The 57,671-nt window shown below is 64.1% G+C and carries 42 protein-coding genes (2 of these 42 only partly in view); 24 read left to right on the plus strand and 18 right to left on the minus strand.

Features of this window, described 5'->3' with window-relative positions:
• A protein-coding gene (locus SR858_RS12700; RefSeq protein ID WP_019921165.1) for a MerR family transcriptional regulator crosses the window boundary here: on the minus strand, positions 1-27 show its beginning. It extends 393 nt beyond the left edge of the window; the window shows 27 of its 420 coding nt (coding positions 1-27); it begins with the start codon at positions 25-27; the stop codon falls past the left edge of the window.
• 84 nt (positions 28-111) lie between these two features.
• On the opposite strand from SR858_RS12700, the gene SR858_RS12705 reads away from it, so the two are divergent.
• The 5 genes from SR858_RS12705 (at position 112) to SR858_RS12725 (ending at position 4,164) form a co-directional block, all read left to right on the plus strand.
• Positions 112-738, plus strand: coding sequence for a cation diffusion facilitator family transporter (locus tag SR858_RS12705; RefSeq protein WP_019921166.1), 627 nt, complete (start codon positions 112-114; stop codon positions 736-738).
• Between the two features lie 42 nt (positions 739-780).
• Complete coding sequence (locus tag SR858_RS12710) at positions 781-1,872, plus strand: RHS repeat domain-containing protein (protein WP_084669895.1); 1,092 nt, start codon at positions 781-783, stop codon at positions 1,870-1,872.
• Positions 1,873-1,890: 18 nt separating this feature from the next.
• A complete protein-coding gene (locus tag SR858_RS12715; RefSeq protein ID WP_019921168.1) occupies positions 1,891-2,262 on the plus strand; it encodes a hypothetical protein in 372 nt (123 codons plus the stop codon).
• A gap of 498 nt (positions 2,263-2,760) precedes the next feature.
• The gene (locus SR858_RS12720; RefSeq protein ID WP_154819822.1) at positions 2,761-3,492 is read left to right on the plus strand and encodes a rolling circle replication-associated protein; all 732 of its coding nucleotides are present in this window, start codon (positions 2,761-2,763) and stop codon (positions 3,490-3,492) included.
• A 144-nt stretch (positions 3,493-3,636) separates the two neighbouring features.
• On the plus strand, positions 3,637-4,164 hold the full coding sequence (locus SR858_RS12725; RefSeq protein WP_154819823.1) for a hypothetical protein: 528 nt from the start codon (positions 3,637-3,639) through the stop codon (positions 4,162-4,164).
• Between the two features lie 348 nt (positions 4,165-4,512).
• Here SR858_RS12725 and SR858_RS12730 read toward each other — a convergent pair whose 3' ends face one another.
• On the minus strand, positions 4,513-5,703 hold the full coding sequence (locus tag SR858_RS12730; RefSeq protein ID WP_019921170.1) for a tyrosine-type recombinase/integrase: 1,191 nt from the start codon (positions 5,701-5,703) through the stop codon (positions 4,513-4,515).
• A 158-nt stretch (positions 5,704-5,861) separates the two neighbouring features.
• Entirely contained in the window at positions 5,862-6,704 is an 843-nt protein-coding gene (gene yghU / locus SR858_RS12735) for a glutathione-dependent disulfide-bond oxidoreductase (protein WP_019921171.1), read from the minus strand.
• A 187-nt stretch (positions 6,705-6,891) separates the two neighbouring features.
• Between yghU and SR858_RS12740 the strand changes: the two genes are divergently transcribed.
• Both SR858_RS12740 and SR858_RS12745 read left to right on the plus strand, forming a co-directional pair.
• A complete protein-coding gene (locus tag SR858_RS12740; RefSeq protein WP_019921172.1) occupies positions 6,892-7,371 on the plus strand; it encodes a hypothetical protein in 480 nt (159 codons plus the stop codon).
• A 96-nt stretch (positions 7,372-7,467) separates the two neighbouring features.
• Entirely contained in the window at positions 7,468-9,444 is a 1,977-nt protein-coding gene (locus tag SR858_RS12745; RefSeq protein ID WP_019921173.1) for a peptidase U32 family protein, read from the plus strand.
• A 42-nt stretch (positions 9,445-9,486) separates the two neighbouring features.
• On the opposite strand, the gene SR858_RS12750 is transcribed toward SR858_RS12745, so the two are convergent.
• Entirely contained in the window at positions 9,487-12,423 is a 2,937-nt protein-coding gene (locus SR858_RS12750; protein ID WP_322534584.1) for a sensor histidine kinase, read from the minus strand.
• A 214-nt stretch (positions 12,424-12,637) separates the two neighbouring features.
• Between SR858_RS12750 and SR858_RS12755 the strand changes: the two genes are divergently transcribed.
• The 6 genes from SR858_RS12755 to SR858_RS12780 all read left to right on the plus strand — a co-directional run bounded on the left by SR858_RS12755 (position 12,638) and on the right by SR858_RS12780 (position 24,220).
• A complete protein-coding gene (locus tag SR858_RS12755) occupies positions 12,638-15,103 on the plus strand; it encodes a glycoside hydrolase family 95 protein (RefSeq protein WP_026637169.1) in 2,466 nt (821 codons plus the stop codon).
• Positions 15,104-15,209: 106 nt separating this feature from the next.
• The gene (locus tag SR858_RS12760; RefSeq protein ID WP_019921176.1) at positions 15,210-17,978 is read left to right on the plus strand and encodes a di-heme oxidoredictase family protein; all 2,769 of its coding nucleotides are present in this window, start codon (positions 15,210-15,212) and stop codon (positions 17,976-17,978) included.
• Between the two features lie 89 nt (positions 17,979-18,067).
• Positions 18,068-20,437, plus strand: coding sequence for an acyl-CoA dehydrogenase (locus SR858_RS12765; protein ID WP_019921177.1), 2,370 nt, complete (start codon positions 18,068-18,070; stop codon positions 20,435-20,437).
• 216 nt (positions 20,438-20,653) lie between these two features.
• Positions 20,654-21,889 (plus strand): DUF4861 domain-containing protein, encoded by a 1,236-nt coding sequence (locus SR858_RS12770; protein ID WP_019921178.1) that lies wholly within the window; start codon positions 20,654-20,656, stop codon positions 21,887-21,889.
• A 1-nt stretch (position 21,890) separates the two neighbouring features.
• Positions 21,891-23,243, plus strand: coding sequence for a rhamnogalacturonan acetylesterase (locus SR858_RS12775; RefSeq protein WP_154819824.1), 1,353 nt, complete (start codon positions 21,891-21,893; stop codon positions 23,241-23,243).
• Positions 23,243-24,220, plus strand: a complete 978-nt coding sequence (locus SR858_RS12780) for a glycoside hydrolase family 43 protein (protein ID WP_019921180.1) — start codon at positions 23,243-23,245, stop codon at positions 24,218-24,220. Before SR858_RS12775 ends, SR858_RS12780 begins: the two co-directional genes overlap by 1 nt.
• 46 nt (positions 24,221-24,266) lie before the next feature.
• On the opposite strand, the gene SR858_RS12785 is transcribed toward SR858_RS12780, so the two are convergent.
• The gene (locus SR858_RS12785) at positions 24,267-25,913 is read right to left on the minus strand and encodes a rhamnogalacturonan acetylesterase (RefSeq protein ID WP_019921181.1); all 1,647 of its coding nucleotides are present in this window, start codon (positions 25,911-25,913) and stop codon (positions 24,267-24,269) included.
• Between the two features lie 155 nt (positions 25,914-26,068).
• Between SR858_RS12785 and SR858_RS12790 the strand changes: the two genes are divergently transcribed.
• Complete coding sequence (locus SR858_RS12790; RefSeq protein WP_019921182.1) at positions 26,069-27,373, plus strand: TolB-like translocation protein; 1,305 nt, start codon at positions 26,069-26,071, stop codon at positions 27,371-27,373.
• Here the strand turns inward: SR858_RS12790 and SR858_RS12795 are convergent.
• Entirely contained in the window at positions 27,370-28,002 is a 633-nt protein-coding gene (locus SR858_RS12795) for a 3-keto-disaccharide hydrolase (RefSeq protein WP_019921183.1), read from the minus strand. The genes SR858_RS12790 and SR858_RS12795 overlap by 4 nt on opposite strands.
• Before the next feature lie 14 nt (positions 28,003-28,016).
• Between SR858_RS12795 and SR858_RS12800 the strand changes: the two genes are divergently transcribed.
• Complete coding sequence (locus tag SR858_RS12800; protein WP_051120288.1) at positions 28,017-28,946, plus strand: alpha/beta hydrolase; 930 nt, start codon at positions 28,017-28,019, stop codon at positions 28,944-28,946.
• Here SR858_RS12800 and rhaM read toward each other — a convergent pair.
• From rhaM to SR858_RS12830, 6 genes are all read right to left on the minus strand, one after another.
• The gene (gene rhaM, locus SR858_RS12805; RefSeq protein ID WP_019921185.1) at positions 28,934-29,263 is read right to left on the minus strand and encodes an L-rhamnose mutarotase; all 330 of its coding nucleotides are present in this window, start codon (positions 29,261-29,263) and stop codon (positions 28,934-28,936) included. The two genes, SR858_RS12800 and rhaM, sit on opposite strands and share 13 nt — an antisense overlap.
• Positions 29,260-30,465 carry a glycoside hydrolase family 88/105 protein gene (locus tag SR858_RS12810; protein ID WP_019921186.1) on the minus strand — a complete coding sequence of 402 codons (1,206 nt, stop codon included), beginning with the start codon at positions 30,463-30,465 and terminating at the stop codon, positions 29,260-29,262. The genes rhaM and SR858_RS12810 overlap by 4 nt, the downstream gene beginning before the upstream one ends.
• The gene (locus SR858_RS12815) at positions 30,462-31,901 is read right to left on the minus strand and encodes a glycoside hydrolase family 28 protein (RefSeq protein ID WP_019921187.1); all 1,440 of its coding nucleotides are present in this window, start codon (positions 31,899-31,901) and stop codon (positions 30,462-30,464) included. Before SR858_RS12815 ends, SR858_RS12810 begins: the two co-directional genes overlap by 4 nt.
• Positions 31,902-31,908: 7 nt before the next feature.
• On the minus strand, positions 31,909-34,707 hold the full coding sequence (locus SR858_RS12820) for a glycosyl hydrolase (RefSeq protein ID WP_322534585.1): 2,799 nt from the start codon (positions 34,705-34,707) through the stop codon (positions 31,909-31,911).
• A 3-nt stretch (positions 34,708-34,710) separates the two neighbouring features.
• Positions 34,711-36,006, minus strand: coding sequence for an L-rhamnose catabolism isomerase (gene rhaI / locus SR858_RS12825; protein ID WP_019921189.1), 1,296 nt, complete (start codon positions 36,004-36,006; stop codon positions 34,711-34,713).
• Between the two features lie 75 nt (positions 36,007-36,081).
• Complete coding sequence (locus tag SR858_RS12830; RefSeq protein ID WP_026637174.1) at positions 36,082-38,178, minus strand: bifunctional rhamnulose-1-phosphate aldolase/short-chain dehydrogenase; 2,097 nt, start codon at positions 38,176-38,178, stop codon at positions 36,082-36,084.
• Between the two features lie 355 nt (positions 38,179-38,533).
• On the opposite strand from SR858_RS12830, the gene SR858_RS12835 reads away from it, so the two are divergent.
• From SR858_RS12835 to SR858_RS12860, 6 genes are read left to right on the plus strand one after another with little or no spacing between them, the layout of a single operon-like run.
• Positions 38,534-39,400: a DeoR/GlpR family DNA-binding transcription regulator gene (locus tag SR858_RS12835; RefSeq protein WP_019921191.1), complete on the plus strand. Its 867-nt coding sequence runs from the start codon at positions 38,534-38,536 to the stop codon at positions 39,398-39,400.
• A gap of 17 nt (positions 39,401-39,417) precedes the next feature.
• Positions 39,418-40,428, plus strand: a complete 1,011-nt coding sequence (gene rhaS / locus SR858_RS12840) for a rhamnose ABC transporter substrate-binding protein (RefSeq protein WP_019921192.1) — start codon at positions 39,418-39,420, stop codon at positions 40,426-40,428.
• 14 nt (positions 40,429-40,442) lie between these two features.
• Positions 40,443-41,963, plus strand: coding sequence for a sugar ABC transporter ATP-binding protein (locus tag SR858_RS12845; protein ID WP_019921193.1), 1,521 nt, complete (start codon positions 40,443-40,445; stop codon positions 41,961-41,963).
• Complete coding sequence (locus SR858_RS12850; RefSeq protein WP_019921194.1) at positions 41,960-42,961, plus strand: ABC transporter permease; 1,002 nt, start codon at positions 41,960-41,962, stop codon at positions 42,959-42,961. Before SR858_RS12845 ends, SR858_RS12850 begins: the two co-directional genes overlap by 4 nt.
• Before the next feature lie 14 nt (positions 42,962-42,975).
• Positions 42,976-44,007, plus strand: a complete 1,032-nt coding sequence (locus SR858_RS12855) for an ABC transporter permease (RefSeq protein ID WP_019921195.1) — start codon at positions 42,976-42,978, stop codon at positions 44,005-44,007.
• Positions 44,004-45,386, plus strand: a complete 1,383-nt coding sequence (locus SR858_RS12860; RefSeq protein ID WP_019921196.1) for an FGGY-family carbohydrate kinase — start codon at positions 44,004-44,006, stop codon at positions 45,384-45,386. Before SR858_RS12855 ends, SR858_RS12860 begins: the two co-directional genes overlap by 4 nt.
• A 159-nt stretch (positions 45,387-45,545) precedes the next feature.
• Here SR858_RS12860 and SR858_RS12865 read toward each other — a convergent pair whose 3' ends face one another.
• Positions 45,546-46,574, minus strand: a complete 1,029-nt coding sequence (locus SR858_RS12865) for a glycoside hydrolase family 43 protein (protein ID WP_019921197.1) — start codon at positions 46,572-46,574, stop codon at positions 45,546-45,548.
• An 8-nt stretch (positions 46,575-46,582) separates the two neighbouring features.
• The gene (locus SR858_RS12870; protein ID WP_019921198.1) at positions 46,583-49,756 is read right to left on the minus strand and encodes a TonB-dependent receptor; all 3,174 of its coding nucleotides are present in this window, start codon (positions 49,754-49,756) and stop codon (positions 46,583-46,585) included.
• A gap of 203 nt (positions 49,757-49,959) precedes the next feature.
• Here SR858_RS12870 and SR858_RS12875 point away from each other — a divergent pair, with 203 nt between their 5' ends.
• Both SR858_RS12875 and SR858_RS12880 read left to right on the plus strand, forming a co-directional pair.
• Positions 49,960-51,678 (plus strand): FAD-dependent oxidoreductase, encoded by a 1,719-nt coding sequence (locus tag SR858_RS12875; protein ID WP_019921199.1) that lies wholly within the window; start codon positions 49,960-49,962, stop codon positions 51,676-51,678.
• A 65-nt stretch (positions 51,679-51,743) separates the two neighbouring features.
• On the plus strand, positions 51,744-53,927 hold the full coding sequence (locus SR858_RS12880; RefSeq protein ID WP_019921200.1) for a patatin-like phospholipase family protein: 2,184 nt from the start codon (positions 51,744-51,746) through the stop codon (positions 53,925-53,927).
• On the opposite strand, the gene SR858_RS12885 is transcribed toward SR858_RS12880, so the two are convergent.
• The 4 genes from SR858_RS12885 to SR858_RS12900 are packed head-to-tail and all read right to left on the minus strand — an operon-like array spanning position 53,924 to position 57,147.
• Complete coding sequence (locus tag SR858_RS12885) at positions 53,924-54,211, minus strand: hypothetical protein (protein ID WP_019921201.1); 288 nt, start codon at positions 54,209-54,211, stop codon at positions 53,924-53,926. The genes SR858_RS12880 and SR858_RS12885 overlap by 4 nt on opposite strands.
• Positions 54,212-54,229: 18 nt before the next feature.
• Complete coding sequence (fabI, locus tag SR858_RS12890) at positions 54,230-55,006, minus strand: enoyl-ACP reductase FabI (RefSeq protein WP_019921202.1); 777 nt, start codon at positions 55,004-55,006, stop codon at positions 54,230-54,232.
• Entirely contained in the window at positions 55,003-56,196 is a 1,194-nt protein-coding gene (locus tag SR858_RS12895; RefSeq protein WP_019921203.1) for an acetate/propionate family kinase, read from the minus strand. The genes fabI and SR858_RS12895 overlap by 4 nt, the downstream gene beginning before the upstream one ends.
• Before the next feature lie 3 nt (positions 56,197-56,199).
• On the minus strand, positions 56,200-57,147 hold the full coding sequence (locus tag SR858_RS12900; protein ID WP_019921204.1) for a phosphate acetyltransferase: 948 nt from the start codon (positions 57,145-57,147) through the stop codon (positions 56,200-56,202).
• A 156-nt stretch (positions 57,148-57,303) separates the two neighbouring features.
• On the opposite strand from SR858_RS12900, the gene SR858_RS12905 reads away from it, so the two are divergent.
• Positions 57,304-57,671, plus strand: the start of a protein-coding gene (locus SR858_RS12905) for an outer membrane beta-barrel family protein (RefSeq protein WP_019921205.1). Its footprint extends 2,038 nt past the window's final position; 368 of the gene's 2,406 nt are visible here — the first part of the coding sequence; it begins with the start codon at positions 57,304-57,306; its stop codon lies off the right edge, out of view.

Here is a 57,671-nt window from a genome sequence, read left to right on the forward strand (position 1 = left end):
CAGTTGCCCGATATTGAATGTATCCATGATTGCGCTTGACCTTGAAGTGACTTCAACGTTTATAAAGTGGAAGTCCGCATCAAGTCAAGTTCAATAAACCTGGGAGGCTCCATGGACGAATGCTGTTCAAACAAGGGGAAAGAAATTGCCGAACTGGCATTGAAAGCAGGCCAGCGCCGCGTGCTGCTGTGGGTGTTGGCGATCAACGCGCTGATGTTCGTGATCGAATTTTCTGCCGGCTACATCGCCAATTCGTCGGCGCTGATGGCCGATGCGGTGGACATGCTGGGCGATGCCATCGTCTATGTGCTGAGTTTGTTTGCTTTACAGCGGGGAGCGCGCTGGCAGGCAGGCGCTGCGCTCGCCAAAGGCGCCATCATTTTCCTGTTCTTCATCGGTATCGTAGTGGAGATCGGCTACAAGCTGCGCCATGGCGTTCCGCCATCGAGTGACCTGATGTTGATATTCGGCTTCCTGGCGCTGCTGGCCAACGTGACGTGCCTCGGGCTGCTGTGGCGCTTCCGCAAAACCAACGTCAACATGAGCAGCACGTTCGAATGCTCGCGGAACGACGTGGTCGCCAACGTGGGCGTGTTGTGCGCGGGCGGGGCGGTGGCGATGTCCCATTCCGCCTGGCCCGACATCGTTATCGGTGGGTTGATTGGCCTGGTGTTTCTTCGATCGGCAATTCGTGTGCTGAGGGAAGCCTGGCCGCAATTCAAGCGGAGGTCGGCGTAACCGGCGTTAAGCCAAACTTTCACTTACGATCCATCGGGGCGAGTGATTACGGCTTACAACGGTAGCGATGCGCAGAATTTTACTGTTGATCAAGGGGGGAATCGTACCAGCCACCGGCGTCAAGGGATCAACTATGGGTTCACCGTTGAGAATAATAGCAACAGACTCAGTTCATGGAGCGGTAACGGCCAGTGCCGTAACTTCGATTATGACGCGTCCGGCAATGTGGTCGCTGAGCATCGTCACAACGGCACGAGAGGCTATACCTATGACGGTATCGGCCGCCTGACGGGCATTATTCGAGATGGCACTCAGCTCAGCGATTATAGCTATAATGCCTTCAATCAACGCGTTTATAAAAATTCTTCGAATGGCTGGCTGCTCAGCGTGTACGGCCCGAACGGTGAGCTCCTCTTTGAGGAAGGGGCGCGCAACAGCAGCTACGTCTGGCTTAGTGGGGAGTTGCTTGGCGTTGCACAACAGGGGCAATTTTTTGCCAGCCACAACGACAAGCTGAGCCGTCCTGAAGTGCTTACCAATTGTAGTGGTGCCGTGGCTTGGCGCGCTTTCAATACAGCGTTTGACCGAACCGTTACGGTTGATAATGTCGGAGGATTGCCGATTGGTCTCCCGGGGCAGTACTACGACTCAGAGTCTGGCCTCTGGTATAACTGGCATCGGTATTACGACGCGTCGCTGGGTAGATATATCCAATCCGATCCCATTGGGTTGGGGGGAGGAGTAAACACCTATGCCTATGTAGGCGGGAATCCTCTTAGCAGTACTGACCCGACAGGTCTGATACCCAATCCACTCGAGGCGGCTTGCGTCGCCGGACCAAACCCAGTCTGTGTCATTGGTGTAGGCCTTGATGTTGCTAGCTGGATCTGGCCAGGTGCGGTGCTCGTCGGCGGTAGCGCCGCCGTTATTGTCTCGTCAGACGCCGTGAAGTTCTCCAAAGGGGGCTCGCAGAACATCAGGGACACGGGATTGATTGGAGTTTCCGATGCGGAAATTGAAGCACGCCTAAAGGATCCGCGTACGAGTGCGGAAGAGCGAAAGCGCTTGACGAAAGAGCAAAAATCGCGCGGCCAACGAAATAAGAACAAGGATAGTCGTAAGAAATGCCCGTAATTCTAATTGGAGGCAATTATGCTTTGTTGTGCACACGCGATTTTCTACTTCAAGCTTTGTGATGAAAAACAAGATACGTTTCTTATCCATGAAAATGTCTATTTGATTGATGCAGATGATATAGATCATGCTACGCAGGCTGCAATTCGGATCGCTAAGGGGAACGAGGATCTCAGCGAGGACGGGCACCTTGAGCTTAACGAAAAGAAGGCTGCATACGTCTTTGCTGGACTCCGAAAAGTCATTGAAGTGGAGTCTAGTCCAGGCCCGATAAATGTGTCTGGGCTGGTTGGATTGGAGTTGACGTATTCGGAGTACGAGGTGGATGACTTGGACCAAGTCTTCGCTCTTGCCCGTGGACAAATGGTTGAAGTTCTCTACAGGGAGTAATGGGCAATACAGAAAAGCACGGGGTCAAGGCTACGAAGCGGACACGGGCTGATGCGTAGCTAGATCGGCCGATGCCAGGACCTTCTTTATGAACAATAAAAGCCGTCACCAACCGCTGCCCCGCGCGTGGGCCTCCGTTCCTTGGCTCCCGGCTTGTTGGCACGCTCCGGGAAAGCACGGGGTCAGATACGCGTCACAGCGATGTGGCGACGACGGAACGAGGACAGGTCCTGCTGGCTACGTAATCGGATGCGGTCTCCTCAAGCGGATACGCAACCATGGGAATGATGTCGCTACGATAAGGTTCGAAATCACGCATATCAAGAGCGGCGCCTGCTGGCTTCGCAAGAGGGATCCCGTTCAGCGATCGATTTCAGCCGTGCCCCACGTGATGGGGACACCATCACGCCGGATACGTGGAGCGGTGAACGTAAGCGGGGCGCATGGCAGGACACGTACACGGCCCGTAAGCGGGTTTATGAGGATGGGCAGTGCGTTGTGACCGTCACGCTCGATAAATCGTTTGTAGGCCCTGCAATAAGCCGTCCACGGGCAAAACGTGGCGAGTCCGAGAAGCGCTTGCAGAACGAGGATGATGCTGGCCGCCGTGCAAAGCAAAGGGTTCGTGACTGCTGCAAGACCATCGGTGCGGATCGCATGGTTACGCTCACGTACCGCGACAACATGACCGACCGCGAAAAAGCACTTAAGGATTGGAAAGCGTTTGTTCGTCGCCTGGGCAAGGTGAACAAGTTCCATTACGTGGCCGTTATCGAAGAACAGGAACGGGGTGCGCTGCATTTTCATGTGGCCGTGCGTGGCAAACAGAATTACGTGCTTTTGCGCTCGATCTGGCAGCGCGTGGTGGGCTTGGGGCCATCCGGCGAGCAAATGGGGCAGGTTAACGTGCGCGATCCGCACAAGCTCGGATTTGGCGTCAAGGGCGCTCACCGGCTTGCCGGATACATCGCAAAGTATTGCGGTAAGCAAATGGACAGTAGGGCGCTTGACCAGAAACGGTATTTCCGTAGCAAGGGCATTGTGTTGCCTGAGTTGCAGTACTGGCGCTTACCGAACTGCACCTGCATGCTTGACGCAGTGCACTCGGCGTTTCACATGATTGAGGGGCATTCATTTGAGGGGTTGGAAACATGGTGTAACAATGCTTTAGGCATTGTATATTTGGCCACGGCACCGGGAATCCCTGATGCAGTAGAGGTTCCGTTTTAATAGGGCTGTTAGAATTGCTTGTTATCAATATGATGGGGTTTATACATGAGTAATTCGCCCGGCGGTCCAAGTCCCCGACCAAGAATCAGACGTGGGGGCCAGTCTGACGATGGTCGTCGTAAAAATAGGCTTCAGGTCCTAGAAATGTGGTCCAAGATCGCCTCAGCAGTTGCTATACCAATAGTGCTGGCGGTTGTTGGTTGGGTGGTGCAAGACTCTATCTCTTCTGAAAGTATAAAAAAAGATTACGTGACATTGGCGATCGGGATGCTTCAAGACGAGAAGGTTAAGGATCCAGAATTGCGTGCATGGGCGCTTTCAATTGTAAGGCAAAATTCGCCGGTTCCGCTAAGCAGTCAACTTCAGGGCAAGATCATTTTGGGCGCAATGCAGGCAGCAAGCCCTGTGCCATGGCCACCGATGCCTGATTTTGCTATGAAGCCACCTGCCAAACTACAGGATTTTCCGTTAGAGAAAATTAAGAGGGGGGAGTTAGATAACTACGATCTTGCCAAAGGATGGGCGGATGCCCACATTGCTGCAAGTTCAACTGCCATTACCCTAACTTCCCTCCAAGAATTGGTTCGAGTTCGTGACAAGTTGCAAGCAGAAGTTCGTGAAAAAACTCTCGCTCGAGAAAGTAAAAGCATTGCTGATGAGGCTAAAAAGTAGCGGAGGTATCCTAACTTTATGCAGTTAGATCTATTTCCTCTTGAGCACATGTCGGAGGTTGAACGTGATTTCGTCTATCGAACCATTCGTAACTGTTACTGGCATCTGCGCAACCTGCGTGGGGCTCGATGGGGACAGGCCAGGGCGCGTAAGCAATATCGCATTGTGGCTGAGCATAAAAAACGCCTGCTCATGGCAGGCGTATCAAAGCGTGAAATTCTGGACTTGTTATCTTGCTGCCGGTTGAGGTGCAGTAGGCATCGCCAACCGTTCAAACCGTGCCAGTTTTGCTCTTAAGCGGGTCGCCATCTTCCGGAGTCAATTTGACATAATATAAATTATGCGAAGTTATGGATCTATCGTCGTCCGCATCCCAGCCGACGCCAGAATCTCATCATGCCGCTCGTTATCAGTCTTGTGCAAATACGCCGCCGTCGTCGCAATGCTGGCGTGACCAGCCGTTTCCTGCAGCGTTTTCAATTGCACGCCGTTGTTGGCATGATTGGTCAGCATGCTGTGGCGCAGCCAGTGCGCCGATGCTTGGCGCAATGTCGCGGCCATGTCCGCATCGCCGAACGCATCGGCGGCGGCCGCTGCGGCGGCGAAGATGGCTTTGAGTGCGTCGGACGCGGCCTCGTCGGTGATGCGCACCAGCGCGTCGCCCCGGCTCGACAGGACCAGCGGCGTGGTGTCGGTGCGGATGGTGTGCGGCAGCAAGCCGAACGCGGCGCGGTATTGTCGGTACGCGGACAGCATCTCGGGCGGCACCGGCAGCCGGCGCGGCTTGTTGCCTTTGCCAAGGACGTCGAGCCACCAGCGGCCGTTGCCTTCGGTATAGAACGCGCCCATGTTGGCGCTGACGATTTCGTTGAGGCGCGCGCCGGTGTGGATGTAGGCAGTCAGCAGGAAGCGATCGCGTTCGCGGCGGCGCATGGCGGCTGGCGTCGGCGCCTCGCGCGTGGCGACTGTATGCAGCGCCAGGGCCAGCGCGTCTTGCGTGAGGTAGCGCGTGATGCGGCTGGCACTGGCCGTTTTGACGTGCTTGACCAGCGCCGCCGGATCGCGCCGCAGATAGCCGGTTTGCGTGGCGTACGCGAACAATCCCTTGACGGCGATCATGGCCTGGCGCCGGCTGGCGTCGGATAACGGCCCGCTGAACGGCCGGTAGCGTTCATCGCTGCGCGGCCACTTGGTGGTGGAAATCCACGAGGCCGGCGGCGCCTTGAGGAAGTCCTTGTAGCTATTGAGCTCGGCGACGCTGAGCTGGCGCAGCGTCTTGCCCGCCTCTTCCCGGCACCAGGTCAGGAAGCGAAATAGCTCTTTTTGGGTGTTGGCGATCGATTTGGGACCCAGTTCGCCGTGGCTGATGAATTCGCGGGCGATTTCGCTGTCGGTCTGGGCATCGGTGATGGCGTCCTCGGCGATGGTACGCAGGGCATCCCGGTCGCGCTGGCGCCGCTGCGCCGCGCCGTCGCTGTGCGCGGGAAACGGCTCGAGGTTGATGACGGCGAACTTCTTCTCTGGCGTTGGCTGCTGCATGGTCGATACCGGGCTAAAAGACTGTGTGAATATACAGCCAATTATACAGTATTGCATACAGTAATATTAATCGACAATATAGGTAGTAATGTCGAGTTAAATGAATTGTGGAACGGCATGCTGCGGACATGTTTTGCGCCGTCCGCAGCCTGAATTACCTAGTCGAGGTCGGCCTTGTCATGGCGCTCCGCCAACTGCTCGGCCGGCTCGCCGAACACCCGGTTCACCCGGCGGCCGCGCTGCACCGCCGGACGGGCAGCAATCTCCTCGGCCCAGCGCCTGACATGCTGGTACTCGTGCACCGACAGGAACTCGGCCGCATTGTAGAGTTGCCCCAGCACCATCGAGCCGTACCACGGCCAGATTGCCATGTCGGCAATCGTGTACTCGTCCCCTGCCACGTAGCGATGCTGGGCCAGTTGACGATCCAGCACGTCGAGCTGACGCTTGGTTTCCATCGCATAGCGGTTGATCGGGTACTCGAGTTTTTCCGGCGCATACGCATAGAAATGACCGAAGCCGCCGCCCATGAACGGCGCCGAACCCATCTGCCAGAACAGCCAGTTCAGGGTTTCGGTCCGGGCACTGCCCTGTTTCGGCAGGAAGGCGCCGAATTTTTCGGCCAGGTGCACCAGGATCGAACCCGACTCGAACACGCGCTGCGGCGCTGCCCCACTGCGGTCCACCAGCGCCGGAATCTTGGAGTTGGGATTGACATCGACAAAACCGCTGCCGAACTGGTCGCCTTCGTTAATGCGAATCAGCCAGGCGTCGTACTCGGCGCCCGTGTGCCCTGCCGCCAGCAATTCCTCGAGCAGGATGGTGACCTTGACGCCATTGGGCGTGCCCAGCGAATACAACTGCAACGGGTGCTTGCCGACTGGAAGCTCCTTGTCGTGCGTGGGGCCCGCTACCGGGCGATTGATGCTGGCAAAGGTGCCACCTGCCGTGGTGGGCGCGGTCCAGACCGCGGGCGGGACGTAACTGGTCGGTTCGGTCATGCAAATCTCCTAGGGACGCGCGCACGGGTATCGGCGCGCGGATCGGTCATTCTAGCGGAAACACGCTTCGATCAGCTTGGCTGAGCGTGGTTTGCGTGTTATGTTTCAGACAAGGCGAGTCCCTCCCCCATAGAACCAAGAGAACAAAGAGATGCAAATACATGGCAGCTACCCAGGAATCACCCGATTGACGCAGCGGCTCCTTCTCGCCGTGCTATGCCTGATTGCCGCCGGCGCCGCGCATGCCACGCCAGCGCTGTTCGATCGATATACGGACGGTGAGCAAACCGGCCAAATCTTTGCCGAAAAATGCTGCTACCTCGATCTGCCCGAAGACCCGCGCATGCGCGAGCTGCGGCGTCAACGTCTGGGCAGCTGCAGCGCCGCCGGTGCTCCGGTGGGCGTATTCAGGCGCGAGCAGGGAAAATTATGGTTGACCGCACTGGCTGAGTGCGGAGGAGAAATCCCTCTGAAGACGCATTATGAGGGCCTCCAGGGTCCGGTCGTGGCGACATGGCTATCGGGCACGTTCAAGGCATATGTCGGGCATTGCTATACCGCCGCAGCACAGCACAAATATGCCGTCACCCAGGTACTGGTCATCGAGCAGGGCGTGGTGAAATCGGTTAACGAAATACACAACGATATCTCTGACTGCAAGCGCTGACGGCGCCATGCATCGCAAACCCATCGCCACATCGCATTACACGTCTGGCATTCGCATCCCGGCTATAATGTCGCCCTTCACCAGAAGGAATCCGCCATGTCTCTGCTAGCCCACCAGCTCGAACTGCTGTCGCCCGCCAAAACCGCTGAAATCGGCCGGGAGGCCATCCTCCACGGCGCCGACGCTGTCTATATCGGCGGTCCCGCCTTTGGCGCCCGCCATAACGCCAGCAACCCGATCGAGGATATCGCGGCGCTGGTGCAGTTCGCGCACCGCTACCATTCGCGCATTTTCGTCACGCTCAACACCATCCTGCACGACTCGGAACTGGAAGGTGCGCGCAAGCAGATCTGGCAGTTGTACGAGGCCGGCGTCGATGCGCTGATCGTGCAGGACCTGGGCCTGATGGAAATGGACCTGCCGCCGATCCAGCTGCACGCCAGTACCCAGTGCGACATCCGCACCAAAGAGAAGGCCAAATTCCTCGGCGATGCCGGCTTCTCGCAACTGGTGCTTGCGCGCGAACTGACCATCAATCAAATCCGCGAAATCCACGCCGCCACCGACACCCCGCTCGAATACTTTGTGCACGGCGCGCTGTGCGTGGCGTTTTCCGGCCAGTGCTATATTTCGCACGCGGATACGGGCCGCAGCGCCAATCGTGGCGACTGCTCGCAGGCATGCCGCCTGCCGTACACGCTTTCTGACAACGCCGGCCGCGTGGTCGCCTACGACAAGCATTTGCTGTCGATGAAGGACAACGACCAGAGCCGCAACCTCGAAGCGCTGATCGATGCCGGCATCCGCTCGCTCAAGATCGAAGGCCGCTACAAGGACATGGGCTACGTGAAAAACATCACCGCCCACTACCGCCTGCTGCTCGACGAAATCCTCGAGCGCCGCACAGAATTCAAGCGCGCTGCCAGCGGCACCACCAGCATTCACTTCACGCCGGACGTGGAGAAGAACTTCAATCGCGGCCACACCGATTACTTCGCCAACGGCCGTACGGACGAAATCGGCGCCTTCGACAGCCCGAAATACCTGGGCCTGGAACTGGGCACCGTCACCCGCGTGGCCACCGACCACTTCGACATGGTGTCGAATGCCCCGCTGGCCAACGGCGACGGCTTGAACTACATGAACAAGCGCGAGACCGTGGGCGTGCAGGCCAACGTCGCCAAGAAACTCGGCGACAGCAAGGACGGCGAATTGTGGCGCGTGTTCCCCAACGAAGCCTTCCTCGCCCTGCCCGGCTTCAAGCCCGGCATCGCCATCCACCGTAACCGCGACCACCAGTGGGAAGCGATCCTGAACAAGAAATCGGCAGACCGCAAGGTGTCGGTGCACGCCACCCTGTCCGAACTCGAAGGCGGCGCGGGCCTGCGCCTGTCGCTGCTCGACGAAGACGGCTGCCTGAGCGTGACCGATGCGCCGATGGCGCTGCAACCGGCGCAGCAGGCCGACCAGGCCGCAGCAGGCCTGCGCGCCAGCCTGTCAAAGCTGGGCGCCACCATGTTTGCGGCGTCGGACGTGGAACTCAATCTGTCGCAACCGTGGTTCGTGCCGTCGGCCGCCATCAATGCGCTGCGCCGCGACGCGGTGGCAGCGCACGAAGCGGTGCGTCTCGCAGCCTGGGAGCGGCCGCTGCGCAAGGCGTCGATCGAACCGCCGCCGGTGTACCCGGAAACGCAGCTGAGCTACCTGGCCAACGTGTACAACGAAAAGGCGCGCGCGTTCTACCAGAAGCACGGCGTGCAGCTGATTGCCGCCGCCTACGAGGCGCACGAAGAAGCCGGCGAAGTGCCGCTGATGATCACCAAGCACTGCCTGCGCTTCTCGTTCAACCTGTGCCCCAAGCAGGCCAAGGGCGTGCAAGGCGTGCAGGGACAGGTAAAAGCCGAGCCGATGACCCTGGTCAGCGGCAAGGAAACCTACACCCTGCGCTTCGACTGCAAACCGTGCGAGATGCACGTTGTGGGCGCGATGAAGACCAACATCCTGAAGTCGGCCCCGCCATCCAACGTGGCCTACACGCCGATCAAGTTCCATCGCCAGCGCCCGGGCGCCTGAGGGAATACTGGCGTCTTGCCCTGAAGGCCCGGGCAGGCGCCATCAGTATGCCTTGCGGGCCGGCACGTGCAGCTTTACCTGTGTGCCGGCACCCGGTGCGCTATCGATGTCCAGCGTGCCGCCCAGGCTGCGGGCGCGCTCACGCATGCCCACCATGCCCCAGTGCCCGGGACGTTGGCCGGCGGCAGCCACGCTGTCACCGAGGCCCCGGCCGTCATCGTCCACCCGCAGTGTCAGGCCGCCGGCCCCGTACTCCAGGACCAGGGTGATTTTCCCCGCATCCGCATAGCGCGACGCATTGAACAGCGCTTCGCGGGCAATCGCGTAGATCTCATCCTGCACACCGGGCTGCAAACGGTGCGGCGCGCCGCGCACGCGCATCTCGAACTGGTGAGCGCGGTGCTCTGCCAGCCCCTTGCCGAACTGCTCGAGCGCCAGCCCCAGTTCTTCGGGCGACGCCGAGGCCCGCAAGTCCATGATCTGGTCGCGCCCTTCCACCAGCAGTTGCTCGGCCAGGTTCAGGGTCTGGTCCAGCCGTACGCGTTCCTGCGTGCCTTCCTTGAGCAGCCGGCTGTGGGCGTCGAACGACAGCAACAGCGACTGCACGCTTTGCAGCAGGGTATCGTGCAGCGCGCGGGCAATCCGGGTGCGCTCGGCCAGCCGTTCCTGCAGGCGCTCCTGCATGCGACGAGTGAGGCTGCGGATGCGCAGCGCATAGGCGATATAGAGCAGCAGCGCCGCCAATCCCGCCAGCAGCAGCTTGAACCAGCCGGTTTGCACGAAGGTCGGCGCGATCTCGATGTCGAGCGCGGCGCCGGCGGTGTTCCACAAGTTGTCCTCGTTGGAGGCGATCACCTCGAAGCGGTATTTACCGGGCGCCAGGTTGGTGTAATACGCTGCGCGCCGACCCACTGGCTCCTGCCAGTCGCGGTCCAGCCCCACCAGCCGGTAACGCATGCGCACCCGCTCCGGAATCGAGAGGCTGAGCGCCGTAAAATCGATCTGCATGTCGCGTGTGCCCTGCGGCAGCACCAGCGAGTGCGCCCCGGCCTCACGGACCGGATGGCGCGCGCCTTCCGCCACCACGGCAACGATGCGCACGGGCGGCGGCAGGCGATTGCGCAGGATGTTGGCCGGGTCGATGGTGCCGACCGAACTGGTGGTGGCGTACCACAGCTTGCCGTCGCGGGCGCGCAGCAGCGACGGCACCGGGCGCAGTTGCGGTGCGTGGCCCTGCATGCCGTCGCGGGCGTCGAAGCGCTCGAATGCCAGTAACGTGCGCGGATTGGTCGACCATGCATCGAGGCTGGCAGCGGCGACGCGGTACAGGCCTTCCGCACCCTGCAGCCACAGGTCGCCGTCCGGCATGCGCACGATGCCGGAGACGCCGCGAAAATGCTCGCCGCGCTCACCCGTCAGTGCAACGAAGCCGCCATCCCGATACAGCGCCACGCCGTTCTCGGCGCCCACCCACATGCGCTGGCTGTCCGCATGCAGGGCCAGCACGGTGCCAAGTTCCAGCCCATGTGCTGCACCGAGGCGGCGCACGGCGCCGTCGCCCACCACGCTGATCTCGCTGCGCAAATGGCCGAGCCACAAGTCGCCTTTACCATCGAGCGCCATGGTGGTGGTGAGCAGTTCTGAGATGCCGCGCAAGCCGCCGGACTTTACCCAGCGGCCATGCTCCAGCCGGTACACGCCCTTGCCGGCCGAGAACGAGGCCCACAGCGCGCCGTGGCGGTCCTGTTGCAACGCGTGCACGCGCAGGCCCTTGACGTCGTCCGGAAAGCCGAACGTGGTCACCGCGCCATCGGGCAAGCGGCGCTTGACGCCGGCGGTGCCGCCCAGCCACAGCACGCCGTCCGGCGCGGCGCTGGCGGCCGTGATCTCGCCAGCCACTTCGCGCTGGCGCGGTCCATCGGCATCGTAGCGCCACACGTCGCCGGCATAGTCGCCCACCCAGATATCGCCTTCCGGGCCGGTCATCAGCGCGGGAAACTGCAAGCGCACCTTGCCCGGCATGGTGGCCAGGCGGTTGGGACGCAGCCGGTCGATGCCCTGCGAGGTGCTGATCCACAGGTTGCCCTCGCGGTCCTGGAAACTGGTTGACAGCATCGGGCCACTGATACCGTTCAATTGCGACAGGCGCTGGTCTGGTGCGGCGAGACCGGCGCCCTTGATACGGCGTTCCAGCGCATCGGCGTGCAGCACCCACAGCGTGTCCCGCTGGTCGTAGCGGATCGACGATCCGTCCATATCGGGCTTGATCACGGTGCCGGCCGGCGGCGCGGTACGCCGCACCTTGTAATAGCTATGCTGAAAATCCTGGGCCCAGATCGCACCATCGGGCGCCTCTGCCAGCGCCACCCGTCCCTCGCGCGGCCACGACGGGCGAAAGCGCGACTCGCCCCTGGGCCTGAAATACGCACCAATATTGGTGCCGATCCAGGTAGTACCGTCGCGCGCAAACAGGATCTGGAACACGCCCAGCGCTGGCAAGCCGGCCGTCGGCGGCAGATACTCGAAGCGCCGCGCGCCCGGCGCCAGCACCGCCACGCCGTCGCGCATCGCCGCCCAGACCGCGCCGTCGGGCGCCACCTCGATATGCATCACGCCCACCGGTTGCAGGCCGCCTGCTTCGGTATAGGTTTGCGCGCCATCCTTGCGAAATACCGAAACGCCGCCCACGCGATCCCCCACCCACAGCGCGCCGTCGGGCGCCGTGGCCAGCGCCATGATGTTGCTGGTGGCGAGCGCATGGCCGTACACCTGCGTCACGCGCTCGAAATGCACGCCATCGAAGCGGTAAAGGCCGGTGGGCGTGGCGACCCACAGCCAGCCATCGTCGCCCTGGGCGAACTTGGTGGCGCCGGTGGGCGCGCCATCGACAGCAGTCCACGCCGTGTGCGTGTACTCCGACAGCAGCGGCCGGGGCGCGGCCGCCCAGCAGCCGTGCGCCACGACCAACAGTAGATACAACAACGCTTTGGGGAGGGACAAGCTCATGGACTGGGAAAACGGTAACGGGAGCCGGAGAAGGATGCAGAATATAGCGGATAAATGGCTTCTTCGCAGCGGCAATACGGCAATCGGCATCGATCGCCCCGGCGCTGCCAAATTATCAGGCGATTGACGCGAAGCGCCCGGTTCATCGCCGTATCATCGACCGCTCAACCACGACCAAAGTACAGCCATGCGCCCGACACTCCATCGACTCGCGGTCACCAGCCTCCTGGCGCTGCTTGCCATGTCCGCCCACGCGAAACCCGACCTCACCCTGCATTACGACCGTCCGGCCGCCGCCTGGACCGAGGCGCTCCCGGTCGGTAATGGCCGTCTGGGAGCGATGGTGTTCGGCCGTCCCGGCGACGAACTGCTGCAACTGAACGAGGCCACCCTGTGGAGCGGCGGCCCGGTGGACAAGAACCTCAATCCGGGCGCGTATGCCGCGCTGGGCGAAGTGCGCCAGGCCCTGGCACGCGATGACTACGCGGCAGCCTACGCGCTGTCGCGCAAGCTGCAAGGCCCCTACACGGAAGGCTTCCTGCCGCTGGGCGAGCTGCACCTGCGCCACGACCTGGCCGGCGCCCCGGCAACCGGGTACCGGCGCAGCCTCGATCTGCGCGACGGCATCCAGTCCACGGCCTTTACGGCCAACGGCGTGACGTACCGGCGCGAGGTGTTCGCCTCGGTACCCGACCAGGTGATCGTGGTGCGGCTCACGGCCGACCAGCCGCGCAGCCTGGACCTGGAACTGGAGACGGCCAGCCTGCTCAAATCGACCAGCGTCGCCACCGCAGACGGCCTGCGGCTGGCTGGCAAGGCGCCGGCCCACGTGGACCCCAGCTACGTCAAGCACAATCCCGAGCCGATCGTGGAAATCGATCCGACCGGCTGCAAGGGCATGCGCTACGAGCTGCTGGTCAAGCCGGTGCTCGATGATGGCGACGGCACCGTGGAAGCCGACGGCGCCCGTCTGCGCATCCGCGCCGCATCGTCGGTCACGCTGCTGCTGTCGGCTGCCACCAGCTTTACCGGCTACGACCGGTGCCCCGACAGCGCGGGCCGCGACCAGCACGCGCTGGCGCAGGGCTACCTGGATGCCGCCGCCAAACGCGGTTACGCCACGCTGCGCGCCGCCCACGTGGACAACTTCCGCAGCATGTTCGACCGCGTGTCGCTCACGCTGGACAGCAACGCGCCCGATCGCAGCGCCATTCCGACCGACCGCCGCCTGGCCGAGCACACGGCCGGCGCTGCCGATCCCGGTCTGGAAGCGCTGTACGTCCAGTACGGCCGCTACCTGCTGATGTCTTCCTCGCGCACGCGCAACGCGCCGGCCAACCTGCAGGGCATCTGGAATCCCATCGTGCGGGCGCCCTGGAGCAGCAACTACACCACCAACATCAACGTCCAGATGAACTACTGGCTGGTCGATAGCGCCAACCTGGGCGAACTGTTCGCGCCGATGGACGACCTGATACGCAACCTGGCCGTCACCGGCGCGGAAACGGCCGCCTCGTACTACCGCGCGCCCGGCTGGGCCGTGCACCACAATTCCGACATCTGGGCCAGCAGCAATCCGGTCGGCGACTTCGGCAAGGGCGATCCCAAGTGGGCCAACTGGTACATGGGCAGCGCCTGGCTCACCCGTCACCTGTGGGAACACTACCGGTTCACCGGCGACCGCGATTACCTGCGCAGCGCCTACCCGGTCATGAAAGGCGCGGCGCAGTTCATGCTGGCCTGGCTGCAGCCCAACGCCCAGGGGCAACTGGTGACCTCTCCTTCCACCTCGCCGGAAAACGCCTTTTATTATGGCGACCGCCAGACCGGCGTGGTGAGCGTGGCGTCCACCATGGACATCGCCATCGCCCGTGACTTGTTCCGCAACCTCGAGGCGGCGGGCAAGGAATTGAACATCGATGCGCCGTTCCGCCGCCAGGTGCGCGCGGCCAACGACAAGCTGCTGCCGTTCCAGGTGGGCGCGCGCGGCCAGTTGCAGGAATGGTCGAAAGACTTCAAGGAAGTCGAACCGCACCATCGCCACGTGTCGCACCTGTACGCGCTGCATCCGGCGCGCGACATCTCGCCGCTTGCCACACCCAGGCTGGCCGACGCTGCGCGCCGCACGCTGGAACTGCGCGGCGACGACGGCACCGGCTGGGCGCTGGCATGGAAGGTCAATATGTGGGCGCGCCTGCTCGATGGCGACCACGCCTACACGCTGTTTCGCAACCTGCTGCGCCTGACCAAACCGGGCGACAAGCACGGCGGCGCCTACGCCAACCTGTTCGACGCCCATCCGCCGTTCCAGATCGACGGCAATTTCGCCGGCACCGCCGGCGTGATCGAGATGCTGTTGCAAAGCCAGAACGGCGAACTGCACCTGCTGCCGGCGCTGCCGGCCGCCTGGCGCGATGGTGAAGTCAAGGGACTGGTCGGGCGCGGCAACTTCGTGGTCGATATCGACTGGGGCCAGGGGCGGTTGAAGTCGGCGCGCATCACAGCGCGGCGCGATGGCCGCTGCATGCTGCGCACCGCCGCGCCGGTGCGGGTGGCTGGCGTAAAGGCCGCCAGCCGCCGCGATGCCCTCGGCTATACCACCACGTTCAACGCGGTGCGGGGGAAGGTTTATGCCGTAATTCCTGCGCGTTGAACGCGGCGGCCGGTGTGGCCGGCGTGGCTGCACTGGTACGCATGTGATAGCATTAATGTTTCCATGCGGCACTATTGTGCTGCCATCCAACGCCGAGGGGCCTGTCTTGATCGCACTACACACCATCACCACCCGCATGCTGCCACTCGGCGTGGCATTGGCCCTGGCAGCATGCGGCGGGGGCGGCGGCGAGAAATCGGCAGCTTCCACGCCCGATCCGGTGCAAGTGCAGCTGCCGCCGGTGGTGGCCGTGCCAGCTCCGATCGTCAGCGATCCGGGCCAGCCAGGCGTGGTCGTCAAGCCGGCCGGCGCCACGTCGTCGTCCGTGGAAAATCCGGCCATGTCGGCCTTTCAAGCCATCGACGGCAGTGCGACCACGCGCTGGTCCAGCACCGCCGTCGATAACGCGTACATCCAGTTCGATTTCGGCGCCAGCACCGCCATCGGCTACATGAAACTGCTGTGGGAAGATTCGTACGCCAAACAGTACGCCGTGCAGGTGTCCGACGATGGCCAGAACTGGTCGCAGTTGCGCTACGTGTCCGACGGCCGCGGCGGCGCCGAGGAATTTTTCAACCTGGGTGCGCGGGCGCGCTATCTGCGCGTGCAGGGCGTGGAACGCGCCACGCAGTACGGTTACTCGCTGTTCGAAGTGGAGTTCAAGTCGCCCGGCAATGACAACACCCTGCCCACGGCCACGACTTCTGCGCTGCGCTATCCCGCCAGCGGCGCCGGCTGGACGCCGCTGCCCGCGAGCGCCGACCCGCTCGAGACGCTGCAGTTCACCCTGGCCGACGGCACGCTGGTCACGCGTTTCGGCGCGCGCGGGCTGGCGCGCCACGGGCGCGAACGGGGCGAGGACTGGAACGAAATCGGCTACGGCCCCAATGAGACCGTGGATCCGGCCACCGGCCTGCCGGTGGACAAGGGCCCGGGCAACTACCTCACTTTCGTGCCGCAGTATTTCAAGAACCGCACCTGGGGCGTGGAGATCATCGACAACAGCCGCGTGGCCGGCGTGGCCAAGCCCACTTTGATCGTCAACCAGTACACCACCGTCGATTTCCTGCCAGGCGGGGTGGCCTTTTTCCGCGGCTTCGATCGGCCGGGCGTGACCGGCTACGGCTGGATGGCGCCCGGCGAACTGGTGGACCGCGATGTCGCCGTCTGCAAACCCACGCCCTATCCGGCCAATGGCAAGCTGGCTACCGCCACCGGCATCAACGGCGCCTGCACCTTGCAGGTCAAGGACTACCCGGGCCACGGCGGCCTCGATGCCGCCGGCATGCCGAACAATGTCCACGTGCCGGCGCGCGCGCTGGCCGTGGGCGATGCGATCGAGGTGTCGCCGTCGATGTTTTCCACTTCGGCCGCCATGGGCGCCATTGGCGACACCGGCGGCATCCGTTACTACTCGGCGGAGTGGATATACGTGGTGGGCGCCGGCTTGCAGCCGTGGTATGGCGTGCAGCCCCGTTTGAACTCGGTGCCGCTGCCGGCGGCCACGCTGGCCGGCGGCCTCGGTTCGGTGTCCTACAACTACAGCGACAACGGCCTGTTCATGTTCCAGCAGCCGCACAACCACACCGGCATGCAGAACATGCAGCGCTTCGTGGAAGGCCGGCGCCTGGTGCACACCAGTTTTACCACCGGTGAACACAACGAGCCTGGCAACGACCGCTATGCAGCGGCGGTGGGCCTGCAGGGCCAGCGCTTCAACCAGTCGGCCTGCATCGCGTGCCACGTCAACAACGGCCGCAGCCCGGCGCCTGCCGCCATCAACCAGCGCCTGGACACGATGTCAGTGCGGGTAGCCGCCATCGACGCCAACGGCGTGCAGTCGCCGCATCCGCAGTACGGCGCGGCGGTGCAGATGAACGGCGTGTCCGCTACCGGCGCGCGCCAGAACTGGGGCAGCGGCGTGCGCGTGGCGGCGTTCGATTCGCGCCAGGTCACGCTGGCCGACGGCACCGTGGTCGAGCTGCGCAAGCCCGCCATCGCCTTCGACGGCGCCACCCCGGCGGCGGTATCGCTGCGCGCGGCCCAGCCAATGATGGGCACCGGTCTGCTCGAGGCGATCCCGGAAGCGGAGATCCTGTCGCGCGTGCGTTCTTCCCCGGACGCCGACGGCGTCATCGGCGTGGCCAACTTCGTGTTCGATCCGGAGTCAGGCGCGGTGCGCCTGGGCCGCTTCGGCTGGAAGGCGTCCAAGGCCAGCCTGCGCCATCAAACCGCGTCGGCGCTGCTGGCCGACATGGCGGTCACGTCGCCCGTCTATCGCAACCGGTCGTGCCACACCGATCCCGCCGGCTGCGGCGCGGCGGCTGCGCAGCCGGGCATTACCGAAGCCGACCTGCAACTGATCACCCGGTACCTGGCGCTGGTGGCGGTGCCGGCCCAGCGCAGCATGCCAAGCGGCTTCCCCAAGGGCGTGGCTCCCCTCGACGAACACCGCGTGGATGCCGCCCAGGTGGCGGCCGGCGCGCGGCTGTTCGACGGCATGCGCTGCGTGGCCTGCCACACGGCGCAAATGACCACCGGCAGCGGCCACCTGCTCGCGGAGCTGCGCAACCAGGCCATCGCGCCGTATTCCGACCTGCTGCTGCACGACATGGGCGCCGGCCTGGCCGACAACCTGGTGGAAGGACAGGCCAAGGGCAATATGTGGCGTACCGCGCCGCTGTGGGGCATCGGCTATACCGACAAGGTGATGGGCAGCGCCGGCAGCGTCGGCTACCTGCATGACGGCCGCGCACGCAACCTGACCGAGGCGATTCTATGGCACGACGGCGAAGCGGCGCGGGCGCGGCAGCGCTTCGAGCAACTGTCCCGGACCGACCGCGACGCCGTGCTGGCGTTTTTGAAGTCGCTGTAAGCAGGGCTGCGGCACTGCCCATATGAGCGCAGCCGCACAGTGGCAGATTGCGGTCCGCAGTATGGTGCTCCTAAAAACAGGAGGAGCACATGATTTTCTGGACCATAGTGGTATTGCTGATCGGCGTACCCGCCGTGATCCTGGGCGTGCCGGCACTGCGCCGAAGCCTGGTCACGCCGCATATTTTCGCGCTGTTCAAGCGCATCCTGCCCGCCATGTCCGACACCGAACGCGATGCGCTCGAAGCCGGCACCACCTGGTGGGATGCCGACCTGTTCTCGGGCCGTCCGGATTGGGACAAGCTGATGAAACTGCCCAAGCCCACGCTCACCGCCGAAGAGCAGTCGTTCCTCGACGTGGAAGTGCGCCACCTGTGCGAACTGGTGGACGACTGGGAATCGACGCAAGTGTGGCAAGGCATCCCCGGCCCGGCCTGGCAATATGCGCGCGACAAGGGCTTTCTCGGCATGATCATCCCCAAGGAATACGGCGGCAAAGCCTTCTCCGCGTACATGCACTCGCAGGTGGTGATGCAGCTGTCCACCCGTTCGTCGGCGCTGGCCGTGCAGGTGATGGTGCCCAACTCGCTGGGACCGGCCGAACTGCTGCTCCACTACGGTACCGAAGACCAGAAAAACTACTATCTGCCACGCCTGGCCGCCGGCAAGGAAATCCCGTGCTTTGCGCTCACCAGCCCCTACGCGGGGTCCGATGCTGCCGCCATTCCCGACACCGGCGTGGTCTGCATGGGCACCCATGAAGGCCGCGAGACGCTGGGCCTGCGCATCACCTGGAACAAGCGCTACATTACGCTGGGGCCCATCGCCACCCTGCTTGGCCTGGCATTCCGCGTGGTCGATCCTGATCGCCTGCTGCCTCCCGGGACCGACACCGGCATCACCTGCGCGCTGATACCCACGACCCACGAGGGCGTGGTGATCGGCCGCCGCCATTGGCCGCTGGGCGCCGTGTTCCAGAACGGCCCTACCAGCGGCAAGGACGTGTTCATTCCGATGGACTGGATCATCGGCGGGCCACAGCAGATCGGCAAGGGCTGGCGCATGCTGATGGAGTGCCTGGCCGCCGGCCGCGCGATTTCCCTGCCATCGACCAGCGTGGGCACCGCCAAGCTGGCCGTGCGCGGCACCAGCGCCTATTGCGCGATCCGGCGCCAGTTCAAGACGCCGATCGGCAAGTTCGAGGGCGTGCAGGAGGCGCTGGCCCGCATGGGCGGCAACCTGTACATGATGGACGCTACCCGCAAGCTGTCCGCGCTGGCCGTGGACCTCGGTGAAAAGCCGGCCGTGATCTCGGCCATCGCCAAGTACCACGTGACCGAACGCGGACGTGCGGTGGTCAACGACGGCATGGACATCCTGGGCGGCAAGGGCATCTGCATGGGCCCCAGCAATTTCCTCGGCCGCGCCTACCAGCAGATCCCGATTGCCATCACGGTGGAAGGCGCCAACATTCTCACCCGCTGCCTGATCATCTTCGGCCAGGGCGCCATTCGCGCCCATCCCTACGTGCTGCGCGAAATGCACGCCACGGCCGACAAGGACCAGCGCCGCGCCGAACTGGAATTCGACGACGCCTTTTTCGGCCACGTGCGCTTCGTGTGCGCCAATGCCGCGCGCGGCCTGTGGTACGCGCTCACCGGCGCCAGTTCCGCGCCCGTGCCCGAGCAGGCCGATCCCGCCATGGCCGGCTACTACCGCGCCGTCGGCCGCATGTCCACAGCCTTTGCGCTGCTGACCGACACCTCGATGTTCGTGCTGGGCGGAGAACTCAAGCGCCGCGAGCGCATTTCCGCCCGCCTCGGCGATGCGCTGTCGATGCTGTACCTGGTCAGCGCCACGCTCAAGCGCTTCGAGGACGATGGCCGCCAGGCCGACGATGCGCCATACGTCCACTGGTCGGTGCAGGATGCGCTGCACAAGGCGCAACTGGCGCTGGCCGGGGTGCTCGACAACTTCCCCAACCGCTTCATCGCCGGCGCCGTGCGCGTGCTGCTGTTCCCGTTCGGGATGCCGTACGCGGAACCGAACGACGACCTGGGCGGCAACGTGGCGCGCGCCATGCAGACGGCAGGCCCGAGCCGCGAACGCCTGCTGGCCGACGGCTTCCTGGCCGACGACCTGCGCGACCCGGTGGCCTGCGGCGAGCTGGCTTTCGCCCTGCTGCCGCAGGTGGACGCCATCGAGCATCGCTTGAAACCCGCCGTGCGCGCTGGCCAGCTCGAAGCGATGCCGCAAACCCTGCCGCTGCTGGACCAGTGGAGCGCACATGCGGTGTCGCTTGGCCTGCTCACGCCGGAGGAACGCCGCACGCTGGCCGACTTCGCCCGCTTTACCGACCTGTCGGTGCACGTCGATGACTTCTCGCCCGACCTCAACGCGGCCGTCGATGCCGAGCAGCGCCGCCGCATGACGGCGCCGGCCATCGTCCTGGAGGTGTGACACTACGGTGTGAACCTGGTTGTACGCCATCTACTCACGAAAGTGATTAGATGGCGCGAAGCGTTGACACTCTCAATCAGACTATCGATACTCCAACGATCATGGCGTGCTTTGCGGGGCTAACCGAATGCGGTACAGTCTACGCGTCGCGCCTCTGCGCGATACCCCATATCGTTGTACCACTTGCCTCACTCGTATTGAAGGACTGGTAAATACATGAAACTACGTCAGCAGCTGTTCGTCCCCGCAATCCTGTTCTCCGCCCTGGCCAGCGCCGGCATCGTCAACGCCGCCGAGCGCCTGACTGTCACCGTTACCCACACGCTGGACCAGGCCCGCCCCTCGGAAACCATCACCATCCCCTGGACCGAAATCAATCGCGCCCTGCCTGGCGCGCTGCTGCAGAAGATCGCCGTCAAGGACGCGGCCGGCAAGGTGCTGCCATACCAGGTGACCAACGTGGCGCCGCAGGCCAAGGATCCGAAGAACGAAGGCATCGCCTACGGCGAGCTGATTTTCCAGCATGACTTCGCCCCGGGCGAAAAGAAGGCCACCTTCACGGTCGAGAAAATCGACACCGTGGCGCCGGTCTTCCCGAGCAAGGTGTCGGCCCGCTACATCCAGGAACGTCTCGACGATTTCGCCTGGGAGAACGACAAGGTGGCGCACCGCACCTACGGTCCCGCGCTGGCGGCGCCTGCCGCAGAAGGCAGCGGCAAAGAGGTGCTGGTCACCAGCGGCATGGACATCTGGTTCAAGCGCGTACCGTACCCGATCGTCGATCGCTGGTACAACAAGGGCCACGACCATTACCATGACGACGAAGGCGAAGGCATGGACATGTACAACGTCGGCAAGTCGCGCGGCGCCGGCGGCGCCGGCATCTGGGACGGCAAGACCCTGTACACGGGCGTGAACTACGCCGGCTGGAAAGTGATCGCCAATGGCCCGATCCGCGCCATCTTCGAGCTGTCGTACGACGCCTGGGATGCCGGCGGCGCCAAGGTCTCGGAAGTGAAGCGCTTCACCGTCGATGCCGGCCACTATTTCGACCAGATCGACAGCACCTTCAACTTCACCGGCCCGCAGCAGCTCACCGCCGCCATCGGCCTGAACAAGACCCCGGCTGACAAGGGCCAGGACGCCAAGGTGCAGCCGATCACGCAACCGGCCGACCGCGCGCTGCTGCAATGGGTGGAGCAGAAATCGAACGGCGCCTTCGGCACCGCCATCATCGTGCCGACCGCCGGCGAAAAGGACTACGCCGAAGACAAGCTCAATGCGCTGATCACCGCGAAAATCGTTTCCGGCCAGCCGCTGCGCTACTACGTGGGCGCCGGCTGGACCCGCGCCGGCGACTTCGCCAAACGCGAAGACTGGACCAAGTACGTCTCGGCCCAGGCTGCGCGCGTGCGCGCACCGGTCACCGTCGCGCTGTCAGTCACCAAGTAATATGAAACCTCACCGACAGGGCACTCCTTCCCTGCCGGTGGCGCGCCGGGTCTCCTCGGCGCTGCTGCTGGCAGGGTTTTCCACACTCGCCATCCTCGGCCCGTGCCACGCCCATGCGGCAGAGTCCTGGCACTTCAGCTTTGGCGCAGCCAGGGACGGCTACACCACGGTGGATGCCGGCATGGCGTACGATGCGAAACGCGGCTTCGGCTTCGAACCGGGCGCGGAAGTGCGCACCGCCGGGTACCTGGTCGCAACCAAACCGTCGTATTTCACCGCCGACGTCCCCGAGGGGAACTACAACGTTACCGTCAAACTGGGCGCGGCCGGTACGGCTTCCAACACCACCATCAAGTCCGAACTGCGGCGCCTGATGCTCGAGAATGTGAGCACGGCCAGCGGCGCGACGGAAACCCGCACCTTCACCGTCAACGTGCGCACGCCGCGCATCAAGGCCGTGCCGGGCGTGGCGGCGGGCGTGGTGGACCTCAAGGTGCCGCGCGAAACGGTATCCGAAGCGCGCGCCTGGGACCAGCGCCTCACGCTTGAGATCAACGGCAGCAACCCGGTGATTCAGTCGATCGACATCGTGCCGGTGACCGCGCCAACCATCTTCCTGCTGGGCGACTCCACCGTGTCCGACCAGCCGGGCGAACCGTTCAACAGCTGGGGCCAGATGCTGCCGCGCTTTTTCAAGCCCGGTATCGCGGTCGCCAACCTGGCGCAGTCGGGTGAAACCTACCGCGACTCGCTGTCGCGCCGGCGCCTGGACAAGGTCCTGAGCATGATGCGCCCCGGCGACACGGTCCTGATGCAGTTCGGCCATAACGACCAGAAGCAGATCAAGGACAACAAGGGCGGCCCCTTCACCACGTACAAGGACGAAATCCGCCAGCACGTGGAAGCGATCCGCAAGCACGGCGGCATCCCCGTCATCATTTCGTCGATGGAGCGCCGCCGTTTTGACGACGCCGGCAAGCCGCAGGAAACCCTGACCGACTACGCCACCGCCGCGCGCCAGTCGGCCAAAGAACTGGGCACCGCATTCATCGACCTGCACGCCATGAGTTTGCCGCTGTACGCGGCGCTGGGCGTGGAAGGTTCCAAGCTGGCCTTCGCCGAACCGCAGCCGGGCAAGCTCGATAACACCCACCACAATCCCTACGGCAGCTACGAGCTGGCGCAGGCGGTGGCCACCGGCTTGCGCCAGGCCGGCGTGCCGGCAGCGCAGTGGATCGCTGACGGCTACGGCAATTTCGATCCGTCGCATCCCGATCCGGTAGCGAAATTCGCCGTGCCAGTCAGCCCCACTTTCACCAATGAGCGTCCGCTGGGCGACGAAGGCAACCGCTGATGATGGGAACTCCGAAAAGCCGCAATTTCCTTTTCAACGTGCGCCAGCTGGCCGCTGGTGCGATGCTGGCTGCGGCCAGCATCGCCGCCCAGGCGGCAGACAATTACCTGTTCGCCTATTTCACCGAAAACGGCCAGGACGGTCTGCATTTCGCCCGCAGCACCGACGGCTACATGTGGGACAAGGTGGCCGGTGGCCGCAGCTTCCTCACGCCCGTCGTTGGCAATTCAAAGCTGATGCGCGACCCGTGCATCGTGCGCGGCCCCGACGGCACTTTCCACATGGTGTGGACGTCGGGCTGGAACGAGAACAATATCGGCTATGCGTCCTCGAAAGATCTGGTCAACTGGTCGCCGCAGCAGCAGGTGCCGGTGATGGCGCACGAACCAGGTTCGCTCAACGCCTGGGCGCCGGAAATCGTCTACGACGACAGGCGCGGCGAGTTCCTGATCTTCTGGGCCTCCACCATCCCAGGCCGCTTCCCGGCCACCGACGGCTCGTCGGAAGACAAGTACAACCACCGCATGTACGCAACCACCACGCGCGATTTTAAAACGTACACGCCGACCAAACTGTTTTATGATCCCGGCTTCTCGGTGATCGACGCCACCTTCGTCAACTTCAAAGGCAAGAACCACCTGCTGGTGAAGGACGAAACCCGCAACCCGCCGAAGAAGCACCTGCAAGTGGCCGACGCGCCCGATCTGCAAGGCCCGTTCGGCAAGCTGGGCGCGCCGATCACGCCGCCCAAGCTGTGGGTGGAAGGCCCGACCGCGCTGCAGATCGGCGACGACGTGGTGCTGTACTACGACGCCTACATCACCAAGCACTACGGCGCCATGCGCTCGCGCGACCTGGTGCACTGGGAAGACGTGTCGGACAAGATGCAGTTCCCCGACGAAGGCACGAAAAAGCGCATGCGGCACGGTACCGTGATTGCCGTGCCGGAGGAAGTCGTGGCAGGGCTGGAGAAGTAACCAGGGTCATCCCCGCGCAAGCGGGGAATCGCGCTGGCACCAGCGATTACTTCAAATACTTCGCCAGCGGCTTGCCTGGCAAACCATTAAAGGCATCGACCACCCGCGCCGCATTGAACTGGGCACCGGCTTCGTTGGTGTGCGTGCGCGCGTCCGAGAAATAGGTATCGACCACTTGCGCGCCCTGCTTGCGGTAGGCGTCGCTCACCACCATCGTCAGATCCGCAAACAGTGCGCCGCCCTTGGCAGCCACTTCCTGGTCCCACTGGGCGAAGCTGGCGAAGTCGCGGGCGTTTTCCCACACGTCGCGGTGCGGCACCGGCGACAGCAGGATCACGGTTGCGCCCTTGGCCCTGGCATCGGCCACGTAGCGCGCCATGTACCAGCCGAAGGTGTGGACTTGCTCTTTGCTGCCATCGGCCTTGGTGTCTTCAACGGTCTCGGGGCCGGTGCCTGGCACCGAAGCGCGGTTCTTGTTGGCGGGGTCGCCGATGCGGCCGCCGTCGTTGTGGCCGAACTGGATCGCCACGAAGTCGCCCGCCTTCATCTGCTCGAGCACCCGGGCCCAGCGGCCTTCGGTGAAGAAGGTACGGCTGCTGCGGCCACCGATGGCGTGGTTGACGACATTGATCTTGTTGGTGTCGAAGTGGGTGGCGATGCGTTCGCCCCAGCCGATGGCGCCGCCGGCGCCGCCGCTCTTGACGGTGGAGTCGCCGACCAGGAACAGATTGGGCAGCGCCGGATCGCGCGGCTGCACGCCGGCGACCTTGGCGCCGTCCACCACGGGACGGTCATCCTCGGCCGCCGGGACAGCTCGGCCGGCGTCGTTCAACGCGTTCAAGGCCCCCCCGGCCAACGGCGGCCGCAGCGCCTTCAGGCCCGCCACCACTACCCTGGCATTGAATTCGGCGCCCGCCATATTGGTGTGCGTGCGTTCCTCAGGCGGGAACATCAGGTTGGCCTTGTCGCGGCCCATGGCGTCGTAGTACTTCGCGATGGTCTCGTTCAGATCGATGAAGCCGACCTTTTCCTGCGCGGCCACCTGTTTGGCCCAGCTGCCGTAGCTGTCGGCTGCGCGCGCGACCTTGCCATCCGTACCCCAGTTGTTGCGCGGGATCGGCGAGCAGATGACCGGCGTGGCGCCGCGCGCCTTGATCTGCGCGACGTAACTGCGCAAGTACCAGCCGTAGGTATGCACCACTTCATCCTGCTTGGTGATCAGGTTGTTGATCGCTTCCGATTCTTCGCCCGTGCCCTTGATGGTGCCGCGCGCACGCACGGTGTCGTTGACCGGGCCGCTGTCGTTGTGGCCGAACTGGATCAGCACCACGTCGCCGGCCTTGATCAGCGGCAGCGTGCGTTCCCAGTGGCCGGAACTCATGTAGGTGCGGCTGCTCAAGCCGCCCACGGCGCGGTTGACGATGTTGATTTTTGCGGGATCGAAGTACGCGGCGATCGGGTTACCCCAGCCCCACTGGCCGGCCGCGCCCTTGCCCTGGCCATCGTCGTGACCATTGCGCACGGTGGAGTCGCCAATCATGATCAGCGACGGCAGCTTGGGGTTGGCGGGATCGGGTAGCGTGACCTTGGCGTTGCGCGGGTCGGTGTTGGCAGGGGCTTGTGCGATGGCGCTGGAATTGACACCAGCGGCGCAGCACAGCATGAGGAAAAAGGAGGCGAGATATTTGTTCATGGTACCAATTCTATGCGAGGATTTTTCCACCCCAGTTCTTGACGTTTAAAGAATCAGGAACATGAGCAATACGCACCCGCGTATCGGCCCACAATCGTACCCTCTCCATCCTTTTTCGGCCAATGATGATTTCCAAATTACTTATTTGCGCAGCGTTGATCGCGTCGAGCGCCGCCCAGGCGCAGATCGGCACCCGCTTCCCGTCCGAGCGCAAGGTGGTCAAGGACCCGGTCACCGGCACCATGCTGACCTTTTTGACCAGCACCCCGCGCGGCGACTCCAAGATCTATCCCACCCACCCGCAGTGGACCTCCGATGGTAAATGGCTGGTGTTCCGTTCCAACCGCGTCAAGGGCGAGGCGATGGCCGTCAACGAAGCCACCGGCGCCCTGGTGCAGGTGACCGAGGGCGGCTACATGGGCATGCTGAACCTGGCCCAGAAATCGATGAAGCTGTACTTCATGCGCGCCGATGGCGACAGCAAGCGCGTGCAGATCGTCGAAGTGGACCTGGCCAAGCTGTTTGCCGACAGCGCCGCCGGCAAGCTGAAAAATGCCGACGCCTACCAGCGCATTTGCGGCACCACGGACGCCGAGCTGGAAGCGGGCGGCGACATGGCGCTCGACGCCGACGAGGAATGGGCCTATTTCCGCACCGGTCCCACCTGGTCCGGCCAACACCTGGCGGCAGGCACCAAGATCGAACCGGCATTCGGCCCGCGCAAGATGGGCGCGGGCCCGAATGGCATCGCGCGCCTGAACGTGCGCACCGGTGAAGTCAAACACGTGGTGTCGGTACCGTTCCAGATCGGCCATATCCAGGCCAACCTGTACAACCCGGGCGAGATCGTGTTCTGCTGGGAAACCGGCGGCAAATCGCCGCAGCGCACCTGGACCGTCAAGGCCGACGGCACCGGCCTGCGCCCGCTCTACCCGGAAGCGTCGTACGAGTGGGTCACCCACGAGGCGGTGATCTCGAAAGATGAAGTGGCGATGGCCATCATGGGCCACCGCCCGATTCCCGGCGCCGAAGGCCCGAGCGGCGTGGCCGCGCCAGCCACCGGCGTCTATGGCGCCAACCCGGGCCAGGACGACGGCTGGGGCGCAACCGGCACCCGCGAAAAACCGTCCGGCCTGGCGATCGTCAACCTGCGCACGCGCGAGATGACCATCGCCGGCCAGACGCCTTCGGGCAGCGGCTTGTGGCACGTGCATGGTTCGTCCGACGGCAAGTGGGCAGTGGGCGACGATTTCAGCCGCAGCGTGTACCTGATCGACCGCAAAACACGCGAGATGATCATACTCACCACCGGCCACAAGACCACGGCGGCCGACCACCCTCACCCTACCTTCAACAAGGAAGGCACCAAGATCCAGATCCAGTCGGCCATGCTGTCCGAGGACAACCGGTCGATGAATATCGTGGTCGTCCCCGTACCACAGGCCTGGTTGAAACGTTAGGGCTGCTCCACCAGCTCGATATTGCGCAACTCGTACGGCGCACCTTCGAGCTGGAAGCCGATGCGGCCGGCGGCCGGTTTAACGGCCGTCACGCGGTTTTGCACCACGCCGTTGATCGACACTTCCACCGTGCCGTCGCGGGCGACGATGTCGGCCACGTTCCACTGGCCAATCGCCAGTTCGCTGTCGGCGGCGATCTTGCCCTTGATGCGCGGTTCGGCCCCCGGGGCGCTGGTCAGCGGTTCGGCGAACGCTGCGCCGGCCATCGGCAGCAGGTCGCCGGCGCTGCCATGCTTGGTTTGCACCTGCAGGCTCAATGGCCATACGCGGTCCATCGGACCGTCGCTGATGTGCAGCAGCACGCCGCCGTTACCGGGCTTGCCGCTCCAGCGCCATTCGACGTGGAGCTTGAAATTGGCATAGCTTTTGGTCGTGGCCAGGAAGCCGCCTGGCTGGCCGGTGGATGCGATCACGCCTTGCGGCAGCACGCTGAACACCTGGTCCATGGTGGTGGCGGGCGTGGTCTGAAGTTCCCAGCCGTCGAAATTGCGGCCATTGAACAATGGCGCGGCGCTGGTAGACTGCATGGTCACCAGGACTGCCGTTGCCCATAAAATCTTCTTGATCATTTTATTGTCTCCCCATGAAAAAAACTCTGATAGCTCTGCTTCTCACCCTCGGCGCCGGCATGGCCAGCGCCGACAGCAATGTCATCACTCTGTGGCCCGAAGGCGTGCCGGGCGCAAAGGCGATCGGTCCTGAAAAAATCGGTGGCGGCTACAATTCCAACGTCACCGACGCCTCGCTCACCCGCATTGGCCCTGCCGTGGACCGGCCCAACGGCACCGCCGTCATCATCTGCCCCGGCGGCGGCTATTTGCGCATGTCCACCGCGCGCGAAGGCGAACAATACGGCAACTGGCTCAGCACCCTGGGCGTGACCGCCTATGTGCTCAAGTACCGCATGCAGGAATACGGCCACCCTGCCCCGCTGCAGGACGTGCTGCGCGCGGTGCGCACCTTGCGCTCGCGCGCGGCGGAACTGGGCATCGATCCGGCGCGCATCGGCGTGATGGGCAGCTCGGCCGGCGGTCACCTGGCGGCCAGCGCCGGCACCCTGTTCGACCACCCGCTGGGCCGCACCGGCGCGCCGCTCGACGCCACCAGCGCCCGTCCCGACTTCCTGATGCTGATGTACCCGGTCATTACCATGAAAGACCCGGCCGCCCACGCCGGCTCGCGCAAGGCGCTGCTGGGAGCGAATCCATCGCCGGCAGCGATCGAGCTGATGTCGCTGGAAAACCAGGTCACGTCCGCCACGCCGCCCACCCTGCTGATCCACACCCAGGAAGACCAGGCCGTGCCGGTCGAGAACAGCATCGTGTTCTACCAAGCGCTCACGCGCGCCAAGGTGCCGGCCGAAATGTACCTGTTCGAGCATGGCAGTCACGGCATGGGCATGCGCGACGGCCTGGGCACCACCTCGCTGTGGCCGCGCCGCGCCGAGGAATGGCTGCGTGAGCGTGGGCTACTCACGCCGTCGAAAGCGGTTGTAAAACCTCAGGCGAAGTAAAACACCTGCTGCAACGGCCATTCGGTTGGCCGGTTGCCCGGTTCCACTTCCATCAGCTCGGCCATGTAGTCCCACCAGCGCTTCATCACCGGCTGCTGCGGCAGGTCGGCGGTGGTGTGGTCGGGCGCAAGTTTCAGTACCGCGAACAGGTGCAGGGTTTCTTCGTCTAGGAAGATCGAATAGTCATAGATGCCGGCCTGCTTGAGCGCAGCAGCCAGGTCGGGCCACAGCTCGTCGTGGCGGCGCTTGTATTCCTCTACCGTGCCGGGTTTGAGCTTCATGCGGAAACCGCGGGTGATCGGTGCAGTTGCTGTCATTTGTCGTCCTTGGTCATGGTTTTGAGTTCAGCGGCGGCCAGCAGGAAGCCGCCGACGCCATAGTTGTAGCTCGACGCCGGCAAATAGTAGGCCGGTTCGGCGCCGGTTTGCTGGATGCCGCCCAGGCGGCCGTCCGCGTAAATATTCTTCAGTATGCCCGCCCATGCTTTCTCGATCACGGGGCGATACGTGGCCGCATCGAGGTAGCCTCGATTCACGCCGTACGCCATGCCGTACACGAACAGCGCCGAACCGGAGATTTCCGGCAGCGGATAGCTGGCCGGGTCGAGCAGGCCCGCGTGCCACAGGCCGTCCTTGCCCTGCAACTGCGCCAGGCGCGCCGACATCTGCCGCAACTGCGTTACATAAAACGGCTTTTTCGGATCGTTATCCGGGATGAAGTCGATGGTGCGCGCCAGGCCGCCCAGCACCCAGCCCTCGCCGCGCGACCAGAACACCTTTTTGCCGTTGGGCTCGCGCTTGTCCTTGTAGCTGGCGTCGCGCGCGTACAGGTGTTCTTCCTGGTCGTACAGCTGGTCGTAGGTGGCTTGCCACTGGGTGTGGATGTAGTCGAGATACCGGCGCTCCCCGGTGATCCGGAACATCTTGGCCCATACCGGCGGCGCCATGAACAGCGCGTCGCACCACCACCATGGCAGGCGCGTGTCGCCGGGCCGCATGGTTTTCAAATCGATCAGCGTTTCGAGTTCCGCGCGGGTGGAGGCGATGCGTTCCGGTGAAGGGTCACGCTGATACAGCTCCAGGTAAGTTTGCGCCACGCTGATGTTGTCGGCGTCCGGGTATGGCGTGCGCAGCTTCCACTCGAACTTCTCGCTCATGGCCAGCATGGCGTCGCGGTATTTGGCGTCGCCGGTGGCGCTTGACGCGGCCATGAAGCCCGAGTACAGCACGCTGGATGTCCAGATACGGTCGAAATGCGGCGTGGTGCGCGCCAGCTGCCAGTCCGCCACCTTGCGCAGCGCCCTGTCGATGTCGGCAGGCCGCAGGGCCGGCGACAGATCGGTGGCCAGCGGGCCGCCATCCACCGGGGCGTCGCCGAAATGGCGGCTGATGTCCTTGTCCACGATGGCCTGCATGGCCGGCGTGGGCAGCGGGTACGACGGGGCTTGCGAGACGCTGGCACAGCCACCCAAGGTGGCCAGGGCGGACATTACGGCCGCCAGCACGGATATTTTGTTCACGATTTATCCTGCTCTTCAAAGCTCTTTTCCTTGAGCGGCACTTCCGGTGGACGCGGCTTGACCGCCGTGCTGGCAACGGGCAAACCGCGCACGTCATTGTTGTTCAGCAGGTGCACCGGCTGCTTGATGGCCAGCTTGACGTCCCTGAACTGCCAGTTGCTGGCATCGAAAATGAAGCCGCCATTTTGGGCTTCGATGTCGATGTTCTCAAAGCTGAAGCGGTTCAACGGCGCTTCCGGATAGCCGCTCACCTCGAACGCCGTGGTGGCGCCGGTGGCCTTGATGTTCCAGATTTTGACGTCGTGGAAATGGGCGATGCCCTTCTCGCGCGGCACCGGCGTGGCCAGCACTTTCCAGTAATCCGGATGTTCCTTGACGTCGTCCGGGATCTTGGCATAGCTGTAGCTCGGATTCCAGTTCATGGTGATGCGGATCGCCACCGGCGTGCCCTTCATGGTGATGTCGTGCAGTCGCAGGTTGTCGCCGAAGCCGCCGCGCGTGTGCGCCGACTTGAACAGGATCCCGACCGGCACCTTGTCCAGCACCGTGATGCCGTATGCCTCGACGTTGCGGAAGCCCCCCGCCGTCTCGCTGCCGAACGTGACGCCGGCGGCGCCTTCGCGGATGATGGAATTGCGGATCACGACATTTTCGGTCGGACGCGCCACGCGCTGGCCGTCCGAATCGCGGCCGGCCTTGAGGCACAGCGCATCGTCGTTGACCGAGATGTCGGCGTTCTGCACCAGGATGTTCTTCGACGAATCGATATCGATGCCATCGGTCGATGGTCCGTGGCCGCCCTCGTTGTTGCGGATGATGACACCATCCACCGTCACATCGGTCGAGTAGCAGATATGCAGCGTCCAGAAACCCGACCGGCGCAGCAGCAGCCCCCCGCCCACTTTGACCTGCGACGAATTGAACACCTGGATCAGGCGCGGACGCTGGGCGTCGTAGTCCGAAGCCCAGCGCAGGCCGCGCGGCTCGTAGGTCTTGCGCAGGGTCCAGTAGCTGTCCCAGAAGATCTTGCCGTCGCCGTCGATGGTGCCTTCGCCAGTGATCGCCGCATTCTTCTGCTCATAGATGTTGATCAGCGCGGCCGGCCAGCGCATCTCGATGCCGGCAATGCGAGTAGGCAGCACCGTGTAGTCGGCGATCTTCTGCGAACCGAGGATGGTCACGCCCTTGTCCACTTGCAGCGTGACGCCGCTTTTTACAAAGATCGAGCCGCTCAGATACGTGCCCGGTTTGAACGCCACCGTACCGCCGTTTTTGGCGGCAGCATCGATGGCGGCCTGGATCGCCTTGGTGTCGAGCGTGACGCCGTCGCCCTTGGCGCCGTAGCTCGACGGATCGAAGGTTTTGGCACTGACGGATGCTGCGCACAGTGCCAGCAGCGAGAGCGCTGCTACATGTAACCACTTCTTGAAAATCATGATGTCCTCACTTTGCTGGTTGGGCCAGCAGGCGCACGGCACCCAGCATGCCCGATGGCTGTGGTGTGATCAGCTGCGTATCCTGCGGGACGAAGCGCTGGGTGTAACGGGCCGAGAGCAGCCGATAGTCGGGCCGCTCCTGCCCCGCCAGCGCATTCAGTGCCAGGTTGGCCACCTTCACCTCGATGCGGTTGACGCCCGGTTTCAAGGCGCTGGTCACGTCCACCGTGTACGGCGGGCGCCATACCGAACCGGCACGGCGGCCGTTAACGAACACTTCGGCCGCTTCGCGCACCGGGCTCTCGAGCATCGCGCGCATGCCGGCGGGAACCTTCGGTGCGGTTACCAACGGCGTGCCCTGGCCGAAATCGAGCGTGACCGCCGCATTGTTCAACTGCCCGGCCGTGAGCGTGACGTCGCGCGTGTAGGTCGCAATGCCGGAAAAATAGCGGCGTGCCGGGTCGTCGGTCCAGGAGCGCAACTGCGGCATGGTCTGCGCCGCGCCGTCCGGGTAGCGCAACTGCCAGTCGCGCGCCAGGTCGGCCAGCACCACCGGTGCCGCGTTCGAAGGCGCCGGCCCGGCCTTCGTATCCGCTGGCGCATCGCTCAGGATCAGCACCCGCGATTCGTACGGCGCCAGGTCCAGGTCCACCGCCGGAAACACCGTCACGGCGCGGGTGGTGCCGTCGTGCGGATTCCACCAGGACGCCGATTTGCGCAGGCTGGCCAGGGTGGCCGTGGTGCGCACAGGCTGGTTGCCCGTGTTGGCGATGAAGTAGATATCGGCATCGGCCAGCTTGCGCCGCACGAAACCGATATCGGCCGCATTGGACGCCACCTTGAAGTCGGGTGTGAGCACCCTGCTCAAGACCGCGCCGACGTCGCCATCCTGCGCGACCACGGTCACGGCAGGCTTGGCGGCCAATGCTTTCGATGCCGCCTGCACCTGTGCCGTGATGCGCGCGGCATCGCGGTAGCCGGGCGCTTTCGACGGCAGCGCACCGACGGCGATGATCTTGCCGCCCTGGCGCACGTAGTCGTCAAGCTTTGCCAGCACCTCGGGCGCCAGCCGCGTGACATGCGGCAGCACCAGCACCGGGTGGTTCACGCCCAGCGACAGCACCGATTCCGCATCGACGTAATCGAGATTGTGGCCGGCGTCGAGGATTTGCGTGGTCAGTGCCGGTGTGACGTAGTGCTGCATTTTTTCCGACAGCGACACTTTACCAGGCGTCATCGACGCATACGCGTCGTCGTTGGGCAGCAGCACCGCCACCGTGTTGGCCGGCTGGCCCTGGCGCATCAGGTAGCTGGTGCGGGTCAGGTAGGCATTCACGTCCGGCATCACGTTCCACCACGGCTGGTGGTTGTTGAACACGGCCGCCGCGTAGAACGAGTAGCCCGGTTCCGTTGCGCCGGGCGGCGTGTACGGCCAGCCGTGGCCGACGAACAGGTTCACGCCCTGCAGCAGCATGCGGTCCGCTTCCACCTTCATGTCCAGCGGGGTGGCGGCAAATGCCGGTGAATGCAGCCAGGTCCAGGTCTCGGCCGAGATCACCGGGCGCTGGTACAGGTGCCCGGCCGAGGTGGCCAGGCGGGTGAACGAAAACTCGCGGAACTGCGGGCCTTCGCCCTCGGGCAGTCCCACCAGCCGGTAGCTCGACAGCGATACCGCCGGTTCGCCATACGTCTGCGAGCGGAACTGCGTCTTGTGCCTGACGGCCCAGTCGTTGACCGGGGTCAGATAGCGCTCGTTGACCAGTTCCGTTTGGGTCAGCACCCAGTCGCGCCGCAGCGCCGGTGCATCCGCTCCCTGGCCGCTGGTCACTGCCGGCAGGTGCGGCGTCAGGTCGTAGCCACGGCGACGCTGGAACTCCAGCAGGAAGTCGTCGGTCCAGTCGGTGTTATAGACCTCCAGGCTGTCCGAGAACACTGCCGTTGGCGGCTGGTCGCCAAACGCCTGCAACAACGGCGTGGCGACCACGTCGAGGTGGTGATCGATGGCCTTGCGGCTCAGGTGGTCGAGCACGAAACCTTCGGCACCCAGCGCCGCGCGCTTGACTTGCTGGCCGGTGCGGCTCGCAATATAGCTGACCACCACGCGCGGCTGGGCGCTGGCGGCAATCGCGCCGCGCCCTGGCGTGGTGGCGGTGGGCGCGCCCAACTCCGTGCGTTTCAGGGCGGTGGCGTCGTACTCCCTGGACGTACCGGCGCCGACAAAACTGGCGATCAGCTGTTCGCCGCTCATGACCGACGGCAGCGCCACCGACGTGGTGCCGGCAGGCAGTTCGGCCACGTGCACGCGCAGGCGCGATGCCGCTTCGGTCACCGCCACGTGCTGGCCACCGTAGGGCCAGCCGCTGGCCAGCGTCATGTCCACGCGCAGGCCGAGCGCGCGCGCCGTGCGGTTGGTATAGCTGACGTTGTCGAGGAATTCGGGAGAAAGATAAGGAGTGTTACGGATGCCGCGCGCGGGATCGTCGAGTTCCATCGGATAGACCGGCTGGATCTCCACGCCGCCAAAACCGCCCGCCTTCATGGCTTGCAGTTCGCGTTCCAGTTGGGGCTTGACCACGGCCGGGCCAAACCACCACCAGCGCACCATCGGCCGGGCATCGGGCGGCGGCGCCGCAAACTGCGCGGCGACGTCGGCGAGCCGGTTCGACAGTGTGGGTTGCTGCGCCAGGGCTGCTGCGGGGACAACACAGCAAGCCAGGGCGCAGACCAGCGCCGCCGCCTGTGCAACAGGCGTCAGCGTACCGCGCAGGTGGTCACACCCGCGCAGTCCAACAGTGACGTGTGCCACCGTTTATACGATACCGCTGCTGCTGGCGCCAGCCTTGGCCGGACGGGCTTCCGCAACCTGGTCGCGGTAGCCCGAAGCACGGTAGCAGGCCACCGGATCGATGGCGCCGCCGTTGCGCAGTCGCGCCATGGCCAGGATGGCCGAGACGTCGGTACGATAAGCGTGCTTGAGGGTTTGCGCCGATTGCAGCGCATCGTGCGACTCCTGGAAACCGCGCAGCGCATCACGATCGACCAGGTTGGCCTGGACGAAGGCGCGTTGAACTTCCACCGCGCTGCTCATCAGGCTCTCGATCGGATCGGTCACGTTGTGCGACTGGTCCAGCATGTAGGCCGGATTGAACGCCGCGCCTTCGCGCTCGGCCGCATCGGCCAGCTCGTTGAAGACCAGGAACAGCTGGAACGGGTTGATGCTGCCCGAATCGAGGTCGTCGTCGCCGTACTTGCTGTCGTTGAAGTGGAAGCCACCGAGCTTGCCGAACTGGGTCAGGCGCGCCACGATCATCTCGATGTTGGTGTTCGGTGCGTGGTGGCCCAAGTCCACCAGGCACTTGGCTTTTTCGCCCAGCGATTGCGCGCAAGCGAAGCTGGTGCCCCAGTCGGCGATGGTGGTGGCGTAGAACGCCGGCTCGAACAGCTTATGTTCGATCAGCAGGTTCCAGTCGGCTGGCAGCGCGGCGTAGATTTCGCGTGCGCTTTCCAGGTAGCGTTCCAGCGCGCCGCGCAGGTTGTGCTGGCCCGGGAAGTTGGCGCCGTCGCCTACCCACACGGTCAGCGCTTTCGAACCGAGCGCGTTACCGAGCTCGATACATTCGACGTTGTGCGCAACCGCTTGCGCGCGGGTGGCGGCGCTGATCGCGGTCATGCTGCCGTACTTGTAGGTGTGTTCCTGGCCGACCTGGTCCTGGAAAGTATTCGAGTTGACGGCGTCGAAGTACAGGCCGTGGGCTTCGGCTTGCTGGCGCAGGGCCTGGGTGTCCGACACTTTATCCCATGGGAAGTGCAGCGACACGCCCGGGGTGGCGCGGGTCAGCTGGTGGATCACGCCGCAGTCGTCGAGTTTTTCAAACACGTTGCGTGGCTCGCCACGGCCAGGGAAGCGCGCGAAACGCGTGCCGCCGGTGCCGGCGCCCCAGCTTGGCAGGGCCACGGCAAACTTCTGCGCCTTGGCGGTCAGCTGCTCGATGTCCACGCCGCGGCGCGACAACATGCCGGCCAGGGCGGCGTAGTCTTCTTCCAGGCCGCCACGCAGCTTGTCGTTGTGTTCGGCCACGCGGCCGCTGTCGATAATGGTGCTCATGTGAGGGTCTCCTTCGTTTTTTATGGTGCCGCAAGCGCGTTCGCATTCAACGACGCCGGCGGCATTTTATAGGTATCAGCGCGTAAATGCAGCAGCGTTGCCGGCATCGACGTTCAGGATGTTACCGGTGCTCTTGGCCGATTTCGAGCTGGCCAGGAAGTACACGGCTTCCGCGATATCCTCTGGCAGCACGCTCAGTTTGAGCATGCTGCGGTCGCGGTAGAACGCTTCGACGTCGTCGGCTTCGATCTTGTTCGACTGCGCGCGTTCCTGCTTCCACTTGCCGTCCCAGATGCGCGAACCACGGATCACTGCATCCGGATTGACGACGTTGACACGGATGCCGTGCGGTGCGCCTTCCAGCGCGATGCAGCGTGCCAGGTGGATTTCGGCAGCCTTGGCGGTGCAGTAAGCCGACGCGCCGGCCGATGCCACGAGACCGTTTTTCGAGGCGACGAACACCATGCTGCCGCCCAGTTTTTGCTGCTTCATGATGCGGAACGCTGCGCGGCCGGCCAGGAAGTAACCCTTGACCAGGATGTCCTGGTTGCGCTGCCAGATTTCCAGCGTGGTGTCTTCCAGCGGCGCCGACGAGGCGATACCGGCGTTGGAGATCAGCAGATCGACACCGCCGAAGCGCAGCGAGGTCGCGGCCAGGATGTTTTCGACTTCTTCTTCGCTGGTGATGTTGGCGACGATGCTCTCGACGCTGTCTTTACCGGCAGCCTTGGTCAGGTCTTTCTTGGCTTGTTCCAACGCTTCCGGATCGATATCGGTCAGCATCACGCAAGCGCCTTCCTGCAGCAGTTGACGGGCTACGGCCTGACCGATGCCGCCGGCGCCGCCGGTCACCAGGGCGATACGGCCCGCCAGGCTTTTCGGTTTCGGCATGCGTTGCAGCTTGGCTTCTTCGAGCAGCCAGTATTCGATGTCGAACGCTTCCTGCTCCGGCAGGCCGACGTAGGTGTCCACGCCGTTGGCGCCGCGCATCACGTTGATCGCATTGACATAGAACTCGCCGGCGATACGCGCGGTGGCCTTGTCCTTGGCGAACGACAGCATGCCCACGCCAGGAATCAGGTAGATGATCGGATTGGCGTCGCGAACGGCCGGGCTGTTATCGCGCTTGCAGCGGTCGTAGTAGGCGCGGTAGTCGGCGCGGTAGTCTTCCAGCGCTTGATCCAGGCTGGCGACCAGCTTGTCGAAGTCCGGGTTCAGCGGATCGAAATCGACCACGAACGGACGGATCTTGGTGCGCAGGAAGTGGTCGGGGCACGACGTACCGAGTGCGGCCAGCGGTTTCAGGTCGCGGCTGCACACGAATTCCAGCACGGTGGCGTTGTCGTTAAAGTCGCCCAGCTTGAATTCGTCGCGGCTGATTTTACCGCGCAAGAGTGGCATCAATTTCGCGGCCAGCGCGGCGCGCTGTTCGGCCGGCAGTGCTTCGATGGCCTGGCCGCCGAATGCCGGCTGTTTCGAGTTCGCAGCGATCCATTCTTCTGCGCGTTTGATGATGGCCAGCGTGGTTTCGTAGCACGACTTGGCGGTGTCGCCCCAGGTGAACAGGCCGTGGCCTTCGAGGATGATGCCTTTCAGGGCCGGATTGGCTTTCGAGACTTCTTCCAGCTTCAGACCGAGGTCGTAGCCTGGACGCTGCCATGGCAGCCAACCGAGTTCGCCTTCGAAGATTTTTTGCGTCAGCGCCTTGCTGCTGGCGCAGGCGGCAATCGCGATCAGCGAATCGGGGTGCATGTGATCGACGTGCTTGCGGTCGATGTAGGCATGCAGCGGGGTGTCGATACTGGCCGCGCGCGGGTTCAGGTTGAACGTGCAGTGTGGCAGGTACGCCACCATTTCATCTTCGAGCGCCAGACCGCGGTAGCGGCCTTTCAGTTCGTTCAGTTTGCTCATGTACAGGGTCGAGAAGCCGTCGAGCTTGATACTGCCCAGGTCGCCGCCGGAGCCCTTCACCCACAGCACTTCCACTTGCTCGCCGCTGAGCGGATCTGCCATCATGACCTTGGCCGAGGTATTGCCGCCGCCGAAGTTGGTGATGCGCAGATCGGACCCGAGCAAGTTGGACCGGTACAGCAGCAGCTCTGGTTCGCTCATCGTGGCTGCTGCGGCATCGTCCCACAGGGAAGTAATCGGGGCTTGCTGAGTTACATTCATTGCTGATCTCCGTCGTTGTTTGATTGGTATAGCGTGCTTAGTGTTGATTTCATGCCGCTTTGGGCACATGCAGCCAGTAGAAATCAGCGCCGCAACAGTGTCAATGCACAAGCGCTCAACTTGATGACCAAGACGGAAATAATCACCCCAGTGATTGAAACTTGAGCGATTGATGACACGGTTATCGAATCAATCAAATATTTGATCGCATAGTGATTGACGATGGCTGGCTAAATGTTTAGTCTTGGTAATTAATAAAGTGCCACACCGGATCGGTCCGCAGCAGCAATACAGCAGTAGCTGAGTAGCTGCGCGGCAGCGACGGTAGTAGGGACGACAAAAAATGGAGACAAATATGGTAAATCACAAGCGCCGTAAACGTTTGCTGAAGTTGCTCGCCGAACATCAGACGGCCAGCGTGCCGCAGTTGGTCGATTGGCTCAGCGCCTCTCCGGCCACCGTGCGCCGCGACATCAGCTGGCTTGCCGCCCGCAGCCTGCTCACCCGCACCAGGGGCGGGGCCGCCAACCTGGAACAAAAGAAGCGCAGCTTCACCCTCACCAGCGAGACCTTCCAGCACAACATCCAGTGCTACGCCGAGCGCAAACGCGCGATTGCGCGCCACGCTGCGGGCATGTGCTCCGAAGGCGAGACCATCATCATCAACGGTGGCACTACCACCTTCATGATGGCAGAATTCCTGGTCGATCACCACCTCAAGATCCTCACCAATTCCTTCCTGATGGCCGAGCGCCTGCTGGTATCGAGCGAGAACGAGATCATTGTCCCCGGCGGCAAGGTCTATCGCGAGCAGAACGTCATCCTCAGCCCCTTCGACAACGACATCACCCAGCACCACTACGCGGCCAAGATGTTCATGAGCGTGTACGGCTTGTCGCTGCTCGGCCTCATGGAAGCCGATCCGCTGCTGATCCAGGCCGAAAAGCGCCTGATCTCGCAGGCCGAAGAACTGATCGTTCTAGTGGACAGCTCCAAGTTCGCCAAGAAGGCTGGCTTGATCCTGTGCGGCCTCAATCGCGTCTCCACCGTCATCACCGATACCTACGCCTCCGATTCGGCCGTGCAGCTGCTCGAGCAGTCGGGTGTGCGCGTGGTGACCGTGGAACCGGAAGCGGTGCCCGCCCAGCTGAATGCCAGCCCTTTTACTTCGCCGTTTGACTACCAGGCGGCAGCCATGTTCCAGTCGGAGGTATCACATTGAAGCGCAGGAAAATCATATTGGCGACCGTGGTCGCCGGACTGTTCGCGACCGTCGCCGGCTGCGGCGAAAAGAAAGCTGGCGCTGAAGGCGGCGCCGGCGGCGAAAAGATCCGCATTGCGATGGTGGTCAAAAGCCTGGGCAACGGCTTTTTCGACGCTGCCCACGCCGGCGCCAACGACGCTGCCAAGGAACTGAAAAACGTCGAAATCATTTATACCGGTCCCACCACGCCCAGCGCCGAAGGCCAGATCGAAATCATCAATTCGCTGATCAGCCAGAAGGTCGATGCGATCGTGATCTCGGCCAATGATCCGAACGCGCTGGTACCGATCACCAAGAAGGCCATGGCGCGCGGCATCAAGGTCGTCAGCTTCGACAGCGGCCTGGCCAAGGACGGCCGCCTGATGCAACTGAACCCGTCGAACGCGCTGCTGATCGGCGAGAAGCAGATCCAGATGGCGTCCGACGCCATCGGCGGCAAGGGGGAAATTGCCATCCTGTCCGCGTCCGCGCAGGCGACCAACCAGAATATCTGGATCGGCATCATGAAGGACACGCTGACCAAGCCCGAGTACAGCGGCATGAAGCTGGTCGCCACCGTGTACGGCGACGACCAGTCGGACAAGAGCTACCGCGAAGCGATCGGTCTGCTGCGCAGCAATCCGAACCTGAAAGCCATCATTTCCCCCACCACCGTGGGCATCAACGCCGCCAGCAAGGCAGTGGTCGATGAAAAGCTCGTCGGCAAGGTGTTCGTCACCGGCCTCGGTTTGCCGTCGGAGATGGCCGGCCACGTCAAGAGCGGCGCCGTACGCGAGTTCGCGATCTGGAACCCGATCGACCTCGGTTACGCCGTCACCTACGCCGCCTACGACTTCGTCAAAGCGGCCCCCGGCGCCAAGGCCGGTGGCAGCGTGAACGCCGGCCGCATGGGCGCCATCGCCATCGATGCCAACGGCGAAGGCGCCATGGCCGCGCCATTCGTGTACGACAAAGGGAACGTCGACAAGTTCTCCAAGATCTTCTGAGCTGGAACAGCCCCATGGATATGAATACAACCCCGGTCCTGCAACTGACCGGGATTTGCAAGCGCTTTGCCGGCATCGTCGCCCTCAACAACGTCGCCCTGTCGGTACGGGCCGGTGAAGTGATGGCGCTGATCGGCGAAAACGGCGCGGGTAAGTCCACCCTGGTCAAAACCTTGACCGGCATCTATCGTCCCGACGAGGGCACCATCGAACTGGCCGGCCAGCCGGTCAAGTTCGCCAATGCCCAGGATGCGATGAAAGCGGGCGTCACCGCCGTGCACCAGGAAACGGTGATGTTCGACGAATTGACGGTGGCGGAAAACATTTACGTGGGGCGCCAGCCCTGTCGCGGCGCTTCCGGGCGCGTCGACTGGAGCCGCATCGAGGCCGAAGCCGAGAAGCTGTTCGAACGCCTGGAAGTAGCACTGCCGGTGCGCGCTCGGGTAAAAGACCTGTCCGTGGCGCAGCGCCACTTCGTGGAAATCGCCCGCGCCCTGTCGCAAGATGCGCGCGTGGTGATTCTCGACGAGCCGACGGCGTCGCTGTCGCAGCGCGAGATCCGCGAGCTCTATCGCATCATCCGCCAGTTGCGCGACGCCGGCACTGCGGTCATCTTCATCTCGCACAAGTTCGACGAGATTTACGAAGTCGCCGACCGCTATACCGTGCTGCGCGACGGCCAGTTCATCGCCGAAGGCGCGCTGGCCGACATCACCGAGCAGGAACTGGTCGCCCTGATGGTCGGCCGTACCGTCAAGCAGGCCTATCCGAAGGCGGACGTCACGCCCGGCGAAGTGCTGCTGTCGGTGGAAAACCTGTGCCATCCTACCGAATTCGATAACGTCAGCTTCGAGCTGCGGCGCGGCGAAATTCTCGGCTTTTACGGCCTGGTAGGCGCAGGCCGCTCCGAGGTGATGCAGGCGCTGTTCGGCCTGTCCACCCAGGTGCGCGGCAATGTGCGCCTCGACGGCAAGCCGGTATGCGTGACCTGCGCCGCCGACGCCATCCGCCACGGCATCGCCTACGTGCCCGAAGACCGCCAGCACCAGGGCGCGCACCTGACGCTGCCCATCCTGCAGAACATTACCCTGCCGATCCTGTCCAAGGTCGGCTTCTTCCTGCGCGGTCGCCGCGCCGAGGAAAACAAGATCGCCCGCCACTTCGCCGAACAGCTGGAACTGAAAGCTGCATACCTGACGCAAAACGTCTCCGAACTCTCGGGCGGCAACCAGCAGAAGGTGGTACTCGGCAAATGGCTGGCCACCAACCCCAAGGTCATCATCCTCGACGAACCGACCAAGGGCATCGACATCGGCTCCAAGGCCGCCGTGCACCGCTTTATCGGTGAGCTGGTGAGCAAGGGCCTGTCCGTGATCCTGGTCTCGTCCGAGCTGCCTGAAGTGATGGGCCTGGCCGACCGCATCGTGGTCATGCACCAGGGTCGCATCGAACATACATTCAACCGTGGCGAGGCGACGCCGGAAATGATCGTCTCCGCCGCATCTGGCAACGAACTGGCGGAGGACTGCGCGTGAAAGAGATCTTGAAAATGCGCGAAACGCAGTTGGCGATTTCGATCGTGGTGCTGATCGCCCTGGTCGGTTCGCGCGCGCCGGTGTTCGTCTCGAGCTCCAGCCTGGGTAACCTGCTCACCGACAGCACCCTGTTGATCATGCTGGCGCTGGCGCAGATGCTGGTCATCGTCACCCGTGGCATCGACCTGTCGGTTGCTTCCACCCTGGCGCTGTCGGGCATGATGTCGGCGCTGCTGGCCGTGCGCTTCCCGGAACTGCCGCTGCCGGTGGTGATGCTTGTCGCCGTGGCCATCGGCCTGGTACTGGGCCTGGTCAACGGCTACCTCATCGGCTACCTGGACCTGGCGCCCATCGTGGTCACGCTGGGCACCATGAGCGTGTATCGCGGCCTGGTGTTCGTGCTGTCCGGCGGCGCCTGGGTGTCGTCGCACCAGATGCCGCCCGAGTTCATCGCGTTTCCCCTGTCGCGCTTCCTTGGCGTGACCAACCTGGTCTGGATTGCCGGGCTCACCATCCTGGTGTTCTGGTACATCGCCATGCACAGCCGCTTCGGCCGCGACCTGTACGCAGTCGGCAACGCCCCGGCCTCGGCCCGCTACGTCGGCATCCCGATCGCCAAGCGCCTGTTCTGGACCTACGGCATTTCCGGCGCTGTCGCCGGCCTGTGCGGCTACCTGTGGGTGGCGCGCTACGCGGTCGCTTACACCGAGATTGCCTACGGCTTCGAATTTACCGTGATCGCTGCCTGCGTGATCGGCGGCGTGAGCATCGCCGGCGGCAGCGGCAGCGTGGCTGGCGCGGTGCTGGGCGGCCTGTTCCTGGCTGTGATCGGCAACGCCCTGCCGGTGGTGAAAGTATCGCCATTCTGGCAAAGCGCGCTGACCGGCGTGGTGATCCTGACTGCGGTCCTGATCAATGCCCGCAACGGCAAAACCGGCGGGCGCCAGATTCTGCCCCTGCATCTGAACAAAGCTAACGCTCAAGGGAGCGCCGCGTGAATACGAGTACCGTCATGTCCACTGAAGTAAAAGATCCGGCCGCCGACAAGCCGACCGCCTCCACCTCGCGCTACATCATCGCCGACCGCCAGAACTTCCGCCTCGGCGCGGCGCTGGGCAGCTGGGAAAGCATGCTGGCGTTGCTGTTCGTGGCCGCGTTTACCATCTGCGCCATCGTCCAGCCGCACTTCCTCGACATGTACAACCTGGCCGACGGCACCTTCAACTTCAGCGAAAAGGCGATGATCGCGCTGCCGATGGCCTTGTTGATCATTTGCCGCGAGATCGACATCTCGGTGTCCGGCATCCTGGCGCTGTCGTCGGTGGCGATCGGCCTGGCGCACACCAACGGCGCCCCGCCCGAAGTGCTGCTGCCGATCGCGATTGCCACCGGCACGGCCTGCGGCTGGCTCAATGGCATCATGGTCACGCGCTACAAGCTGCCGTCGATCGTGGTTACCATTGGCACCGTGTCGCTGTTCCGCGGCCTGGCCAGCGTGGTGCTCGGCGACAAAGCCTTTACCGGCTACCCGCAGCTGATGACCGACTGGGGCCAGGGCTACTTCTTCGGCTTCATCCCGCGCGAGTTCGTGGTGCTGCTGGTGTTCGCGCTGCTGTTTGCCGGCTTCCTGCACTGCACGACCTGGGGCCGCCGCGTGTACGCGATCGGTAACAACCCGGTGGCCGCGCGCTTCTCCGGGATTCCCGTGGACAGCTACCGCCTCGGCCTGTTCATGCTGACCGGCGCCATGGCCGGCCTGGCCGCGTGGTTCCTGACCGGACGTATCGGCAGTACCCGCCCGAACATCGCCATGGGCTGGGAACTGGAAGTGATCACCATGGTGATCCTGGGTGGCGTGAGCATTGCCGGCGGCGCCGGCACCATCGGCGGCGTGCTGCTGGCGGTGCTCACCCTGGGCACCGTCACCTACGGCCTGTCGCTGGCGAACATCCCCGGCATTTACATGACCATCGTGGTCGGCATCCTGCTGCTGGTGACCATCGCCCTGCCCCGCCTGTTGCGCGGCAAGAGGATCGCCAAATGACGGCGGCCAATGACACAAACAATGACGCGACCATCGTCCTCGACATCGGCAAAACCAACGTCAAGCTGGTATTGCTGGACGCCGCCGGCGCGGTGCTGGCCGAACGGCGCAGCCCCAACACGATCTTAAACGACGGACCGTATCCGCACCACGACGTCGAGCGTATCTGGCACTGGATGCAGGACGGCATGCGCGAGTTCTCAAGCCTGGCCACCATCGGCGCCATCGTCCCGGTCACGCACGGCGCCACCGCCGCGCTGGTCGATGACGAAGGCCTGGTGCTGCCGGTGCTCGATTATGAGTTCGAACCGCCGGCCGCGCAGGCAGCGAGCTACCGCGCGCTGCGCCCGGCCTACGACACCACCAATTCGCCGCTGCTGCCCGCAGGCCTCAACCTGGGCCGCCAGCTGGCGTGGCAGGCGCAGACCTTCCCGGCCGAATTTGCGCAAGCGAACCACATCCTCATGTATCCGCAGTACTGGGCCTGGCGTTTGTCCGGTGTGGCGGCCAGCGAAGTGACGTCGCTCGGCTGCCATACCGACTTGTGGCAACCAGCGCGCCAGCAATATTCGCAACTGGTCGAACGCATGGGGTGGAATGCGCTGTTCCCGCCATTGCAGCCGGCGTGGGCTCCACTGGGGCCGTTGAAAGCGGAGCTGCTGGAGCGCACCGGCTTGCCGGCCACGTGCCGCGTGATCTGCGGCATCCATGACAGCAATGCCTCGCTGCTGCGCCACCTGGCGGCCATCGATGGCGCGCCGCAGCCGGCGGTGCTCTCCACCGGCACCTGGGTGATCGCCGCCGCGCCGGGCAAACCTTTGAGCGGCTTGCGCGAGCAGTCGGACATGCTGGCCAATACCAATGCGCTGGGCCAGGCCGTGGCCTGCATCCGCTTCATGGGCGGGCGCGAGTTCGGCGAACTGGCCGGCGCCGAGGCGCAGACCTGTACCGTGGAAGATTTGCAGCAGCTGATCGACCAGCAGACCATGGCCCTGCCCTGCTTCTCGCAGGCTGGCGGGCCGTTTGCCGGCCGCACCGGGACCATTACCGGCCCGGCACCGGCAGACGCGCGCCAGCGGTATGCGCTGGCCACGCTGTATTGCGTGCTGGTCTCGGACTACTGTCTCGAACAGCTGGGCGCCGATGGCGCCGTGGTGGTGGAAGGCAGTTACACGGGCAACCCGTGGTTCGCGCCGCTGCTCGCCGCCTTGCGGCCGGGCCAGGCCATCAGCAGCACCGATGACACCAGCGGCACCACGTGCGGCGGCTGGATGCTGCATCACTGGGGCAGTGCGCCGGCGGTGGCCAGTTCGGTGGCGGCGCCTTTGCAGTTGAATGGCTGGAGCAAGTATCGTATGAACTGGCTGGCGGCGCTGTAACTCCCGACGTAACCCGGGTCCTCGGCTCCGTCATCCTCGCGCACGCGGGGATCCATAGAACATCAGAGTGGCGCTATGGCACAAGCTTTGCCAACACTGCCCAACGGACGCATGGATCCCCGCTTTCGCGGGGATGACGCACCTGAAGCTGTCGCGGTCTCAATCCGCCACCGGCACCCCGAAGTCCGGCGTCCCATCTTTATTCCAGTGCAGCACCTGCGCCCGCGTATGGCGGTTGGTATCCTTCAGCGGCTCCCCCACGATATCGCGGAAATTACGCGCGTGGTACACCAGGATATCGGTCTTGCCATCGGGCGTGGTCGTAAACGAGTTGTGCCCCGGACCGTACTGGCTGTTCTTTTCGCTGCTGGCAAACACCGGCACTGGTGATTTTTTCCATGAGGCCGCATCAAGCAGGTTCGCTCCCACCGGCGCGGTGAGCAGGCCCAAGGCGTAGTTGGCATCGGTGGCGCTGGCCGAGTAGGTCATGAACACGCGGCCGTTCCTGACGATCACCGCCGGCGCCTCGTTGACGTCGTGTTTCACTTTTTCCCACGCATACTCGGGCTTGGACAGCAGCACCGCCGGGCCGGTGATCGACCACGGCGTATCCATCTGCGCCAGGTAGATATTGGTGGCGTGGATTTTCGTGTCCTGCCCGCGCTGGGTCCAGGCCAGGTAGCGCTTGCCGTCGAGCGCGAACGTAGTGGCGTCGAGCGCGAATGATTCCCAGCCCGTCTTCAACTGCCCCAGTTCCTTCCATTCGCCTTCCAGGGGGTTGGGCGAGGCGTTTTCCAGCACGTACAGGCGGATCTCCCAGACCGCATCGGACCGGCCGGCGGTAAAGTAGATATACCATTTACCGTCGATATGGTGCATCTCCGGGGCCCAGATGTGGGCGCCCATCTCGCCCCTGGCGTGCTTGCGCCATACCACCTTGGCTTCGGCCGCACCGAGGTCGTTGAGCGCGCGCGCGCGGCGGATTTCGATGCGGTCGTACTCGGGCACGGTGGCCGTGTAGTAGTAATAGCCGTCGCCGTGCAGCGCCACCTGCGGGTCGGCACGGTGTTTGACCAGCGGGTTGTTGAAGGTCGGTTCTGCTGCAACTGCAATGTTCTGCGCAAACGAAAAAACGGCGGCCGCGAGGGCCACCGTTTTGAGTCCGCGCGCAAATGGTACTTGCGCCATGGGTCTCCTTAGTTTTTGATCGACACGGTGAAGAAGTAACGGCGTCCCGACCAGGCCAGTTCGTTGACGCGGTACAGGTCACCGGCGTCGGTGATCTGCGATTCCTTGGTCAGGTTCTTGCCTTCGATCGAGATCGTTACGTTGTCACTGTAACGGTACTGGAACTTCGCGTCCAGGAAACCGGTCTTTTCCTGGAAGTTCGGGTTCCCGGAAACGTCGTTGGTGCCGGTGTAGAAACGGTCGCGGTAGTTATAGGCCAGGCGGGCGTTGATCTTGCCCAGGTCATACCACAGTGCGGCGTTGTAGCTGTTTTTCGACAGGCCGGCGTACGGCAGGATCGAACCGTCGAGCGGATTGATGCGTTCGGTACCCTTGGCATAGTCGTAGCTCATGCGGGTGTAGTTGACATCGCCGCCGAAGCCGCTCATCCAGCCTGGCAGGAAGGTGAACGCGGTGCGCGCGGTCAGTTCCACACCCTTGGTGGTGGCGCCTTCGCCGTTGAGGGCGGTGGTCACGTCGAAGCGGCGGCCGTCGCCCAGCAGGTCCACGTTTTTGACGACCTGTTTTTCCAGGATGTAGCTGGAGATATCCTTTTTGAACAGGCCCATGCTCAACTGGCTGTCGGCGCTCGGGTAGTACTCGAAGCTCAGGTCGGTGTTCTTGGCGCGGAACGGTTTCAGGTTAGGGTTGCCGGCCGAGCAATCGTCGGAGCCGTCGCCGCCGAAGGTCGGGTCGCCGCTGCCGATGATACAGGCGACGTTCGGTGCCAGCAGGTCGATGCGGGGACGCGACATCACTTTCGACAGGCCGAAACGCACCATGAACTGGTCCGGAATCGCCCATGCCATCAAGTTGAAGCTCGGCAGGTAGTCGTTGTACTTGCCCTTGACGGTGGAGGTGCCGTAGCTCAGATCGCGGTCCACCGAGGTGCCGGGAGCGCCGGTCGGATTCTGGATACGGACCTTGATCGATTGCGAGCCGCTGGCATCGGTCTTGGTGCCGGTGTAACGCACACCGATATTGCCCCAGATCTGGTGGCCGGCCAGTTCGGTGTCGAAGTCGGCACGGATGTAGGCGGCACGCACGCGTTCATCGACCATGTAGGCTGGCACTTGCGGGTACATCTTGCCGTCGCTGCCGATGGCGTTATAGACGTTGTTGAAGTTGAAGTTCGACGTGTCGAAGTACGGCTTGGCAGCGTTGTATACCGGCGACATCCAGCCCGACGGAATGTTCGAGATCTTGTCGTAGCCACCGAAGAAGGTGCCTGGCGACGTGCCGCGCACGGCGTTGATCAGCTCCTGCATCTTGGCAGCCGTAACGTACGTGCTCGAGTAGTTGCCGTTGATGAAGGTGTTGCTGTCCGGGCCGCGCACCGCGCCCGTGTTGTATGGATCGTAGGTGATAGTCTGGTTGATGTTGGCGCCGCGCACCGAGATATCGTCAGCCGTGCTGACCAGGTCGGCGCCGCCGCTGGCGAGGTAGCCGCCGCCGTTGTAACGCTGGGCTTCCGACTTACGCGCCTGCCCACCGGCCCACAGCTTGGTGAAGAATGGCGTGGTCAAGCGGTATTTCAGGTCCAGTTTCACCTGGTCTTCGGCGTTCTTGGTTTCGTAAGGACGGTATTGCAGTTCGGCCTTCACGTACGAGCTGGCATCGTCCGGCGAGTAACCGGCCGGGAAGTCGAAGTGCGGCAAGCCTTGCGAATCGAGCGACACTTTCAGGCCCGGCGCGTTCTGCGTCAGGACGATGCTGTTGGTCTCGTTGTGATAGGTCGAACGCGAACGTCCGGCCAGGCCGTCTACTTCCAGCGGACCATCCTTGTAGTTGAAACCGGTGGTAGCGTAGTTGGAATCGATCTTGAGCTTGAAGTCGCGCGCCGAGGTGCTGAAGGCGCCCTGGCCGCCCTGGCCTGCCACGTAGTTGCAGCTGCCGACGGTGTAACCGGTGACGTAGTGGTTTTCCACGGTCACGCCGGCTGGCGTGGTGGTGGTCGATGCCGGCAGGCAGGTACCGGCCGTGGTGGTGGTGCCGTTGGCGGCGTACACCGGTGCGCGGCCGGCATTGGCCAGGCGGTTGACGTTGGAAAAATCGGTGCCGAAGTTACGATCATTCAGGCGCTGGTCCTGGCGGTTGCCCTGGTAGCTGACGAACGCTTTCATTTCGTTGCTGACCTTGTACTGCGCGGTCAGCTCGACCGACGAACGCTTGTGGTCGCGGGTCCAGATGCCGTAGCGCGGCGTGCCTGGCGAGTAGTCGTACCATTGCTGGCTGCACGCGGTTTTCTGGGCAGCGGTCAAACCGGCAGCGGTGGCGCAACCAGCGGCGGAACCGACGGCAGCGACTGCCGGATCGAGCGAATTGACGGTTTTCTCAGGCGAGAAATCCCAGTCGCGCAGGAAGCGCCAGGTGGTGTTGCGCGAGTAATCGTTACGGGTGCGCACATCGTCGTAGACGATGTTGGCCATCACCCCCAGTTTGCCATCGAGGTACTGGTCGGCGATCAACAGGCTGCCGCGCGGCTGCACGCCGCCACGGCTGGTCGAGTGCTCGGCGGCCAGCGAGCTGGCGACCGTGAATTTCTTGAAGTCGAGCGGCTTGCGTGTGGTGATCACCACGGTGCCGCCCACGCCGCCTTCGGTCAGGTCGGCGGTGCTGCCCTTGTACACGTCGATCGAACCAATCAGTTCGGACGCCAGTTCGCGCAGCTCGGCGCCGCGACCGGCGTTGCCGTTGGTGCCCAGCACCGACATGCCGTTCACTTCCACGCGGTTCAGGTCGGGCTCAACGCCGCGGATCGAGATTTGCGAGCCCTCGCCGAAGTCGCGGGTCAGCTGCACGCCGGTGATGCGCGACAGCGCCTCGCCCACGTTTTTGTCAGGGAATTGATTGATGTCTTCGGCCACCAGCGAATCGGAGATGGTGGCGTTGCGGATCTTGCGGTCGATTGCCGAGGCCACCGATTTGCGGGTACCGACCACGGTCACCACGTTGGTCGGGGCGACGTCGGACGGCGAACGCGCAGCCTGCGCGTTGTCGGCAGTGGCGGCAGTAGCGGCAGCGTCGGCGGTTTGCGCCATGGCGGCATTGCCAGCCATGAGGGTGGCCAGTGCGGAAGCAACGGCGCTGACGATCACGCGGCGGGTGGTATTGCTGTGAGAGGCTTGGTACTGATGAGTCACTATGGTCTCCATTTGTGTCATGGCCCTCGGGTGGCCTTGGTTTTATGATCAGCTTGTGATCGCATTCTAGTTGTCACTTGCGGATAAAAATCATGAAACGCTCAAAGAATCAAAATGATGATCACTGATTGTCACCATCGAGCGACCGACTCTCCCACTTTCGCATCTGGCAACGCACCATAAAACCGCGCTACACTGGCGCAATGACACTCCCCGACACCTTCCAATCACGCACCGCTCAAGCGCTGCCCACCATCGCGCCGGCGGAACTCAAACGCATGGAACGCTTCGGCGTGCGCGCCGCGTTCGACGACGGCGCCATGCTGTTCGAAGCCGGTCGCAGCAAGTTCGGTTTGATGGTGGTGGTGCACGGCAGAATCCGCATCAGCCGCTATGACGGCCTCGGTAACAGCTCGCTTGTCACCGAGCACGGCGCCGGCGAATTTGCCGGCGAAATGAGCCAGTTGTCCGATGCGCCCACGCTGGTCAACGGCCATGCCGTGGGCCGGGTGGAAGTGCTGGTGCTCACCACAGTCGCGCTGCGCGCACTGCTGGTGGCGGAGGCCGAACTGGGCGAACGGATCGTGCGCGCTTTCATATTGCGGCGCGTCGAATTGATGGAAAGTGCGGCGTGCGGACCGGTGTTGCTATCACCCAACAATAATTCCCAAATGCACGCTCTGCGCGGCTGGCTTGCCAGCAATGGCCAGCCGCACAAGGTGCTCGACCCGCAGGCCACTGAGCAGGCACGGGCGTTGTGCGCACGCCACAACCCGCAGGCCAACGACTGGCCGCTGGTGGTGTTCCCCGATGGCAGCGTGCAGAAAAATCCGACCATCGTCGAACTGGGACGGCGCCTGGGCACCCTGCCCGCGCTCGACTCCGACCAGGTATGGGATGTGATCGTGGTGGGCGCCGGTCCGGCCGGCCTGGCCACTGCCGTGTATGCGGCGTCGGAGGGGTTGTCGGTACTGGCCCTGGAAACCCGCGCCTATGGCGGCCAGGCCGCCGCCAGCGCGCGCATCGAAAACTACCTGGGCTTCCCCACCGGCATTTCGGGCCGCGCGCTGGCCGGTCGCGCCTACGTGCAATCGAAAAAATTCGGCGTGGAGATGGCGATACCGGCGCCGGCTGGCCGGCTGCTGTGCGACGTCCGGCCGCTGGAAGTGGAAATGTGCGGCAGCCTGCAACGGCTGCGCGCGCGCAGCGTGGTGGTGGCGTGCGGTGCGCGCTACCGCCGCCCAGCCCTGGCCAACCTGTCGCGCTTCGAAGGCAAGGGCGTGTACTACTGGGCCTCGCCGCTCGAAGCCGGCTTATGCGCCGATGCCGAAGTGATCCTGGTCGGCGGCGGCAATTCGGCCGGCCAGGCCGCCGTGTACCTGTCGGCGCACGCAGCCCGCGTGCACATGCTGATCCGCCGCGACAGCCTGGTCGATACCATGTCCACCTACCTGATCGAGCGCATTGCCGCCACGCCCAACATCGTGCTGCACACGCAGTCCGAAATCGTGGAACTCGACGGCAACGACGACGAGGGCCTGACCCGGGTCAAGGTGCGCGACCGGCAGCAAGACGCTGAACACGATTACGCCATCAACCGCGTGTTCCTGTTCATCGGCGCCGATCCCAACACCGGCTGGCTCGACGACTGCGGCGTGGCGGTCGATGACAACGGGTTTATTTTGACCGGGCATGACGCGCTGGCGCGACATGATCACAATAATGATCAAAGCGGTGATCGCTCGCATGAACGGGGCCGCGACCGCCCCGTCGCCAGCCTGGAAACCAGCGTGCCCGGAGTATTTGCCATCGGCGACGTGCGCGCCGATTCCACCAAGCGGGTAGCGGCGGCCGTGGGCGAAGGCGCGGCCGTGGTGTCGCAGATTCACGGCTTTTTGGCGCGCTTGCAGGAAAAGAGCTGACGCGCGATGAACCTCGCGCTGGCGCGCATATTGCCCGAACGATAACTGCATGCTAGAGTCGGCGCATGCGCCTACCCCTTGTTCTGCTCATATTCTCGCTCGCTGCCCCGCTGCTGCAGGCAGCCGAGCGGCCCCGCATCGCGCTGGTGCTTTCCGGTGGCGGCGCGCGCGGCGGCGCCCACCTCGGCGTACTCAAGGCGCTGGAACAGCAGCGCATCCCGATCGACATCATCGTGGGCACCAGCGCCGGCGCCATCGTTGGTGCGGCATATGCCAGCGGCATGCCGCTGGCGGACATCGAGCGCGAAATGCAAACGCTCAGCACCGCCAACCTGTTCCACGACGTCGACCGGCGCGACCTCTCGGTTACCCGCAAGGCCGACAATAGCGGCAGCTACGTCGGACCGGAAATCGGCATCGGTCCGCAGGGGCTGGCCCTGCCGAAGGGCGCCGTGTCGGGCGTGGCGCTCGAAGCCGTGCTGCGGCGGCTGACTGCACGCCAGTCCACCACCAATTTCGATCACCTGCCGATTCCGTTCCGTGCCATTGCCACCGATGTCAGCGACGGCCAGATGGTGGTGCTGGCCAGCGGCAACCTGGCGCAGGCGATCCGCGCCAGCATGGCCATTCCGGCGGTGATCAACCCGGTGGAGATCGACGGTCGCCTGCTGGTCGATGGCGGCGTGGCACGCAACCTGCCGGTCGATGTGGCGCGCGCCCTGGGCGCCGACGTGGTCATCGCCGTCAACATCGGCACGCCGCTGCTGCGCCGCGACGAGATCAAGTCGGTGCTCTCGATGTCGGACCAGATGACGCGGCTGCTCACCAACACGAATGTGCGCGTCTCGCTGGCGCAGCTCGGCGACCGCGATGTGCTGATCACGCCGAACCTGGCAGCGATCCAGGCGGCGAACTTCGACATGCTGCGCGAGGCCGAGGCGCAAGGCCTGGCGGCCGGCCAGGCTGCGGCCCCTGCCCTGCAACGCTACGCGGTAGCCGAACGCGATTATGCATTGCTGGCGCAGCACCGCCACGGCGCGCCGCCGCTCAAGGGCGTGCTGCTCAAGGAGGTGCGCGTGGCGGGCGCCCGGCGCGTCCCGGCCGACTCGCTGGCCGCGATGCAGGAAACCCGCGCCGGCCAGTTGTTCGATCCGGCCCGGGCCGACCGCGACATGCGCCGACTGTACGGCAAGGGCGACTTCGAACATGTGAGCTATGCGGTCACGCTGCTGCCCGACGGCAGCCACGCACTGACCACCACGGTGACCGAAAAATCATGGGGGCCGCAATACCTCCGGCTGGGCCTGGGCGTCTCCACCGATTTCGAGGGCGACTCGTTCTTCTCGCTGCGCGCTTCGCACCGCTGGACCTGGCTCAACGCGCTGGGAGGCGAGTGGCGCAACGAACTGGAAATCGGCCACACCGACCGCCTGAGCACGGAGTGGCTGCAACCGCTCACGCCCGCCCAGCGGCTGTTTGCCAGCGCCTACCTGGGCGGCGAGCGCACCCCGCTCGACGTGTACTCGCAGGGCCAGCGCCTGCTGCGCTACCGGCGCGAGGCCATCACCGGCGGCATCGACCTGGGGGTGCCGCTGGCGCAGTGGGGCGAAGCCCGCATCGGCGTGGTGCGCGGCCACGTCAGGCTGCTGCCCGACACCAGCGTGCTGCCGCCATCGATCGTGTACCCGCGCGCCAACCTGGGCGCTTTGCGCCTGCGGCTGTCCGCCGACACACTCGACCACCTGTGGTTCCCCCGGTCCGGCGTCAAGGCAGATGCCCAGGTGTATTCGTCGCGCACGGCGCTGGGCGCCGACAGCAATTACAACAAGCTGGCGTTGTCGGGCCGCGCAGCCGTCGCCACGGGCGCGCATTCGGTGCAGGCCAACGTGGAAGTGCAGCGCCGCATGGGTGGCCGCCCCTTGCCCGACCACGAACTGATCCCGTTCGGCGGCTTCCTCAAATTATCGGGCTACCGCACGGGAGAACTGGTGGGCAACAGCCTGCACTATGGCAGCCTGATTTACAACTACCGCATCTCCGGTCCCGGCCTGCTCGACGGCGCTTACCTGGGCCTGTCGGCCGAACTGGGCCGCATGGGCGGCACGTTCGACGCGATCGACGGCGAGCAGACGGTGCGCAGCAATGCGCTGTACTTTGCCGTCGATACGCCGCTGGGACCGTTCTACCTGGGCGCCGGGCGCACGTCGCGCAACAAGACCGCGCTGTACCTGCTGATCGGCCGCCCTTAAAGGATATCGAGGCGCTGGTGCGGTTCCAGGTCGTGATAGACATCGTCCTGGTGCAGCGGGATGTACAGCTTGATGACTTTACCGCGATGGAACACGCCGCGCAGCTGGTTGCACACGTTCCATACCCGCTCGTAGGAATCGGCCACCTCGATCAGCGCCCAGGGGTTGTCTTCTATTCCTTCGCGCACCATGCGCACGTGCTTGACGTGCAGGAAGCGCGACAGCCCTTCGGTCACGCTGGTTTCACAGGCATCGCAGTGCAGGCCCGACAAGATGATTTGCACGGTAAAACTCCTTGATAGTTAGGCGACGATGTTGAGGCCACTGTCCACATAGACCGTGCTGCCGGTAAGCCGGTGCGCATACGGCGATGCGAGATAGGCGCAGGTGTTGCCCACATCGACAATGTCCACCAGTTCGCCGATCGGCGCGCGTTCCACCGCATCGTTGAGCAGGCGGTCGAAGTCCTTCAGGCCCGATGCGGCCCGGGTTTGCAGCGGCCCCGGCGAAATCGCGTGGACCCGGATCGCCTGCGGTCCCAGCTCGTAAGCGAGATAGCGGCATGCCGCCTCCAGCGCCGCCTTTACCGGGCCCATCACGTTGTAGTTGGGGACCACCTTGTTGGCGCCGTGGTAGCTCATGGCGAACAAGGTGCCGCCCCCGGTCATCAGCGGCGCGGCCAGTTTTGCCATGCGCACGAACGAATGGCACGACACGTCCATCGCCTGCAGGAAGCCGTCGAGCGAACAATCGAGCAGACCGCCCTGCAGGTCGGCCTTCGGTGCAAAAGCGATCGAGTGGACCACGATGTCGAGTGGCCCCTGGCCTGCCAGTGCAGCAAACAGCGCTTCCAGCTGACCCGGCTGGGTAACGTCGAGCGGCAGCAGCTGGGCGTCGATCTCCGCGGCCAGCGGCGCCACGTGCGGATACGCCTTCTCGTTCAGATACGTCAGCACCACGTCCGCACCGAGCTTGCGGAACGCCAGCGCGCAGCCCCAGGCGATCGAGTGCTCGTTGGCCACGCCAACGACGAGCGCGCGCTTGCCGGCCAATATCGGATAAACGGTTTCGGTATTCATTGCTGCTCCAGGATGTCAAGGGTGTGGCGGGCGATCATCAGTTCCTCGTTGGCGGGCACCACCCACACGGGCACGCGACTGCCGGCGGTGCTGACGCGGCGTACGCCGTCGCCACTGCGGTGGTTGGCGGCGGCGTCGAGCTGCACGCCGAGCCAGGCAGCATCGCGGCAGACCGCTGCGCGTAGCGCCGTGCTGTTCTCGCCGATGCCGCCCGAGAACACCAGCGCGTCGAGGCCGCCCAGGGCGGCGGCCAGCGAACCGAGCTCGCGCCCGATGCGGTAGACCAGCAGCGCGATGGCCGCCTGTGCGCGCGGATCGCCGCTTTGTTCCAGCGTGCGCATGTCCGACGACAGGCCGGACACACCCAGCAAGCCCGACTCCTGGTACAGCAGTTTTTGTACCGCCGCCACATCCATGCCCAATTCTTCGATCAGGTAAAGCACCACGCCGGGATCAAGCGCGCCGCAGCGCGTGCCCATCGGCAGGCCATCGACGGCGGTAAAACCCATGGTGCTGGCCACGCTGCACCCGCCGCGCATGGCGCACATGCTGGCGCCGTTGCCCAGGTGCGCGGCCACCACCTTGGCGTTGGCCAGGTGCGGATCGGCCTGCGGCAGCGTGGCGGCAATGTATTCGTACGACAGGCCGTGGAAGCCGTAACGGCGAATACCGAGGTCGGTGATGCGGGCCGGCAGCGCAAACGCCTGCGCTGCGGCCGGCTGGCCGGTGTGGAAGGCGGTGTCGAAGCAGCCCACTTGCGGAACCTGCGGCGCCATGGCGAACATCGAGCGTACCGGGGCCAGGTTGTGTGGCAGGTGCAGCGGCGCCAGCGGCACCAGGGTATCGAGCTGCGCCAGTACGCCGGCGTCCAGCAGTTGCGGCCCGCTGTAATCGACACCGCCGTGGACGATGCGGTGACCCACGGCCACCACGCGCCGCCCGGCCAGGTGCGACTGCGCGAAGTCGATCAGGAAGCGCATGCCCGCCGCGTGGTCGATCGCGCCGCCGCTCCAGCGGTGTTCGTCGATGACGGCGCCGGCGGCGTCCTGCGCCACGAAACGGGTCACGCCCGCGTACAGGTTCTCGATCTTGCCGCGCATGGCCAGTTCGAGCGCGGCGCCATCGTAGAGCGAGAACTTGATGCTCGACGAGCCGGCGTTGATGACGACGATGCTGTCCGTGGAATTCATCGTTCAGGCCACCACGTTGGCGCTGCGCAGCCGGTCGTGGGCCACCAGCACCGCCACCGCGCACGAGGCCAGGCGCGCGGACACCGTGTCGGCGCGGCTGGTGAGCACGATCGGCACGCGCGCGCCCAGGACGATGCCGGCGGCCGCCGCGCCCGCCATGAAGCTCAGGCTCTTGGCCAGCATGTTGCCGGCTTCCAGGTCGGGTGCGACCAGCACGTTGGCCCGCCCCGCCACCGGCGAGACCAGGTGCTTGATGGCGGCGGCGTGCGGGTCGATGGCGTTGTCCATGGCCAGCGGGCCGTCGAGGATGGCGCCGGTGATCTGGCCGCGGTCGGCCATCTTGCACAGCGCGGCAGCGTCGATGGTCGAAGGCATCTTGGCGCTGACCGTCTCCACCGCCGCCAGGATGGCGACCAGTACCGGGTCGAAGCGCAGCACGTGGGCCAGGTCGATGGCGTTCTGCACGATATCGACCTTGTCGGTCAGCGTGGGCACGATGTTGACGGCGGCGTCGGTGATGATCAGCGGGTCGGACCGGCCCGGTACGTCCATGACGAAGCAGTGGCTCAATCGGCGCGCCGTGCGCAGGCCGGTGGCCGTGGCCACCACGGCGCCCATCAATTCGTCGGTGTGCAGGCTGCCTTTCATGAGCACGGCCGCGCGGCCCTCGTGCACCAGCTCCACCGCGCGCGCGGCCGAGGCGTGGCTGTGCGGCGTGTCTTCGATGGGCAGGCCGGCGATGTCGAGGCCAGCCTCGTCGGCCACCTGGCGGATGCGCGCCGCAGGTCCGACCAGGATCGGTGCGATCAGCCCGAGCCGGGTGGCGTCGAGCACGCCTTCGAGCGCGCTGCGGTCGCACGGGTGGGCCACGGCGACCGTGACGTGGCCCGATTTGCGGGCGGCGTCGATCAGGCGGTCGTAGTTCGGATGAGGAATTTGCGTAACAGTCATCGTTGCTCCTGTGCGATATCAACGTCCATCATAACCAATAGTGCAAAAAACGCAATCGAAATTGCTGCGCTGCGGCAATACTTGCTTGCGGCGTGCTAGCGACAAACTGTCAGCCGGTTGCGCACTCGGCAGCTTGGGCAGGCGCTAGTATGCGTCATGCCTTCCATCAACTATTCCATCCGCCGCGCCTCGAACGTGGTACTGCTGTGCGCCAGCGCCTCGGCCTCTGCGCAAGTTTCCCCCATTGCGGCCGGGCCTGGCGACCTCCCTGCGGCCGCGCGTGGGGCGTTGCCTGCTGCCGGTCCGACGACCGTGCGTGGTGCGTTGCCTGCCGCCGCCGCTGTGCCAAATACGGCACCTGCGGACAAAGAGGAGAAAACAGTCAAAGCCGACCCGCCCGAACCGGAAGCCGACGCCGCCGCCGGCATAGCGTCGGTCACGGTCTCGGCCGAACGCCCCACCAACCGCATCGACCGCCAGGTCTATGACGTCAAGGACGATGCCGCCGCCAGCAATGCGTCGGT

Source organism: Duganella zoogloeoides (assembly GCF_034479515.1).
Classification (GTDB): Bacteria; Pseudomonadota; Gammaproteobacteria; order Burkholderiales; family Burkholderiaceae_D; genus Rugamonas; species Rugamonas zoogloeoides.

Bases quoted from the DNA above. Each gene is read 5' to 3' on its own strand.
- SR858_RS12705 (WP_019921166.1), top strand. From the start codon at position 112: ATGGACGAATGCTGTTCAAACAAGGGGAAAGAAATTGCCGAACTGGCA.
- SR858_RS12715 (WP_019921168.1), top strand. From the start codon at position 1,891: ATGCTTTGTTGTGCACACGCGATTTTCTACTTCAAGCTTTGTGATGAA.
- SR858_RS12725 (WP_154819823.1), top strand. From the start codon at position 3,637: ATGTGGTCCAAGATCGCCTCAGCAGTTGCTATACCAATAGTGCTGGCG.
- SR858_RS12730 (WP_019921170.1), bottom strand. From the start codon at position 5,703: ATGCAGCAGCCAACGCCAGAGAAGAAGTTCGCCGTCATCAACCTCGAG.
- yghU (WP_019921171.1), bottom strand. From the start codon at position 6,704: ATGACCGAACCGACCAGTTACGTCCCGCCCGCGGTCTGGACCGCGCCC.
- SR858_RS12745 (WP_019921173.1), top strand. From the start codon at position 7,468: ATGTCTCTGCTAGCCCACCAGCTCGAACTGCTGTCGCCCGCCAAAACC.
- SR858_RS12755 (WP_026637169.1), top strand. From the start codon at position 12,638: ATGCGCCCGACACTCCATCGACTCGCGGTCACCAGCCTCCTGGCGCTG.
- SR858_RS12765 (WP_019921177.1), top strand. From the start codon at position 18,068: ATGATTTTCTGGACCATAGTGGTATTGCTGATCGGCGTACCCGCCGTG.
- SR858_RS12770 (WP_019921178.1), top strand. From the start codon at position 20,654: ATGAAACTACGTCAGCAGCTGTTCGTCCCCGCAATCCTGTTCTCCGCC.
- SR858_RS12775 (WP_154819824.1), top strand. From the start codon at position 21,891: ATGAAACCTCACCGACAGGGCACTCCTTCCCTGCCGGTGGCGCGCCGG.
- SR858_RS12780 (WP_019921180.1), top strand. From the start codon at position 23,243: ATGATGGGAACTCCGAAAAGCCGCAATTTCCTTTTCAACGTGCGCCAG.
- SR858_RS12785 (WP_019921181.1), bottom strand. From the start codon at position 25,913: ATGAACAAATATCTCGCCTCCTTTTTCCTCATGCTGTGCTGCGCCGCT.
- SR858_RS12795 (WP_019921183.1), bottom strand. From the start codon at position 28,002: ATGATCAAGAAGATTTTATGGGCAACGGCAGTCCTGGTGACCATGCAG.
- SR858_RS12800 (WP_051120288.1), top strand. From the start codon at position 28,017: ATGAAAAAAACTCTGATAGCTCTGCTTCTCACCCTCGGCGCCGGCATG.
- rhaM (WP_019921185.1), bottom strand. From the start codon at position 29,263: ATGACAGCAACTGCACCGATCACCCGCGGTTTCCGCATGAAGCTCAAA.
- SR858_RS12815 (WP_019921187.1), bottom strand. From the start codon at position 31,901: ATGATTTTCAAGAAGTGGTTACATGTAGCAGCGCTCTCGCTGCTGGCA.
- rhaI (WP_019921189.1), bottom strand. From the start codon at position 36,006: ATGAGCACCATTATCGACAGCGGCCGCGTGGCCGAACACAACGACAAG.
- SR858_RS12830 (WP_026637174.1), bottom strand. From the start codon at position 38,178: ATGAATGTAACTCAGCAAGCCCCGATTACTTCCCTGTGGGACGATGCC.
- SR858_RS12835 (WP_019921191.1), top strand. From the start codon at position 38,534: ATGGTAAATCACAAGCGCCGTAAACGTTTGCTGAAGTTGCTCGCCGAA.
- SR858_RS12845 (WP_019921193.1), top strand. From the start codon at position 40,443: ATGGATATGAATACAACCCCGGTCCTGCAACTGACCGGGATTTGCAAG.
- SR858_RS12855 (WP_019921195.1), top strand. From the start codon at position 42,976: ATGTCCACTGAAGTAAAAGATCCGGCCGCCGACAAGCCGACCGCCTCC.
- SR858_RS12860 (WP_019921196.1), top strand. From the start codon at position 44,004: ATGACGGCGGCCAATGACACAAACAATGACGCGACCATCGTCCTCGAC.
- SR858_RS12865 (WP_019921197.1), bottom strand. From the start codon at position 46,574: ATGGCGCAAGTACCATTTGCGCGCGGACTCAAAACGGTGGCCCTCGCG.
- SR858_RS12875 (WP_019921199.1), top strand. From the start codon at position 49,960: ATGACACTCCCCGACACCTTCCAATCACGCACCGCTCAAGCGCTGCCC.
- SR858_RS12880 (WP_019921200.1), top strand. From the start codon at position 51,744: ATGCGCCTACCCCTTGTTCTGCTCATATTCTCGCTCGCTGCCCCGCTG.
- fabI (WP_019921202.1), bottom strand. From the start codon at position 55,006: ATGAATACCGAAACCGTTTATCCGATATTGGCCGGCAAGCGCGCGCTC.
- SR858_RS12895 (WP_019921203.1), bottom strand. From the start codon at position 56,196: ATGAATTCCACGGACAGCATCGTCGTCATCAACGCCGGCTCGTCGAGC.
- SR858_RS12900 (WP_019921204.1), bottom strand. From the start codon at position 57,147: ATGACTGTTACGCAAATTCCTCATCCGAACTACGACCGCCTGATCGAC.